Source organism: Prosthecobacter sp. (genome assembly GCF_044232965.1).
In the GTDB taxonomy this organism is placed as follows: domain Bacteria; phylum Verrucomicrobiota; class Verrucomicrobiia; order Verrucomicrobiales; family Verrucomicrobiaceae; genus Prosthecobacter.
The window spans coordinates 55,777-113,447 of sequence record NZ_JBIIKX010000010.1 but is presented as its reverse complement, the minus strand read 5'-3'; the positions used below and the strand labels follow the sequence as shown (position 1 = coordinate 113,447).

General features: G+C 60.0%; 47 protein-coding genes and 1 pseudogene (2 of these 48 only partly in view). 15 read left to right on the top strand and 33 right to left on the bottom strand.

What is annotated here, in order from left to right; genetic code table 11:
• The 6 genes from ACILSI_RS06710 to ACILSI_RS06685 form a co-directional block, all read right to left on the bottom strand.
• Positions 1-104: the 5' end (the start) of a hypothetical protein gene (locus ACILSI_RS06710; RefSeq protein ID WP_395721084.1), read on the bottom strand. It extends 1,771 nt beyond the left edge of the window; 104 of the gene's 1,875 nt are visible here — the first part of the coding sequence; it begins with the start codon at positions 102-104; its stop codon lies off the left edge, out of view.
• 68 nt (positions 105-172) lie between these two features.
• Positions 173-709: a type II secretion system protein gene (locus ACILSI_RS06705; RefSeq protein WP_395721083.1), complete on the bottom strand. Its 537-nt coding sequence runs from the start codon at positions 707-709 to the stop codon at positions 173-175.
• On the bottom strand, positions 706-1,218 hold the full coding sequence (locus ACILSI_RS06700; protein ID WP_395721082.1) for a hypothetical protein: 513 nt from the start codon (positions 1,216-1,218) through the stop codon (positions 706-708). Before ACILSI_RS06700 ends, ACILSI_RS06705 begins: the two co-directional genes overlap by 4 nt.
• Complete coding sequence (locus tag ACILSI_RS06695; protein WP_395721081.1) at positions 1,190-2,290, bottom strand: hypothetical protein; 1,101 nt, start codon at positions 2,288-2,290, stop codon at positions 1,190-1,192. The genes ACILSI_RS06700 and ACILSI_RS06695 overlap by 29 nt, the downstream gene beginning before the upstream one ends.
• An 18-nt stretch (positions 2,291-2,308) precedes the next feature.
• The gene (locus ACILSI_RS06690) at positions 2,309-2,974 is read right to left on the bottom strand and encodes a hypothetical protein (protein WP_395721080.1); all 666 of its coding nucleotides are present in this window, start codon (positions 2,972-2,974) and stop codon (positions 2,309-2,311) included.
• Between the two features lie 12 nt (positions 2,975-2,986).
• Positions 2,987-3,571, bottom strand: coding sequence for a hypothetical protein (locus tag ACILSI_RS06685; RefSeq protein ID WP_395721079.1), 585 nt, complete (start codon positions 3,569-3,571; stop codon positions 2,987-2,989).
• Between the two features lie 442 nt (positions 3,572-4,013).
• Between ACILSI_RS06685 and ACILSI_RS06680 the strand changes: the two genes are divergently transcribed.
• From ACILSI_RS06680 to ACILSI_RS06670, 3 genes are read left to right on the top strand one after another with little or no spacing between them, the layout of a single operon-like run.
• On the top strand, positions 4,014-4,715 hold the full coding sequence (locus ACILSI_RS06680; RefSeq protein WP_395721078.1) for a succinate dehydrogenase cytochrome b subunit: 702 nt from the start codon (positions 4,014-4,016) through the stop codon (positions 4,713-4,715).
• A gap of 18 nt (positions 4,716-4,733) precedes the next feature.
• Positions 4,734-6,650, top strand: a complete 1,917-nt coding sequence (locus ACILSI_RS06675) for a fumarate reductase/succinate dehydrogenase flavoprotein subunit (RefSeq protein WP_395721077.1) — start codon at positions 4,734-4,736, stop codon at positions 6,648-6,650.
• 18 nt (positions 6,651-6,668) lie between these two features.
• Positions 6,669-7,457, top strand: coding sequence for a succinate dehydrogenase/fumarate reductase iron-sulfur subunit (locus ACILSI_RS06670; protein WP_395721076.1), 789 nt, complete (start codon positions 6,669-6,671; stop codon positions 7,455-7,457).
• Between the two features lie 28 nt (positions 7,458-7,485).
• On the opposite strand, the gene ACILSI_RS06665 is transcribed toward ACILSI_RS06670, so the two are convergent.
• From ACILSI_RS06665 to ACILSI_RS06650, 4 genes and pseudogenes are all read right to left on the bottom strand, one after another.
• Positions 7,486-11,589 carry a hypothetical protein gene (locus tag ACILSI_RS06665; RefSeq protein WP_395721097.1) on the bottom strand — a complete coding sequence of 1,368 codons (4,104 nt, stop codon included), beginning with the start codon at positions 11,587-11,589 and terminating at the stop codon, positions 7,486-7,488.
• A gap of 96 nt (positions 11,590-11,685) precedes the next feature.
• Positions 11,686-11,949: pseudogene (locus tag ACILSI_RS06660) on the bottom strand (hypothetical protein); the annotation flags it as partial.
• Positions 11,950-13,087: 1,138 nt separating this feature from the next.
• Positions 13,088-13,915: a hypothetical protein gene (locus tag ACILSI_RS06655; protein WP_395721075.1), complete on the bottom strand. Its 828-nt coding sequence runs from the start codon at positions 13,913-13,915 to the stop codon at positions 13,088-13,090.
• A gap of 38 nt (positions 13,916-13,953) precedes the next feature.
• On the bottom strand, positions 13,954-14,970 hold the full coding sequence (locus ACILSI_RS06650; protein WP_395721074.1) for a hypothetical protein: 1,017 nt from the start codon (positions 14,968-14,970) through the stop codon (positions 13,954-13,956).
• Positions 14,971-15,058: 88 nt separating this feature from the next.
• Here ACILSI_RS06650 and ACILSI_RS06645 point away from each other — a divergent pair, with 88 nt between their 5' ends.
• The 5 genes from ACILSI_RS06645 to ACILSI_RS06625 all read left to right on the top strand — a co-directional run bounded on the left by ACILSI_RS06645 (position 15,059) and on the right by ACILSI_RS06625 (position 19,722).
• Positions 15,059-15,754, top strand: a complete 696-nt coding sequence (locus ACILSI_RS06645; protein WP_395721073.1) for a zinc metallopeptidase — start codon at positions 15,059-15,061, stop codon at positions 15,752-15,754.
• 29 nt (positions 15,755-15,783) lie between these two features.
• Positions 15,784-16,491, top strand: a complete 708-nt coding sequence (locus ACILSI_RS06640; protein ID WP_395721072.1) for a prolyl oligopeptidase family serine peptidase — start codon at positions 15,784-15,786, stop codon at positions 16,489-16,491.
• Entirely contained in the window at positions 16,488-18,662 is a 2,175-nt protein-coding gene (locus ACILSI_RS06635) for an alpha/beta hydrolase family protein (protein WP_395721071.1), read from the top strand. Before ACILSI_RS06640 ends, ACILSI_RS06635 begins: the two co-directional genes overlap by 4 nt.
• A 64-nt stretch (positions 18,663-18,726) precedes the next feature.
• The gene (locus ACILSI_RS06630; protein WP_395721070.1) at positions 18,727-19,083 is read left to right on the top strand and encodes a glutaredoxin family protein; all 357 of its coding nucleotides are present in this window, start codon (positions 18,727-18,729) and stop codon (positions 19,081-19,083) included.
• 6 nt (positions 19,084-19,089) lie between these two features.
• The gene (locus ACILSI_RS06625) at positions 19,090-19,722 is read left to right on the top strand and encodes a DUF2959 domain-containing protein (RefSeq protein ID WP_395721069.1); all 633 of its coding nucleotides are present in this window, start codon (positions 19,090-19,092) and stop codon (positions 19,720-19,722) included.
• Positions 19,723-19,778: 56 nt separating this feature from the next.
• On the opposite strand, the gene ACILSI_RS06620 is transcribed toward ACILSI_RS06625, so the two are convergent.
• Positions 19,779-20,702, bottom strand: coding sequence for a D-alanine--D-alanine ligase (locus tag ACILSI_RS06620; protein WP_395721068.1), 924 nt, complete (start codon positions 20,700-20,702; stop codon positions 19,779-19,781).
• Between the two features lie 61 nt (positions 20,703-20,763).
• Here ACILSI_RS06620 and ACILSI_RS06615 point away from each other — a divergent pair, with 61 nt between their 5' ends.
• Positions 20,764-22,326, top strand: coding sequence for an amidohydrolase family protein (locus ACILSI_RS06615; RefSeq protein ID WP_395721067.1), 1,563 nt, complete (start codon positions 20,764-20,766; stop codon positions 22,324-22,326).
• Here ACILSI_RS06615 and ACILSI_RS06610 read toward each other — a convergent pair.
• From ACILSI_RS06610 to rarD, 10 genes are all read right to left on the bottom strand, one after another.
• Positions 22,319-23,326, bottom strand: coding sequence for a glycosyltransferase family 9 protein (locus tag ACILSI_RS06610; protein ID WP_395721066.1), 1,008 nt, complete (start codon positions 23,324-23,326; stop codon positions 22,319-22,321). The genes ACILSI_RS06615 and ACILSI_RS06610 overlap by 8 nt on opposite strands.
• A gap of 116 nt (positions 23,327-23,442) precedes the next feature.
• Complete coding sequence (locus ACILSI_RS06605; protein ID WP_395721065.1) at positions 23,443-24,165, bottom strand: metallophosphoesterase family protein; 723 nt, start codon at positions 24,163-24,165, stop codon at positions 23,443-23,445.
• A 303-nt stretch (positions 24,166-24,468) separates the two neighbouring features.
• A complete protein-coding gene (locus ACILSI_RS06600; RefSeq protein WP_395721064.1) occupies positions 24,469-24,945 on the bottom strand; it encodes a dihydrofolate reductase in 477 nt (158 codons plus the stop codon).
• Position 24,946: 1 nt separating this feature from the next.
• Positions 24,947-26,305 carry an MBL fold metallo-hydrolase gene (locus ACILSI_RS06595; RefSeq protein ID WP_395721063.1) on the bottom strand — a complete coding sequence of 453 codons (1,359 nt, stop codon included), beginning with the start codon at positions 26,303-26,305 and terminating at the stop codon, positions 24,947-24,949.
• 55 nt (positions 26,306-26,360) lie between these two features.
• Entirely contained in the window at positions 26,361-27,572 is a 1,212-nt protein-coding gene (locus ACILSI_RS06590; RefSeq protein WP_395721062.1) for a hypothetical protein, read from the bottom strand.
• A gap of 87 nt (positions 27,573-27,659) precedes the next feature.
• Positions 27,660-30,185 carry an ATP-dependent Clp protease ATP-binding subunit gene (locus ACILSI_RS06585; RefSeq protein ID WP_395721096.1) on the bottom strand — a complete coding sequence of 842 codons (2,526 nt, stop codon included), beginning with the start codon at positions 30,183-30,185 and terminating at the stop codon, positions 27,660-27,662.
• Positions 30,178-31,302, bottom strand: a complete 1,125-nt coding sequence (locus ACILSI_RS06580) for a protein arginine kinase (protein WP_395721061.1) — start codon at positions 31,300-31,302, stop codon at positions 30,178-30,180. The genes ACILSI_RS06585 and ACILSI_RS06580 overlap by 8 nt, the downstream gene beginning before the upstream one ends.
• Positions 31,299-31,871, bottom strand: coding sequence for a UvrB/UvrC motif-containing protein (locus ACILSI_RS06575; protein WP_395721060.1), 573 nt, complete (start codon positions 31,869-31,871; stop codon positions 31,299-31,301). The genes ACILSI_RS06580 and ACILSI_RS06575 overlap by 4 nt, the downstream gene beginning before the upstream one ends.
• 82 nt (positions 31,872-31,953) lie before the next feature.
• Complete coding sequence (locus ACILSI_RS06570; protein ID WP_395721059.1) at positions 31,954-32,568, bottom strand: HAD-IA family hydrolase; 615 nt, start codon at positions 32,566-32,568, stop codon at positions 31,954-31,956.
• 36 nt (positions 32,569-32,604) lie between these two features.
• On the bottom strand, positions 32,605-33,480 hold the full coding sequence (rarD, locus tag ACILSI_RS06565; RefSeq protein ID WP_395721058.1) for an EamA family transporter RarD: 876 nt from the start codon (positions 33,478-33,480) through the stop codon (positions 32,605-32,607).
• A gap of 78 nt (positions 33,481-33,558) precedes the next feature.
• Here rarD and ACILSI_RS06560 point away from each other — a divergent pair, with 78 nt between their 5' ends.
• Positions 33,559-33,756 carry a hypothetical protein gene (locus ACILSI_RS06560; protein ID WP_395721057.1) on the top strand — a complete coding sequence of 66 codons (198 nt, stop codon included), beginning with the start codon at positions 33,559-33,561 and terminating at the stop codon, positions 33,754-33,756.
• Here the strand turns inward: ACILSI_RS06560 and ACILSI_RS06555 are convergent.
• Together ACILSI_RS06555 and gap are read right to left on the bottom strand one after the other, a co-directional pair.
• Complete coding sequence (locus ACILSI_RS06555) at positions 33,749-34,909, bottom strand: MFS transporter (protein WP_395721056.1); 1,161 nt, start codon at positions 34,907-34,909, stop codon at positions 33,749-33,751. The two genes, ACILSI_RS06560 and ACILSI_RS06555, sit on opposite strands and share 8 nt — an antisense overlap.
• Before the next feature lie 118 nt (positions 34,910-35,027).
• Positions 35,028-36,077, bottom strand: coding sequence for a type I glyceraldehyde-3-phosphate dehydrogenase (gene gap / locus ACILSI_RS06550; protein ID WP_322282832.1), 1,050 nt, complete (start codon positions 36,075-36,077; stop codon positions 35,028-35,030).
• Positions 36,078-36,215: 138 nt separating this feature from the next.
• Here gap and ACILSI_RS06545 point away from each other — a divergent pair, with 138 nt between their 5' ends.
• Entirely contained in the window at positions 36,216-36,524 is a 309-nt protein-coding gene (locus tag ACILSI_RS06545) for a hypothetical protein (RefSeq protein ID WP_395721055.1), read from the top strand.
• A gap of 4 nt (positions 36,525-36,528) precedes the next feature.
• Here ACILSI_RS06545 and ACILSI_RS06540 read toward each other — a convergent pair whose 3' ends face one another.
• Positions 36,529-37,950 (bottom strand): FAD-dependent oxidoreductase, encoded by a 1,422-nt coding sequence (locus tag ACILSI_RS06540; protein ID WP_395721054.1) that lies wholly within the window; start codon positions 37,948-37,950, stop codon positions 36,529-36,531.
• A gap of 50 nt (positions 37,951-38,000) precedes the next feature.
• On the opposite strand from ACILSI_RS06540, the gene ACILSI_RS06535 reads away from it, so the two are divergent.
• Both ACILSI_RS06535 and ACILSI_RS06530 read left to right on the top strand, forming a co-directional pair.
• A complete protein-coding gene (locus ACILSI_RS06535; RefSeq protein ID WP_395721053.1) occupies positions 38,001-39,824 on the top strand; it encodes a DUF1549 and DUF1553 domain-containing protein in 1,824 nt (607 codons plus the stop codon).
• On the top strand, positions 39,821-40,426 hold the full coding sequence (locus tag ACILSI_RS06530) for a carbohydrate-binding family 9-like protein (protein ID WP_395721052.1): 606 nt from the start codon (positions 39,821-39,823) through the stop codon (positions 40,424-40,426). Before ACILSI_RS06535 ends, ACILSI_RS06530 begins: the two co-directional genes overlap by 4 nt.
• A gap of 2 nt (positions 40,427-40,428) precedes the next feature.
• Here the strand turns inward: ACILSI_RS06530 and ACILSI_RS06525 are convergent, their stop codons facing one another.
• From ACILSI_RS06525 to ACILSI_RS06510, 4 genes are read right to left on the bottom strand one after another with little or no spacing between them, the layout of a single operon-like run.
• A complete protein-coding gene (locus ACILSI_RS06525) occupies positions 40,429-41,718 on the bottom strand; it encodes a DUF1501 domain-containing protein (RefSeq protein ID WP_395721051.1) in 1,290 nt (429 codons plus the stop codon).
• Between the two features lie 24 nt (positions 41,719-41,742).
• Positions 41,743-45,396: a DUF1553 domain-containing protein gene (locus tag ACILSI_RS06520; protein ID WP_395721050.1), complete on the bottom strand. Its 3,654-nt coding sequence runs from the start codon at positions 45,394-45,396 to the stop codon at positions 41,743-41,745.
• Positions 45,393-46,331 carry a GNAT family N-acetyltransferase gene (locus tag ACILSI_RS06515; RefSeq protein WP_395721049.1) on the bottom strand — a complete coding sequence of 313 codons (939 nt, stop codon included), beginning with the start codon at positions 46,329-46,331 and terminating at the stop codon, positions 45,393-45,395. The genes ACILSI_RS06520 and ACILSI_RS06515 overlap by 4 nt, the downstream gene beginning before the upstream one ends.
• 8 nt (positions 46,332-46,339) lie before the next feature.
• A complete protein-coding gene (locus ACILSI_RS06510) occupies positions 46,340-47,740 on the bottom strand; it encodes a Gfo/Idh/MocA family protein (RefSeq protein ID WP_395721048.1) in 1,401 nt (466 codons plus the stop codon).
• A 236-nt stretch (positions 47,741-47,976) separates the two neighbouring features.
• On the opposite strand from ACILSI_RS06510, the gene ACILSI_RS06505 reads away from it, so the two are divergent.
• Positions 47,977-49,305, top strand: coding sequence for a hypothetical protein (locus tag ACILSI_RS06505; RefSeq protein ID WP_395721047.1), 1,329 nt, complete (start codon positions 47,977-47,979; stop codon positions 49,303-49,305).
• 39 nt (positions 49,306-49,344) lie between these two features.
• Here the strand turns inward: ACILSI_RS06505 and ACILSI_RS06500 are convergent, their stop codons facing one another.
• The 5 genes from ACILSI_RS06500 to ACILSI_RS06480 form a co-directional block, all read right to left on the bottom strand.
• Positions 49,345-51,300 (bottom strand): alpha/beta hydrolase domain-containing protein, encoded by a 1,956-nt coding sequence (locus ACILSI_RS06500; protein ID WP_395721046.1) that lies wholly within the window; start codon positions 51,298-51,300, stop codon positions 49,345-49,347.
• A gap of 86 nt (positions 51,301-51,386) precedes the next feature.
• Positions 51,387-52,244 carry a hypothetical protein gene (locus ACILSI_RS06495; protein WP_395721045.1) on the bottom strand — a complete coding sequence of 286 codons (858 nt, stop codon included), beginning with the start codon at positions 52,242-52,244 and terminating at the stop codon, positions 51,387-51,389.
• 62 nt (positions 52,245-52,306) lie between these two features.
• Positions 52,307-53,644: a DUF1501 domain-containing protein gene (locus tag ACILSI_RS06490; protein ID WP_395721044.1), complete on the bottom strand. Its 1,338-nt coding sequence runs from the start codon at positions 53,642-53,644 to the stop codon at positions 52,307-52,309.
• 137 nt (positions 53,645-53,781) lie between these two features.
• The gene (locus ACILSI_RS06485) at positions 53,782-54,378 is read right to left on the bottom strand and encodes an RNA polymerase sigma factor (RefSeq protein ID WP_395721043.1); all 597 of its coding nucleotides are present in this window, start codon (positions 54,376-54,378) and stop codon (positions 53,782-53,784) included.
• Positions 54,379-54,628: 250 nt separating this feature from the next.
• Entirely contained in the window at positions 54,629-56,110 is a 1,482-nt protein-coding gene (locus tag ACILSI_RS06480) for a sulfatase (RefSeq protein ID WP_395721042.1), read from the bottom strand.
• 114 nt (positions 56,111-56,224) lie between these two features.
• On the opposite strand from ACILSI_RS06480, the gene aspS reads away from it, so the two are divergent.
• Positions 56,225-57,671, top strand: the 5' portion of a protein-coding gene (gene aspS / locus ACILSI_RS06475; RefSeq protein ID WP_395721041.1) for an aspartate--tRNA ligase. The gene runs 386 nt beyond the window's last position; 1,447 of the gene's 1,833 nt are visible here — the first part of the coding sequence; the start codon lies at positions 56,225-56,227; the stop codon falls past the right edge of the window.

Genomic DNA, 57,671 nt, shown 5'->3' with positions numbered 1-57,671 from the left:
CGCATCAGCGAATCCTCGCGCTGCTGATAGTCCAGATTCAATTGTGCGAAGGACGCCTCGTCTTGGTTGATCAACATATGCCGAAAGAGCAGCGTCAGGCTCAAGATGATCAGAAGCGCCAGCAGCGTCACTGAGGGCAGTGCCGCAAAACCGGCACGGGATCGCGGGCTCCTCATCTTGCCCCCCCGCTGTAAGTGATCTCCTCACCGTTCGGCCCTTGCAGGGTGGCTGCAAGGATGCCTTCACTCGCGCTGAAAGTCGCGTCAGTGATTTTGTCACTGACAACCCAGGAGGTTTCAGACCCGTCCAGATGCAGTGTGTAGAATTTTAGCCGCGTGGTGCCACCGCTGCTGTCCACCGCGATAAGCCGTTCCTTGGTGGTCTGGTCTGTTGCATAAAAAAACAACCTCACAGCTTTCCCACCGCTCAGCATTGGAGCATCACCGGCGATGGCTGAGTCATGACTGGCATAAACAAAATAGTGGTCCGCCTGATTGAATATACGTCCAAGCAGCGAACCGATCTGCGGCGCGTCATTGGTCAGAAATTTCTGACGTTGAGCCATCTCCATAAACGTCAGATGCTGCTGCATGATCACCACAAGCGCGGTTGCCAGCACAAGCATCAATGAAATAGCGGTCGAAAGCTCCAGCAGAGTGAAGCCTGTGGCTCTGCGGTCAGGAAATGCCTGTTGGGGAGGGCTTTTCATTGCATGCGCAAGGTTGACCGGCTTTTCACATACTCCTTCTCTCCGATTTGATATTTCAAAACAGAATACAGCCGAAACACATTCAAATTGGCCTCGGAATCAGGGTCGCCGGGTATGTTGACCCGGAAGCGCGTCAGTGACGCCTGAACCACCCTGCCCCCCGGCATTTTCCCCAGGGTGACGTTTTGCTCTGAACGCGACGACCAGTCGGGCCAGGGAGAACTGTCGGCAATCACGTCCGCCAACGGAGTTCTATTTGAAAGGGCTGTCTCCCTGGTCATATAAGCATCGGTAAGTGTTTGCATCATCGTCCACTGGTTGCCTGAAATGGCCAGCAGGATGCCCTCATGATGAGCAGCGCCACGATCACCGCGAGTCCCAAGGCCAGGGACACCTCCATCAAAAGACTGCCCTGATGATCTTTTCTCCCCCAACGGGTCCATGGCTGGCAGTTTGCTCTCATGAAACCTGTTTTCGAGATTATGGGCTTGGTGAGGACGGCTTTTCATCCGAACTGATCTGCCCACGCGCGGAAATGATGCGATCCACCTGAAATGTCACATGAAACAGCCTTTCGGTAGTACGTCCGAAAAACGGGGTCTCGGTGATAATCTCAAGGGTGTAGGTGCCGTCACGGTAAGCATAATTGGAAAGATCGGTGATAGATATTTTTTGGGTCTGCGGGACATTCGTGGGTTCTTCGGCCAGATCAGGGTTGTAATGCCGTCCGTACCGCAGCTCGGTTCCACCGATAACGCTTCCCGCAGTGCCCAAAACAGCAGCCCCTTTATAAATCTGGGCGTATGTCCGTGAATCAGGGTATAGATGATTGAGGTTTAAAATAAGCGTCGGCAGTCGGTCGATGTAAAGCTTGCCGGCCTCGATGTTCTCGACCGTGGCAGTTGCCACAGGCCAGATTTCCACCTTGGGCTCGGCCAAGATGGTGGCGGGCACGCCATCGGAAGCATAACGAATGATTTTGTAGCTTTGCTCGCCGCATCCAAGCGAAGGGGAGGCTGAAGTAAGCTCGTGATACACCGGCCCGATGTTGTGAGTTCCGTTTTCCAAGTTGCTTTCCTGGATGAGATAAGAGCTCTGATTCAGGCCAGAATAACTGGTGGCATCATAATTGGTGCCATTGCAGGCGAAGTACACATATCTTTCGGCGTCATCATCGCCACCAGGCACCAGGCCGCTGACTGTGATGTTGACATTGAACGGACGGTCTGCCCGCGTGCGGCGAATCTGATTCGGACCGGATGCGTCGCCACGCACATACGGGTCTTCAGTTTCCACCTCGACGGTGGCAGCAGGGGCGTAGGTGCGCAGAAGTTTGGAGTCCAACAAATAAATCGTGGAGTCCCAGGCCGTGCCAGTCGCAAAGAGTTGGAAAAGGGAGCCCTGTTCACCAATCTCAAGCCCCGCCGAAAAGGAGTTGGTCGCTTTCGTGGCATCCAGCGGAATGTCATAGATCAGACCGCTGTCCAGCACCGTCTGCCTGACCCACGATTGAGGGGGGGCGCCCATCAGCAAATGGCCGCCACAAAGCAACGTGGGTAGCAGGAGGCGTTTTCTGATCATGGCCAAAATTACGCGTTTTCAACGATTACCCGGTTTGACCTGCTCCTCTTCCAAAATGCTGATCGGGTTGCCTCGATAAACCGATACCAAAAGTTTGGGGCTCTCCGTCAGATTCCTTATGATGGCTGAGGCCGCCTCCTTGTCTCCTTTGGCCATTTCAAGCGGCACTTCCCGCGATGCGAGCCATAGTTCATTACGTTTCAAAAAACTCGGCCACAGGAGAAAGCCTCCCGCTGGCGCGGCCACCACACGTTCGCGCAGTTTTTCCGGCAGGTTCAGGATGGCCCCATAAGGAACCACGGTGTGATTGTCGCCATCAAATAGGATGATGGAGTTGCTGTATGCCGACACATCAGGATTCGGACGCGAGTCCCCAACCGGCTTCAACTTCGCAGGCATGAAATCCTTCATTCGAGGCGCTTCCGCCATGAGTTCGCTCAGCTTTGCGTCAGAAATGACATCCCGCGCCTTGGACTCGGGCGAAACGTCACGCTGGGGCCGCTTGGTCTCTCCTGCGACACGAGCCCGCCCCCTTGGGGAGGCGGTCATGGGTTTGACAGGGGAAATCTTTGACGCGGCGACAGCATCTGGGCTATGGAGCTTCACGGAACGGCAAGACGGCAGCGTTGCCAGGGCAAAGGCCGCAAGAAGACAAACGCAACGAAACTGGGTATTTGAGTTCATGGCTTGGAAAGTTTACTCCCGGGTGATGGTGGCAACTCCCTCAGGTTTGACCCCGGGCTCGAGAAGCAGGAAATCCCCTGTGAGGAACCTGAGGGTGCCCACAGGCTTGGGCGGATCCTTTTGGTATTCCCCAAGAATGTTAAAGATACCATTCGCTTTCTTGGCACTGCCCTCCCCCGACCATTCGATGAAAATGGTGATCGGGGAATTGCTGGCCTTAAACACGACCGAGGGAGAGATGACCAAGGTCTGCAAGGGGGAGGCGTTAAAATCGGCAATATCCCTGAAATAGAGGCTGTCGGTGCGTTCTTTTTTGCTCGTGTTGTCATCGTAAACCGTGGCCTGTAAATGAAACTGTTTGTTATCGCCCGTGCCGCTGTTTCCCAAAGTGTCCCCCTTGGCTTCCAATCCCGTCATCACGAACTTGTAGGAATTGGTGAGTTGGAAATCAAACTTGAACGGAACTTTGGTCGAAATGACGGTGCCGGCAGGCACGCCTGGTCCACCCAGAAGAATGTCGGCAAATGCAGGGCTGGCTGCGGCAGTCAGAACAAGCAGCATGACAATAGAGAAATGCCTGTTGTTTTGGGGTTTCATCACAGTGGATGGTTTGGTTGGACTAACACGCGGGCTTTGCTGGGCGCCCGACTCGGAATTCCGCTGTGCATTAAATACGGCTTGGGCACTCCGTTGACAACTCATTTGTCCTCGAAGGATGACCTCAACAGATAGGCAAATCTCACTCATAAATAACTCTTTATCAAAACTTAAGAAGCAGCTCACTAAGAAGCAAGCACCGCCCCCCTCAAGCAGAGTGGCTGTAGTTTAAGACCCCAACCACCCGCCCTTCGTTGGATTTGCCGCCGAAATGAACCAACATTGCACAAGAATGGCCCAGTTCATCCATGCCATGCCTGCATCACCGCAAGAGAGGCCTCAAAAGACAGTTTGAGCGCAACATTTCCGCCTCTGCGGAGCATGAAAACCTGAATCCCGGTTGCAACGCCGTGACGTATGCCCATGATGAATTCCTCCCCACATGAGCGCTGTTTTTGACTCCCTTTCGCGATTTTACGCCTCCTCCATCGGCAAGAAGATTTTAGTGGCCCTGACCGGCCTCGTACTGATCGGATTCGTGTTCGGCCACATGATCGGTAATCTGCTGATCTTTGCCGGAAAAGACGCCATCAATGAATACGGGCATCTGCTCCAAACCGCGCTGCACGGCGGCGGTGTCTGGATTGCACGCATCGGCCTGCTCGCCGCAGTGGTGGTTCACATTGTGGCGACGATTCAGCTCACCAAGGCAAATCGGGCAGCTCGCAAGGATGCGTATGGCAAGCACAAGGCGCAGGTGAGTGGGAAGGCCTCTCACACGATGATCTGGAGCGGTCTGACCATTCTGGCTTTCATCGTCTATCACTTGCTGCACTTCACGGTGCGGGTGGGCAATGATTACGACACCTACAAGACCGTCCTGCACGGCGAAACGGTGCATGACGTGTACCGCATGGTGATCGCTGGCTTCTCCTGGGCACCGGCGTCGATTTTCTACATCATCGCCATGCTGCTGCTCTCCAGCCATCTGAGCCACGGTTTCAGCAGCCTCTTCCAGACGCTCGGCATCAGCACAGACAAGACCGAACCTCTCTTTAAGAAAGCCGGGTATGCCTTCGCCGGTCTGATCCTCGTCGGCAACTGTTCCATCGTCCTTGCCGTCTGGCTCGGCTACGTCCGCTAATCTTTTCCGCGATTCGCCATGTCACTCGATTCACACATTCCCTCCGGCCCGATGGCCATGAAGTGGTCCAAGCACAAGCAGGACTCGAAGCTCATCAATCCGAAGAACAAGCGTAAGTTTACCGTACTCGTCGTGGGCAGCGGCTTGGCCGGTTCCTCGGCAGCAGCGACGCTTTCGGAGCTGGGCTACAAGGTGAAATGCTTCTGCTTCCAGGACAGCGCCCGTCGTGCGCACTCCATCGCAGCGCAGGGCGGCATCAACGCTGCGAAAAACTACCAGAACGATGGCGACAGCGTGCATCGCCTCTTCTACGACACCGTCAAAGGCGGCGACTTCCGCGCTCGTGAGGCCAACGTCCATCGTCTGGCCGAGGTCAGCGTGAACATCATCGACCAATGCGTCGCTCAGGGCGTTCCCTTCGCCCGTGAATACGGCGGCATGCTGGCGAATCGGTCATTCGGCGGCGCGCAGGTAAGCCGTACGTTTTATGCTCGCGGTCAGACCGGCCAGCAGCTTCTGCTCGGTGCTTATTCCGCTTTGAATAAGGAAATTGCAGCCGGTGGCGTGCAGATGTTTCCGCGCACAGAGATGCTTGATGTCGTGACCGTGGACGGCCACGCGAAGGGCATTGTGACTCGCAATCTCGTCACGGGCAAAATTGAATCGCACGCGGGTGACGCGGTGCTGCTTTGCACGGGCGGTTACGGCAACGTTTTCTATCTCTCCACGAACGCGATGGGCTGCAACGTCACCGCGACGTGGCGTGCGCACAAGAAGGGCGCGTTCTTCGCGAATCCCTGCTACACGCAGATCCACCCGACCTGCATTCCGGTGAGCGGCGATTATCAAAGCAAGCTAACGCTCATGTCTGAGTCGCTGCGCAACGACGGACGCATCTGGGTGCCGAAAAACGCAGCCGATGTCGGCAAGCCCGCGGCACAAATCCCTGAAGCTGACCGCGACTACATCTTGGAGCGCAAATATCCGAGCTTTGGCAATCTCGCCCCGCGTGACATTTCCTCCCGCGCCGCCAAAGAAGCCTGCGATGACGGACGCGGCGTCGGCCCTGGCGGTCGCGGTGTCTATCTTGACTTTGCCGAGGCGATCCAGCAGTTCGGCCAGAAGACCATCGCCGAGCGCTATGGCAATCTTTTCGCCATGTATGAAAAGATCACTGGCGAAGACGGCTACAAGCAACCCATGCGCATTTACCCTGCCGTGCATTACACGATGGGCGGTCTCTGGGTGGACTACAATCTCATGAGCAACCTCCCTGGCCTCCACGTGCTCGGCGAGGCGAACTTCTCCGACCACGGCGCGAACCGTCTCGGTGCCTCCGCGCTCATGCAGGGTCTTGCCGATGGCTATTTCGTCATCCCGACGACCATCGCGAACTACCTCGTGCATCAAAAGCCCGGCAGCGTCACCAGCGAGCACCCTGAGTTCAAGAAAGCCGTCGCCGACTGCACCGCCCAAACGAAGCGTTTCCTCGACATTAAAGGCAAACGCAGTGTGGACAGCTTCCACCGCGAACTCGGCCTCCTTGTCTGGGACAAATGCGGCATGGCACGCGACCGCGCCGGCCTCACCGAGGCTCTCAAACGCATCCCCGAGTTGCGTGAGGAATTCCACAACAACGTCGTCGTCCCCGGCAGCGGCAACGCCTGCAATCCCGAGCTCGAAAAAGCCGGACGCGTGGCCGATTTCATGGAGTTCGCCGAACTGCTCTGCCTCGACGCCTTGAACCGCGAAGAGAGCTGCGGCGGTCACTTCCGCACCGAGCACCAATACCCCGATGGCGAGGCGAAACGCGACGACGAAAACTTCAGCTACGCCGCCGCCTGGGGATACACCGGCGACTTCGCAAAACCCGAACTCAACAAAGAGCCGCTGGCCTTCGAAGAAGTCCACCTCGCCGTCCGCAGTTACAAATAACGCCCTTTTCAACGTCCCATGTCCCAACTCAATCTTCACCTCAAAGTCTGGCGTCAGAACGCAGGCCAGCCCGGTCACTTCCAGGACATCGAAGCTCCGGACATCCCGGATCATGCCTCGTTCCTCGAAATGATGGACATCGTGAACGAGCGCCTCATTTCCAAAGGCCAAGATCCCGTCGCCTTCGACCACGACTGCCGCGAAGGCATCTGCGGCATGTGCTCCATGCAGATTAACGGCGTTCCGCACGGCCCCGAGAGGGCCACGACGACCTGCCAGCTCCACATGCGCAAGTTCCGCACCGGCGACACGATCTGGGTCGAGCCCTTCCGCGCGAAGGCCTTCCCGGTGCTCAAGGATCTCATGATCGACCGTGGTGCGTTTGATCGCATCCAGCAGGCCGGCGGTTTCGTCACCGTGCGCACGGGCGCGCCCCAAGATGCGAACGCCCTGCCCATTGGCAAAGAAGTCGCCGATGCGGCGATGGATGCGGCCGAGTGCATCGGCTGCGGTGCCTGTGTGGCCGCGTGCAAAAATGCCAGCGCCATGCTCTTCGTCTCCGCCAAGGCCGGTCAGCTCAATTCACTGCCCCAAGGCCAGCCAGAAAAAGACCGCCGCACACTCGGCATGGTCCGTCAGATGGACAAAGAAGGCTTCGGCAACTGCACCAACCAATACGAGTGCGAGGCTGCCTGCCCGAAGGAAATCAGCGTGCGCTGGATCACCAAACTCAACCGCGACTACGCGATTGCTGCTGTCAAAGACGCCTTTGGCAACTCGCCGAAGGTCGCTGGTGGCGGAGATTGATCGTTCCTCGCAGGATATCGATGCGCTCTCAAGGAGCGACCTCCGGGGGACGCACCGACATTTGTATCTTGAAGAATTTTTTGGAGGGTGCCGACGGAAGGGTGATGCCGCCTCCAAGGCCAATGCCACCTCCAAGGCCGATGATGATAATGCCACCGGTGCTGTCAGGCATGCTCCAGGTCACACGCTCTGTGAGGCCGTCTGGATTGGGCACCACGGTCTCAGACAGGTTTGTGACGGTCGACCAGCTTGAAAGGTCGGTGCTTGATTGCGGCTCAAATTTTAAGTCGGTGTCGATACCACGACGCCGGTCAAAGGACAGCACAGTGCTGCTCCAAAATGTCCCGGGTTGACGTGCTATTACGTCCATGACGGTGCTCGTGCTGAGCGGATGCGAGCCGCGAGCCATTTCCATGAAGTTGTTCATGCCGTCATGGTCTGGATCGCCAAGAGGGCCGATGTCCTCGGTTGATAAGCCGGAGACGAGCAACCCGGAACTCTGCTGCCACTCATCAGAAAGCGAATCCGAGTTTGCATCGGTAAGACGGACAAGGGTGATGATTAGCTGAGAGGTTTGGCCCACGGCATCGGAGGCTGTAACCGTTGCCTGGGCGCTGCCGCTTGCGGGCATGTTGATTTGGGAAGTCCAAGTGCCAGTCCAACCTTCCCCCGTCTGTTGGGTGATGGTGGAATTGAGAATTCCAGGCACAGTGGCCGAACAGCTCAATGCACCTGGTGAAGTTGCGTCGACATAACTTGCTCTGATCGAGATGACAGGGCGGCTGGACTGGATTTCACCCTGAACCGTGAGATTGGAGATGGTCAGAGCGGGCACATTGTCATCCTGTGTGGATGAGGTAAACGAACTCCACTCGCTTTCCACGGCGTGATCGTCCGCCCGACGGTTTTTCACGCGGTAGTAGAACGCCGTATCATCGGCCAGACCGGCAAAGAGATGGCTCGTGCCGGTGATCCAGCCGCTTTCCGCAAGGATTGAACTGAAACTCGAATCCGACGCCTGTTGAACCAGATAGGCTCCCGCACCCTCCACGCCTTGCCAGGCGACGGTGTTGGAGAGTCCTGCGGTGTAAGATGGCTCGGCGATAAAAACAGGCACGGCGAGAGGAAGCCTGCCAAGCTCAAAGCTGGCGCTGCGTCCTGTGGCAGAACCCGCCGCAGCCTGAAGCATCACGCCCGCCGAACTGGTTCCATCCAGCGTGAGATCCCCGGACCAAACGCCATTCACGAAGGAAGATGTCGTCAGAGGTGACACGCTGACCAAACGACCAAATTCGAGGCGAATATCCGGCCGCAAGGCGTAAGAGGGAGTCGGCGATGAATTCGCCCACGTCGTTGGCGGGCCGTAAGAACTGCTCGTCGTACCAAACTGCATGGCACGGGAGCCGGAAGCATACGTCTCCATGCAGAGCAGGGATTGTGAGGGTGCGTCATTGGCGAAACTGACGTCCACAAGCAACGAGGAGACGCCGTCATAATCAAACGGAACCAACAGTGGTATGAGCACCCAACCCATTGAGAGTGGCATCCAGGGGCCGCTGCGCACCGTCGTCCACCCGGAGGATTCCCATGTGGCCGCGGGATAAAGCGTGAGGCTTGTGTGCTTCAGGCGGATCGTGAGGTCATCAAAAGCACGCGGCGGCAGACTGGCGAGATTCAGGGAGATCGCAGTGAGCTTTCCGGCGGCCCCCACCTCAAAACTTCTCAGGAGAATCTGAGAACGAGCGTGTGTGAAGGCGGTGTTCAAAACAGGATTGGAACCGCCGAAACTGGAACCACCGCCGATCTGGGCTTCGCGCTGCGAAGCATGAGCACTGAGACCAGTTGTGCCATTGAAACTGGTGATGGCGTTGCCAAAGAGATCGAAAGCACGGATTTGGGCCGTGAACGGGGCGTTTTGAAGCACCGTCGAAGGAACTCCAGACCATTGAAATCCCCCAACTTCACCCGCCACAACCTCGACAGGCAGCGCGGTGGCCGTGATGCTGCCCAGGGTGGCCGTGAGCGTCGTCGTGCCCGCCTGAAACAGCCGCATCGCCACAGCGCCCGTCCCCGTTTGGCTGAGCGGAGAAAGAGGACGACCTCCAGCGCTGAAAGTGATCTGCCCGTTATAGGCCAGCGGATCTCCATCGATGGTCTGCGCCGTTATCTCTGTGTTCAAAACAGCTCCAGCCGTCACCGGCCCGCCAACGTTTCCCCATACCAGAGCACCCACTTCATTGTCACGAATGATTGCTGCCTTGGTGGCCGTGGTGAAACCTGGCGCGGAGGCTGTGAGGGTCAAGTTTTGCGCCCCATCGACGAGGTCGTCATCAATGATTTTCAAATACACCGTGACAGATTCGCTGCCGGCCGGGACGGTGACTTGGGACTGCTCAAACTCCATTTCTGTAATGTCAGAACTGGACAGGCTAACGGTGAGCGGGGCAACCAGTGTGCCACCAAACGTGAGATACAGTCCCAAGCCCGCACCGGCACTTTCACGCACTTCCACAGGGTAGCTCATGAAATCCAGCGCCGGAACTTCATTGTCTTGGACAACAAGCGCGGCAGTGGCTGCCGACCACCCAGGCACGGTGGCGGTGAGCGTTACCGCCTTGTCACCATCCAAAAGGGAGTTGTCATTCACACCGAGACCAAAGGTTACCGAGGTCTGGCCAGCCGGGATTGTGACGAGGGCGCTGGTTGTCGTCGAGTAAACCACGCCGAGCACTGTGGGATGATTCGAACTTACGAGCACCTCTAGCGGCGTTGGCAGAGCCTGACCGATGCTCAGCAAACCCGCTGTGGACAGATAGCCCGCGTTTTCAGCCAGCGTTGCGGGTACGGAGAGCGTAATGACGGTGCTCTGGACATCTGTCACCCAAGTGGTCGCCGTCGTGGAGCTGAACAAATTCGCCGAACCGGTAATGGTGACCTTTTTAGGCCCTGTGAGGGACGGGTCAGAGATCGGGGTGATGTCAAAACTGGCCGTCAACGCCCCGGCTGGAATGATCACCGTGGCAGGAATCTGCAAAGCAGTTGGATGTGAGGACACCAGATTCACCGTTAATGGAGAGGACTCCGGTCGCGGGATGCTCACACTGCCACCGGCGATCATTGTGTTTCCATTTTCAGCCAGGCTCTCAGGCAGGGTGACCGTGACCGGCGGCGGCGGAATGAAGCCGGCATGTTCACTGAAGACCAATTGGGTGGACGAGGCAGTGACAAGTCCATAATCACCCCAGCGGAAGATGCCGCCATAAGCATCTCCGCGTTGAGAGCCATAAAACCAATTCTTCTGGGAGATGCCCGAAGGAGCAGAGATGATGTCCGTGTTGAGCTTTCCTGCATATGCGTCGAGCCAGTAAAGCCGGTTCAACGATGGATCAGGCACAGCGCCCTCCACCTGCGCACCGCCGAACGGAGGTGGCGTCCCATAGAGTGCCGTCGCCGTGTCTGAGAGCAGCGAAATGCGGTACTTGTGGTAGAAACATGTGTCGGTCGAATAATGCAGCACACCATGGAGTTCACCTGCAAGCGCCACCTCCCGCTGAAGGAACAGCCCGGAGGTTCCCAGCGTGTAGCGCATGAGCTTCGAACTCTGGTAGTTCACAAAACGCACGCCCAGCACACGCCCGGCACCACCCGTGACGGCTTGATTGCATGCTGCCGCGGTATCCGGCAATATCGCACCGCCCTGGATGGCACATAACGGAGCCAAGTCCCCTGAATACCCCGCTTCCTGACGGGCCACGAGAAGCGTCTCCACCGCGGCTTCCTCCGCCACGGCGAGGTCGATGGGCTTCATGGGCCGTCCGTCGGCACTCGTACCCACCGAACGTTCCGGTTCCCAAGCTTGAGCATTCAGCGCGCGACTCACGATCGTTCCCCGGTTGCCCAAGCCAACATGAATGCGTCCATCTTTGACGGCAAAACAGCTTCCCATCGCAGGAACCGCATGGAAAGAAGTGATGCGCTGCTGTTCCGGCTGCATTTCCACCACCTGACCGGCCCAGTAGCTCACCCGACCGTCCCAGAAGTAGCTTTCGGCCGTCGAACCGAGCAGCGAGAACAACCTCCGGCTCGCCTTGTCGTAACGTGTTTGAAGATTTTGGGGCAGTTGTTGCGCCATCCATGTGTTCCCGCCATGTCCGAGGCTGCCAAGCTGGATGGCATGCGTGTTGTTGGTCGTGCTCGACTCGGTCGTCGAGCAACTTGCCGTCGCGGTGACTGCGGTGACGCCCGCAGGCCATGACGAGAGCTGGATGGTCACCGTGGCCTGTTCATCTGGTGCCAGATCACCGAGGGCCACGCTCACATCCCCTCCACTGAGCTGCACGCTCCCCAGCGTGCTCGTGACCTGGCCTGCGGTTGCCACCGGCATGCCGCTCCAGTTCAACTGCGTGGAAGCCGCCGTGGCACGCCCGGCATTCCGTACCAGCACTGAGAAGGAAACAGGCTGTCCTTGCACCAGATAAGAAGGTCCGGGCATCTGGCGCACCACGAGATCCGCCTCCTCCGGCTTGGGAACCATCCGCCAGTCGCGAAAACGGAGGCCTTCCGGTTTGCAGAGAGCAATCCGGTCTCCGCAGAGCACGAGGGTAGACGTGCCGCTCTCCGGCGGGTCACGCTCCTCCACGGCAGCCATCGTGCGGGCATCGAGCACCACGACACGCTCATCACTGGAGCTGTTTCCAATGGTCATCACCATGCGGTCAGAAGCCGCATCATAGTCCCCGGCGCTGCCATAATTGAAAAGCGACCCGTTTTGCAGGCGGGTAAAAGCATCGAACCAATAGATGTCGATGAGCAACAACCGGCCCTTCCTCCGAAAGGTGTGGCTGCCGTTAGGCGTCGGAAATGTGCCCATGCTTTGCGGAGCGCTGATAGTCGAACCGGAGACCTGAAAGCGCTGCATCGTGCAGGGACTGCTCAGTTGATCGGACAGCGCGAACCATTCGCCATCCGTATTCCCCGGCACAATCAGGGCGGTGCCGGCCTCCTGGGCTGTTGAGGCGATGAGCACGCCGTTTTCAAAAACCTGGTAGCTTTTTACGCCGCCGATGGAAGACAGGGTCACTGTTGCCACTCGTCCCGGTGCTCCGGGCAGGGCGGCCACCGAATAAAACACCTTCTCTCCGTTCGCATCCGTGCCGGCCGACCAATCTGCCACCACCGAACCGGAAGCCAAATTCACCTGGGCCAGTCTTTTGCCGCCATCGTGACAAACATACAACTGACTCCCAGCCGATGCGCAGTCCATGCGGTCTCCCATCAGGCTCGTGGTGGTTGTGACGACGATCGGCGCTTCGAGTGCACCCGTGGCCGGGTTTACCGGTGTGATACTTCCACCCGTAATGCAAAAAAGCCGGTCGCTGGCCAAATCATAAACTCGTGCCGTGTGAGCGAGTGTCACGTCCACATCAGCCCGGGCCGACGTCATGCCAAGAGCATGGGCAGAAAGCCAGATTAGAACGGTTCGACGCATGAAAATTGCCTATCATGAACGGCATTCGGCATCCATACAAATCCACACTTCTGTCACTGACCTATGGGGCATCCGCCACGTTGGAGCAGACGCCATTTCTACCCCGAAGTCACGAGCGGCATCAAATGAATTATTTATGGACTCACTGCGGCTTGGTGGGCGGGACGTCTTCCTTCTTTTCCGGCTCAGATTTCCCGTCTTCTGGGGGACGACGGAAGCCATCCCTGCCATCCCTGCCATCCTTGGACTCCGACTTCTCACGGAATTTCATGAACTCCTGGCCCGCGACTTCGCGGTAGGTGTCGCGCAGCTTTTTGAAGGCTTCCATCCGTTGGTCCGGCGGCAGTTGTTCCAGTCTGGCCAGCGCCTCTTTCACACGCGGCAACTGCATGATGCGATCATGAAAGCGGCGAGTTTCCTCACGGCGTTCCGGTTTGGACACGGACATCATCTCAGCTCCGAGACGGATCGCAGCCATGCGCCCGAATTCTGGCGAATCAGGCTTTGGCATTTCCGGCAGACCGCGCTGATCCATGGGGAAGGGCGGTTTGATCTTCTCCAGAATGCCCACGACCTCGGGATCAATCTCCTTGAGCGCCTTGTGCAACGTGTTGCGCATCTCCTCGTTCGCCTTCATCGCCTCGTCGCGTGATGCGATGACCTCAGGCCGCTGCCAGGCTTTTTCAAAGGCCGCGCGCACCTTGCTGCGTTCTTCCTCGGACAGCTTTTCAAATCCCTCAAAGCCGCGCGACGGCTTCCCGCCCATGCCGGGCATCATGCCAGGAGGCCCACGGCGCTCACCATCGCGGAAAGACGGCCCCTCGCCCGGTTTCGGTGAAGATGGCTTGGTGTCTTCCGACTGAGCAACAGCAGTCGTGATGAGGGCTAAAAACAAGGCCAAGGGGCGCATGGCGGGCATGTTCCGCCGCTGCGTTGGTTTGGCAACTTCATAGCTGGGCTCGGTTTTCATCTCCTCATTAAAACTGTCCTCGGACCCAAAAGTTGCGCTCACTTGAGCCGCTCCAGCTTCAGCAAGGGAGCCGCAGGCGAAGCAAACTGGGCCACATACAGGTTCCCATCCGCATCCACCGCCACGCCATGCGGATGAATGAAGGTCTTCCCATCACTTTTCATCGGCTGCAATGCACCATTTTCATACACGGCAGGCGGCCCGCCAATGTTCGAGACGACCTTCCACTGCGAATCGACGATGGAGATGAATCCCGCCGCGTTTTTATCCTTCGGCCAGTTGTCACCGAGATGCGGAATGATCGTGTGCTGGCCGAAAAGCACGATGTCACGCGGATTCCCGCCGGGAAACGGCCTCTGGTCAATGAATCGGCCCTCCGGCGTGAAGCGGCGGATTTCCTGCTGGTCGCTCATGCCAATGACCACACGCGGCGTGCCATCGCGATCATCAAACGCGCCACCGTGCGGACCCCAGTGCTTCAGTTGGTCCTTCGGATCGCCAAGATTGCCACCCCAGGCACGCAGCAGCGATCCATCCGGCTTGTAGTGGAAGATGTAATCCTTCCCATAGCCATCAAAGACCGCGAACTCGCCATTGGGGAAGTGAATCGTCTTCGAGGGCCGGTATTCCTTCGCATCGGCATGCAGCTTCGCTGTTTTCGGCCATGGGAAGACCGCCAACTCCTCGCCATCGAGCGTCACCTTGCGCACTTCATGCAATTGTGTGTCGGTGATGAACAGCACCTCGCGCTCACCCTCCTTCACCAGGCTCATCCCGTGCGCTCCTGGCATGCGGGCCGTCCAGTGCTTGATCAACGCGCCGGTCTTCGAGTCGAGAATGATCACATTGTTCCGCGCATCATCCGTGAGGAAGAACAACCGCCCTTGCGAGTCGATGACCACCGCGTGGCCGTTTTTCACATTCACCTGCGCCAAAGCCTCACGTCCCCAGTTGGGAACCACTCGATAGCGAAATTCGCCCTGACCAAGGATGTCCTCGGCCAGAACGGCGGTGTTCAGGAGACAAACGGCAAGCAGGACGGCGAAACGGATCATGCGCCCATCCAATCATGTCGCCGCGCCTCCCGCAAGAACGCTGCACACACGATTTGCCTACCGCTTGATTGGCTGTCAGTGTCCGCGCATGCCGTTTCTGCTCATTGGTCTCGCTCTCTTCGCCGGTCTCGCCCTCGTCCGCTGGGCGCAGGCGCGGCATGCGGGCATGATGCTCAAAGGTTCGCGCGTGAACGCCCCCACGGCGCACACCGGTGGAGAGATCGCCCTCGTCTTCCTCAAATCCGAGGGCATCGACGATGTGCAGATCGTCGAGCATGACGCACTGGTCACCAATTACTTCGATCCCGCCCGCCGCCGCCTGTTTCTGCGCAGCGAAGTGGCCCGTGGCACCACCCTCACCGCGTGGTCCATCGCCCTGCACGAGGCCGCGCACGCCTTGCAAACCGGCGACAGCCTCGGCGAACTTAAATGGCGGCAAAGCTGCATCCGCATGAGCCGCTACCTGCCCACCCTGGCCGTGCTGGTCATCACCGGGATGACGCTTTTCAAAGTGCTCATGCCACGCTACGCCATCTTCATCGCCGCCGGTGTGCTGCTGCTCCTTTTACTGCTGAACCTCGGTAGCGTGCCCACCGAGCTCAACGCCAACAAGCGCCTCCGCCGCTTCCTGGAGGAACACCTCAAAAATCACGGCCAGGCGCACGAGCGCCTCAACGAACTGCTCTTCTGCATGGCTATCCGCGAAACCGGCGACCTGCTCAGCTCTCCGCGCTACTTCTTCCTCAGCGCCCTGCCCGGCACGGGAAAATCGCGGCCTTCGTAAGGCGACGTGCGGCACGTCGTTTGACTCGTATGGTCAAAACGATCGCCTTTCTCCTCGCCGCCGCCTCTTTCGCACTCGCTGACACCCAGACGCCCGCCTCCTACAGCGGCGATTTCGTGATCAAGGTCAACTACCGCTACCTGCTGAGCAAACCCGAAGGCTATGAGACCAATGCGAAGAAGAAATGGCCGCTCGTCATCTTTCTCCATGGGAGCGGCGAGCGCGGCAACGACCTCGAACAGATCAAAAAACACGGCCCGCCGAAACTCATCGCCGCCGGGCAGAAATTCCCCGCCGTCATCGCCAGTCTGCAATGCCCGCCGAATGAACTGTGGAATCCGCATGGCGTGAAGGCCGTCACCGATCATCTGATCAAAACCGAGCGCATCGACACGAGCCGCGTTTACCTAACCGGCCTCAGCATGGGTGGCTTCGGCACGTGGGAGACCGCGTTTGAGTATCCTGACACTTACGCGGCCATCGCGCCGGTCTGCGGTGGCGCTGGTGTGCGCTGGGTCACGGCGGAGCGCATCAAGCATCTGCCCGCCTGGATCTTCCACGGTGACAAGGACGGCGCTGTCCCGGTCGAAAACAGCCACAAGATCCACGACGCGCTCAAAAAGATCGGCGCACCGGTCAAACTCACGATCTATCCCGGCGTCGGTCACGACTCGTGGACCGCGACTTATGACAACCCCGAGTTCTGGAAATGGCTCTTTGAACAAAAACGCTCATGAAAATCCTCATCGCCCTTCTCGCAGCCACATCGCTGCATGCCCAAATCCTTCCCGGCACGAAGCCACTGGAGCCGAATCCTGATTTTTCCGCCACGATGGTCGCGGGCATCGACAAGATGGCGCTGCGGCTCATCGAGCAGTCGAAAGCAGGCCGCAAGCCGACGCGCGAGAAGCTCAAAGCCGCCATCGGCATCGTCGATGAGCGTGTGCCGTTCACCGCGCTCGAACTCGTCGGCGACACGGCCTCCCCTGCCCTGCTGCACGAGACGGAGCAGTGCCGCGTCTTCCGCGTGCGCTGGCCGGTGTTCGACGGTGTGTATGGCGAGGGCCTTTATGTGCAACCAAAGGCCAAACCGCATGCGCGGGTGATTTACCTGCCGGATGCCGACGGCACGCCAGAGAAGCTGGTGGACGAATGGCTGCTCACCACCGGCTGCGAAGTCGTCATTCCGGCGCTGGTGAGCCGCGGTTCCGAGTTCAGCACGAACGACAAGTATGGCGTGAAGACGAACTGCTCGCACCGCGAGTGGATTTATCGCCAAAGCTACGAGCTGGGGCGTCACCTCATCGGCTACGAGGTGCAGAAGGCGCTTTCCATCGTGGATTGGTTCAAGGCGCAGCCGGCGCAGGTGCCACTGCTCATCGCCGGCATCGGTGAAGGCGGCATGCAGGTCCTGCACGCCGCCGCCATCGACGAACGCATCGACAGCGTGTACTCGATGGGCTACTTCGCGCCGCGTGAAAGCGTGTGGCAGGAACCGATCGAGCGCAACGTCTTCGGCCTGCTGCGTGATCTGGGCGATGCGGAGATCGCCAGCCTCATCGCGCCGCGTCCGCTGGTGTTGCAGCACTTGTTTTATCCGAACCGTGTCGTCTCGATGGAGGCGGCAAAAGGCGCGCGCTCCATCGCCGCTCCGGGAAGACTCTCCGCGCCGGATTTGGCCGCGTTTGAGGCCGAGGTCGCCCGTGCGAAGCAGATCGCACCCACCAGCCGCATCCTCGCGGCCACGCAGGAGACGAACAACGATCAGATCATCCGACACTTGCTGCCCCAGGCCTCTGCCGATGCCGCGCTCAAGTCCCTGAAAATCACCGGAGCCACCATCACGATCAAACCGGACGCCACACGCCAGAAGCGGCTCGTACGCGAGCTTGAAGCCTTCACGCAACGGCTGCTGGTGACCACCGAGATGGAACGCAAGGCGCAGTTCTGGGACAAGCTGCCGCTCAAGTCGCTGCCGGAGTATAAAACCCACACCGCGAAGGAGCGCGACCGCTTCTGGAACGAGGTTATCGGCCGCCTGCCGGACCCGAATCTGCCGATGAACGCGAAGAGCCGCTTCGTGCGCGAGACGGACAAGGTCGCCATCTATGAAGTCACACTCGATGTGTGGGACGATGTCTTCGCCTGGGGCTGGCTGTGTTTGCCGAAGGATCTCAAGGAAGGCGAGAAACGCCCCGTCGTCGTCTGCCAGCATGGATTGGAAGGCATCCCGGAGGACACCATCACCATCGACGAGACGAACCGCGCCTTTGGAGCCTACAAGGCCTTCACGCTGCGCCTTGCAGAGCAGGGATTCGTCACCTTCGCGCCGCACAACCCGTATCGGGGCATGCACGCCTTCCGCACGCTGCAGCGGAAGCTCAATCCGCTCGGCCTCACGCTCTACAGCGTCATCAACGGCCAGCATCAGCGCATTCTGGAATGGCTGAAGGCGCAGCCCTTCGCGATTCCGGAGAAGATCGCCTTCTACGGCCTCAGCTACGGCGGCAAATCCGCCATGCGCACGCCTGCGGTGCTCACGGACTACTGCCTGAGCATTTGCAGCGGCGATTTCAACGAATGGGTGCGCAAGTGCGTGAGCACGGACATGCCGATGAACTACACGCACACCCACGAGTATGAGATCTGGGAGTGGAACATGGGCCGCACCTTCAACTATGCCGAGATGGCCGCCCTCATCGCGCCGAGGCCCTTCATGGTCGAGCGCGGCCACAATGACGGCGTCGGCATCGACGAATGGGTGAACTACGAGTTCGCCAAGGTCCGCCGCCTCTACAACAAGCTCCTCATCGGCGACCGCACGACCATCGAGCACTTCGACGGCCCGCACACGATCCACGGCGTGGGGACGTACCAGTTCCTGAAGGAGAAGCTGGGTTGGAAGTGATCGGCCGGAGGGTTGCAATCCCCGCATCGTCCGCTAGGCTCGTGGCGTAACCCCAACGCGCATTATGCAAACACCCAAAATCACCGCTTACCTGAAAACTTACTGTGGCTGGAGCGAAGGCGTCCGCGCCATCTTCCGCAAATACGGACTCGACTACGAAGAGAAGGACATCATCAAAAACCCCGCCTTCCGCTGGGAGATGGAACAAAAGAGCGGCCAGCCGTTGTCCCCCTGCGTGGAAGTGAACGGCACGATGCTCGCCGACATCAGCGGCGAGGAAGTGGAGCGCTGGATGACCGAAAACGGCCTCCTCAACCTGAGTGATGCTCCGGCTGACGCTCCGACCAATTCCGCCTGCACGGACGCCCAACACGCCGCCATGGCGGCAGGACAGATCGGCACGCTCAAGTTTGTCGGTTGAATACCCATGAGTCCTCGTCTTCTCCTCGCCGCGCTGGTCTTCACGCTGGCTGCCTGCAACACCGTTTATTACGCCGCCTGGGAAAAGCTGGGCTACGAGAAGCGGGATTTGCTCAAGAGCGCGGTCAAAGCCGCGCGTGGCGAGCAGAAGGAGGCGGGCGAGGAGTTCCAAGATGCGCTGACGCAGCTACAAAAGCTGACCGGCTACAGCGGCGGCAATCTTGAAAGCGCCTACAACCGCTTCAAAGGCGAATACGAGGACTGCGAGGCCCAGGCCACGGCCGTGCGGGACGAGATTCGCGAAGTGGACACGGTGGCACGGGATTTGTTCCGCGAATGGGAGCGTGAAATCCGTCAGTATGAGAGCGCCTCACTCGCCACCGACAGCCGTCGCAAGCTGGCGGACACACGAAGTCGTTTTGAGCAGCTTTCCAATTCGCTGCACGCGGCTGAATCGACCATGGAACCTGTCTTGCGCCAGTTTCGCGACCAAGTGCTTTATTTGAAGCACAACCTGAACGCCGCCGCCGTCGGTTCCCTGCGAGGCAAGGCAGACAACATCCAGGGCGACATCCAGCGCCTGCTGGCGCAGATGAATCGCTCCATCGCCGAGGCAGATCGGTTCATTCAGACGCTCTGATCAAGGAGTGGGGCCATCCTGGTCCCACCACCGGGGACAAGATGTCCCCGCTCCTTTCAAGGCCGTGCCGCAATCGACAGCTCGATGATGCGCGCGCACAGATCAGGAAACTCGATGCCCACAGCCTTCGCGGCTTTCGGCAGCAGACTGCTGCTCGTCATGCCGGGAATGGTGTTGATCTCTAGAACGAAGGGGGCTTGATCGCTGTCACGCAGCATGACATCGACGCGGCCATAGACTTCGGTGCCGCAGGAGCGGAAGGCTTTCAGCGCGGCATCTTGCACGGCCTTCGTCACCTCGGGGCTGAGATCGGCGGGGCAGTTATAATTCGTTTTGCCGGTGCCGCCCATCCATGGGTACTTGTTGTTGATGTCGTAGAAGCCTTCGAACGGCTCGATGTGGATGATGGGCAGCACCTGATCGCCGAGAATGCCGACGGTCAGCTCTTTGCCGGCCACATAGTCCTCGACCAGCGTGTCTGTGCCGAACTTTTTCGCGTCTTCAATCGCGGCGTCGAACTCATGCTGATGATGGCAGATGTGAACGCCTACGCTGGAGCCTTCACGCGGCGGTTTGACCACGAGCGGGAAGCCAATCGCGAGCCGCTGGCTGCCATCAAGCAGATAAGTCTGCGAGCGCGGCGTCGGCACACCGGCGGCGATGAAGCGTTCCTTACTGAGCAATTTGTCGAAAGCCACACGGCTGGTTTCGACACCCGCACCAGTGTAGCGGATACCTCGCTGATCCAAAATGGCCTGAATCTGGCCGTCTTCGCCAAAGGTACCGTGAATCAGGTTCATGGCGATGAAGGTGTCCGCCGGAACCTCAAAGTCCGGCCCGGTCACGTCGATCTCGTTGACGATGGCTCCTTTGCTGCGCAGCGCCTCGGCGACGCTCTCGGCGGTTTTAAGCGAGACTTTCCGTTCGGAGCCTGGGCCACCCATGAGGAGGGCGATCTTCTTGTTCGTGAGGTCGAGCATGGTCCGCAGATATGGAATGTGGCGGCTGGATTGGCAAAGGAATCCTGCCAGAGTTCGCGCCATGAAATCGCGCCAGCTCCTGATTGCCGCTTTGCTGCTTGCCCAAACCGCCAGCGCGGCGGATTTCGATCTCCTCATCACAAATGCGCTGATCGCCGACGGCAGCGGAGCGCCGCTGGTCACGGGCAGCATCGCCGTGAAGGGCGGAAAAATCGTCGCGGTGGGTCAAATCGAAGGCACGACGGATCAAATCATCGACGCGCGTGGAAAAGTGGCCGCGCCGGGTTTTATCGACGTTCACACGCACTCCGAGGACATCTGCCTCATTCCGGCGGCGGAGAATTTTCTGCGCATGGGCGTCACGACGATCATCACCGGCAACTGCGGCCATTCGCGGACCGATGTGGCGAAGTTTTTCGCGGAAATCGAGGAATCGAAGGTCACCCTCAATGTCGCCACGCTCATCGGCCACGGCTCCGTGCGTGAGCAGGGCATGAGCGGCAGCTTCATCCGTGCGCCGAACGCGGAACAGCTCGCGGTGATGAAAGGACTCGTCGATCAGGCGATGAAGGATGGCGCGGTAGGACTGAGCACCGGCTTGATCTATGTGCCCGGTTCTTTTGCCAAGACTGAGGAACTCATCGAACTGGCGAAATCCGCCGCCGCGCACGACGGCATTTATGTCAGCCACATGCGCTACGAAACCGTGCGCATCTTCGACGCGCTGGATGAGATCATCCGCATCGCGAAAGAGGCCAAAATCCGCGCCGAAGTTTCTCACATCAAGCTCTCCGGCCCCACGGCCTGGGGCAAGGCTGCCACAGTGCTCGCGGTGCTCGACAAGGCACGCGCCGAGGGTTTGCAGATCACGCACGATCAATATGCCTACACCGCCTCCAGCACCGGCCTGCGCCAGACCTTGCCTGACAGCGCTTTGGAAGGCGAACGCGAGGATTACCTCGCCCGCATCGCTGATCCGAAGCAGAAGGCCGAAATCATCGCCAAGATGGCCGAGATGCGCACACGGCAAGGCCGCAAGGATTACAGCTACGCCGTCATCGCCCGCTGCAAGGCCGATCCCACGCTCAACGGCAAGACGATTCCTGAAGCCGCGAAGATGAAACGCGGTTCAGACACTCTCGACGATCAAATTGAGTTCATCCTCGATCTTGAGGCCCAGGGCGGTGCCAGCGCCATTTTCCACGGCATGAACGAGGATGATTTGCAGACCTTCCTGGAGCATCCGCTCACCATGATCGCCAGCGACGGCGGTCCGCGTCGCCTTGGCGAGGATATGCCGCATCCGCGCAGCTACGGCAACAACGCGCGTGTGTTGGGCCGCTACGTTCGCGAGTTAAAACTGCTCAGTATTGAGGAAGCTGTGCGCCGCATGACTTCCCTGCCCGCGCAGACGTTTCGACTCAAAGATCGCGGCCAGCTCAAAGCGGGAGCCTTTGCCGACATCGTGATCTTCGATCCCGCCAAAGTGACCGATCCCTCCACCTTCAACGACCCGCACCACCACGCTGAAGGCTTCAGTGAAGTAATCGTGAACGGCGGCGTGGTGATACGTGATGGCAAACTGACCGAAGTGCGCAGCGGCGGCCCCTTGCGGCTCAAATAGCCGCGAGCACCCACTCACCGATTTTTTTCGCGGCTTGATCGTTCACTGCGGCTTCGGTCTGGCATTCCTCGGGTGAATAATCACCCCGGCGGGCGATGCGTCCGGCCTTCCAGACGTGGACCTCACGCGGATACGGCCCGACCTTGCGTGGATCGCTCCAAGTATGGATGCCGAGGGTCTGCGGATTGACGGCGGCGGCGATGTGCATGGGACCGCTATCGACGCTGATGCAGAATTTTGCCTGCCGCATGATCCAGATCAGCTCCGGCAATGAGGTGCGGTGGCTCCAGTCGTGAAGGTGTGCACCGGTGGGGCGGGTTTTGTCGTCCGTCATGCCGGCGAGGACAACGGGATGCGGCGCCAGGGCATCGCAAAGCGCCTGCAAAGCGGAGTTGGAGAGCGATTTGCCCACCCCACGCGACCAAGGGTGCAGCGCGATGAAGCCAGACAGTGATTCCGGCCAGCCTGCGGGCGGTGTGCCGGGCGTGAGTTCAAAGGTGATGTCTTCCGGCTCGATCTGGATGCCCAGGGCACGCGGCAGCTCCAGGTAGCGGTCCACCGCATGCGCTCCGGCATCGACGGGCACGGTGTGGTTGTAAAACCAGTGGGTACCTTCACGCGCATCCGAAAGACCGACGACATACTGCGACCCACGCCAACTGCTCGCGAGGCCGCTGCGAAGCAGGCCTTGGAAATCGAGCACGATCTCCGGCTCCTCACGCGGCAGGCACATCCAGGTGCGCCGCCAGTTCCAGAAACGCAGCAGACCGACAGGGCCACGAAACGTTTTGCGAGGGAACGGGATGACCTCGTCGATCAGCGGGCTGCCTTGCAGGATCGGCATCCATTCGGTGTTGGCGAGCCAGCGGATCTTCAGATGCGGATGCGCGTCACGCAGCGCCTTCACAGCGGGCAAAGTGTGGACGATGTCGCCGAGGGAGCTTGGCTTGATGATGATGGCGCTGCGAAAATCTCGGAGGCTTGGCAGTGCGGCGTGCATGCGGGGAAAAGGTCAAGGGATGATCAAGGAGTCAAGCTGCGGTCAAGATATGCGCGGTTTGCCATAGCAACCTCTTGACCCCTTGACCGGCGCAGCCTTGACCAGCTCCCGACACCTCATTTCCCCAAGGCAAGTCGATCAGCAAGCAGCGAGGGCAGACCCGCGGCGCGGATTTTTGCCTGCGCGGTTTCGATGTCGTATTCGAGGCGGCGGATGGTGATCGTCTGCGCCTGCACATCGTAGATGGCATAGGCGGCGCGCCAGTCACCGTCGCGCGGCTGGCCGACGCTGCCGACATTGACAAAATACTTCACGCCGCGCTGGATGATGACATCGGTGCCACGGGCGGCTCGGACGGCGTCGTCCTTTTCAAAGATGCGCGGCACATGGGTGTGACCGTAGAAACAGACCTGGGTGAACTGATAGCTGAAGCTGGCCATCGCGTCGAAGCGATTGGTCACATAGCCCCAGTTGCCGGGGGAATCGAGCGTGGCGTGGACGATGGTGAAATCACGCACCTGGCGTACGAGTTTCAGGTCGCGCAGCCACTGACGCTGCTCCTCGCTGAGCTGCTGGCGGGTCCAGAGTAGGGCGTTCTGGGCCAGGGGGTTCAGTTCTTCGAGCGTGCTCTCGCAGGCGGCACCCTCGTCGTGGTTCCCTCGCACCACCGGACAGCCCAGATCCTGCACCGTTTGCAGGCACTCCACCGGATTGGCCGCGTAGCCCACGATGTCGCCCAGGCAGACGTAATTGGAACACCCCTGCTCCTGGGCGTCCCACAGGACGGTCTGCAGGGCTTCCAGGTTGGCGTGAATGTCTCCGAAAATGGCAAATTTCATCGTCTAGGTTGGTCGGCGATAGCCCATCTTCGGGACATGCGCAGGGAAATCAAGCATTTCGGCATCCGAAGCCGCCGCACAGGGTCAACGCAGACTCCGCAGGCTTGTTTCCACCAAAGAACAGGGCGGATCACCCGATCCGCCCCTTTGCATTTGAGAAGGTACCAACAGCCAGAAGGAACACCTCTTTGAAATTTGCGACTGAACCGTCTCCAGTTCGTTGTCTGGTGGGATGATGCCACAGTTCAAAAACAATGCGTCAGGGGCTCGTAAATGAGTTGTAAGCTGGTTGTAAACCAAGCTTTAGACCCCTGTCTTCAGCCGCTCGTAATACCGAAACTCCAGACCTTCGGACTGACCGGTGATTTCCTTGAGGCGGAAGAGATGCTCGAAGGGCGGGAGCAGGACATCGCCTTCGTAATCTTTGGTGATGAAGGTCAGGTGGAGGCCGTCGCACTGGGGCAGCAGCTCTTCAAACACGCGGGCGCCGCCGATGACGAAGACGGTCTCGGCAGCGCCGCAGACCTGGGGCAGCTCGGAGACATCGCGGATGACGGTGACGCCTTCGCGAGGTGCCATCGTGCGGCTGAGGACGATGTTTTGACGACCGGGGAGCGGTTTGCCGATGGAGTCGAAGGTGGCGCGCCCCATGAGGATGGGATGACCGAGGGTGGTGCGCTTGAAGAATTTCAAGTCCTCGGAGTAATGCCACGGCAGTTTGCCCTCGCGACCGATGACGCGATTGGCGGACATGGCGACGATGGCGATGAGCCGGGGCATTTTACCAGAGGTCGATGGGCTGGTGCGGCTCGGGGCGGATGATTTCGGTGCCGGGGATGGTTTCGGTGAAGCGGCGGGTGAACCACATCTGGGCGGGCTCCTCGCCGTGGACGAGGAGGAGCTTCTTGGGCTTCACTTTTTCGATGTACTCGGCGATCTGCTCGCGCGAGGCGTGGGCGCTGAGGTCGAAACTCTCGACGCGGGCATTGAGCGCCACGGCGGGGAGATCTTTGGAGAGCTTGATCATGGTGCCGGGCGCGGCATTGCGGATCTTGTAGCCAGGGGACTCGGGGTCGGTGTAGCCGACGAAGCAGAGGGTGTTGCGCGGGTTATCGAGGAACTTCTGCGCGAAGATGTTGGAGACGGTGTGCTCGGTCATCATGCCGCTGGAGAGGGCATAGAGCGTGCGCGGGCTGGAGATCATCTCCTGGCGCTTTTTGCTCTTGCGCGGCACGAGCATCTTCATGTCCTCCAGCAGGCGGAAGCCTGGGTAGCTGCGGCGGCTGCGCGAGGCGTAGTGATCGTAAAGGACGGTGATCTTGGTGCTCAGACCGCCGATGTAGAGCGGCATCTCGGGGATGAGACCTTCCTGATGCAGCTCGTGCAGCATGAGCATGACCTCCTGCGTCTTGCCAAGGGCGAAGACGGGAATCATCACCGCGCCACCGGCCTCGTGCGTGTCGCGGATAACACCGGCAAGGCGTTCCTTTTCGGCCTTGCGGGAGAATCCTTCGGGACGGGCGTAATCACCGCGCGTGGTCTCGGCGATCATGACGTCGATGCCGCTGGTGGGGAAATCGGCGGCGCGGCAGATGGTCTGCGCCTCGAAGTTCACATCACCGGTGTAGAAGAGAGTGTTGCTGCCTTCGCGGACCAACACGCCGGTGGAGCCGAGGATGTGGCCGGCATCGAACAACGTGGCTTCCAGATTGGTGTCGGGAATCTCGAAGGAGCGGTCAAGATCGCGATACATCCACTGGGCGCGGATGTCATCGAGCTCACGGTGCGTGAAGAGCGGGTACTCGGCGATGCTTTCCTCCTCGCGCTGCTTCGTCATGACGTTGACGGAGTTGTGCAGCATGGCGGAGGACAGCTCGCCGGTGATCTCGGTCATGAGGACCGGCGTGTTCGGCTGCTTGCGCTGCAAAACGGGCATGGAGCCGATGTGATCGTGATGCGCGTGGGTGATGATGACCGCATTGGCCGACTTGTGCGGCAGCGGGCCGAAATCTGGCAAGGCGTCGAACCCGGCGCGTTTAGGGTGCATGCCGGAATCCAGCACGACACGATGATCCCCGGCTTCGAGGAGGTAGGAATTGGCGCCGATCTCGCGTCGGCGCGTCAGGTTACGAAAACGCATTCAGGTGGGGTAAAAGGGAGGCCGACACTAGGGGCTTGAGGGCGGCATACAAGGGCTATTTACCCTTCACACGGCCAGCGACTCTAGCAAAGAGCGCCGAGGCCGCCAGCAGGGCCGCAGGCAGGGTCGGCGGGCACCAAATGAGGGCGGACTGGAAGGCGAGGAAGCAGATGACGAGCCCGGCAAAGATAAACGCGGCTCCCCGCAGCAGCGCTTTCCTTTGGGGAACGCGCAGGACAAGCCAGAAGCCAGCCAGGGCCGCCACAATCCAAATCACCCACTGCAACAGCCCAGAGAGCAAATGAATGCGCGGCATGGCGAGCACTTGAGCGAGCGCCTGGGCATGCACGCGGGCCAGACCACCCGATGTGTCGTCATCGGTGCCAATGACAAAAACTTTGCCGGGGCCACGTAGATTCATCTTGTCCTGCACAGTCAGCGCATCGGCCATTTCCACCGTCATCAGGTTGAGCGCATCGACCTCGGGAATGGTTTGTTTGGCATTCAAGACAAACTCACCTGCGGGCGAGAGCGGCACAAAGCCCCCGTTCGCCAGATACGCGCCCGCTCCGGGCCCCAGCAGCAAACGATGGGTGGCGTAAGGCGTGCTGGAAACACGCGCCATGGCCTGCGCGAGCACGGTGGGACGCAGGCGACCGCCTTCCTGTAACGCGTAGGGCAGGAGCGTGCGGTCCTCATCCTTGCGCGTGAAGGTGATGCCGATCTCGGCCTGCCTGCGCAACAGCTCGTCCGGCGCGGTGATCAAAGCTCCCAAAGCAGGCACTGCATCAAACTCAGCGCTGAATTTTTCGAAGCGCGGCAGCGCATCATCGAGTCCGCCGAGAAAAGCAGGTGAATTGGCACCCGTCGCAAGCTGCGCCTCGACACCCAGCACCGTGCTGGGAAAGGGCATCAAGGCCTCTGCGGCCTCACGAACAAACTCGGGCGACGGGCTGCCCCACATCAGTGTTTCGGGGATCACGAGCACCGCCGGGTCGAACGGCTGCAAGCCTTTGAGCACCATCTGCCAGTCCAGCGGACGTGGCGGCCAGCCAGCGTACTCCTCCTTGTCCGCCACGCGCATTTTCACCAGCACGACGGGCTTTTCGACAGATGGAGACGCCTTTTCAAAACGATCCCGGGCGTTGGCAACGAGGAAGTCGAGAAACAGCTCGTCCACACGCTGAAACCGACCGGCCTGATGCTCGCGATCCAGCCACCAGCCGAGGCTGGTGAGAATGACGAGCAGGATGAAGGCGCGGATCATGAGTTTCGCGAAAGCTGCTTGGAAAAACGTCTCCTCATCCCCTCCCCCTCCTCAATGAGGAGAGGGAAACTGCCTCAGACCGCCCGACTAGGCGGCATTGGTGCTGGGAACCTCGGCGGGGGCATCGTCACGCTTGTCAGCGGCAAACTTGAGACGCTTCGACTCCTCATCGAAGGAAACCTTCACGATGTCGCCATCGCGCACGTCGCCACGGAGGAGATGCTCGGCCAGCGGGTCCTCGATGTTCTTTTCCACGGCACGGCGCATCGGACGCGCGCCATACTGCGGATCGAAGCCCTCTTTCATGAGGAACTCACGAGCGCTGTCGTCCAGCGTGATGTGGATGTTCTTCTTCTTGAGGCGGGCGACGACCTTGGCGACCTCGAGATCGACGATGACGTTGAGCTGGGTCTTTTCCAGCATCTGGAACACCACGATGTCATCCAGGCGGTTGAGGAACTCGGGTTTGAAGAACTTCTTCGCGGCCTCGTTGATCTTGCCCTTGATGCCGGCGTTGTCGGCGCTGTCCTGCTGCATGGCCATGAAGCCAAGGCTGGTCTGGCGCTTGATCTGCTCAGCACCCACGTTCGAGGTGAGGATGACGATGGTGTTACGGAAGTCGATCTTGCGGCCGAAGTTGTCAGTAACCTGGCCTTCTTCGAGAATCTGGAGCAGCAGATGCATCACATCCGGGTGCGCTTTTTCCACTTCGTCGAAGAGAATGACCGAGTAAGGACGACGACGCACGGCTTCAGAAAGCTGGCCGCCCTCTTCATAACCGACGTAGCCGGGAGGAGCGCCGATCAGACGGCTGGCGGTGTGCTTCTCCATGTACTCGGACATGTCGATCTGGATCAGCGCCTCGGCGGTGCCAAACATGAACTCGGCGAGGTTCTTCGCGAGGAAGGTCTTGCCGACGCCGGTGGGGCCAAGGAACAGGAAGGAACCGATCGGACGACGCGGATCCTTCAAATCGGCACGGGAACGACGCAGGGCCTTGGAGATGGCGATGACCGCTTCGTCCTGACCGATGACCTTGCTCTTGAGCTCGGATTCCATCTTGAGAAGCTTCTCGGCCTCCGCGGTCTCCATGCGCTGAAGCGGGACGCCAGTCCATTTCGAGACGACGGACATGATGTCCTCCTCGGTGACATCGACGATGCGCTCGTGGCTGTTGGCGCGCCAGTGTTCCAGCACGTCGTCGTAGCGCTTCTTCGCGTTTTTCTCGCGGTCACGCAGGTGCGCGGCTTTTTCGAAGTCCTGCTCCTTGATGGAGCCTTCTTTCTCAAGGCGGATTTCTTCAATCTCGGCCTCGATGCCCTTCAATTCGACCGGGCGGGTCATGGCTGCGATGCGGGCCTTCGAACCAGCCTCGTCCATGATGTCGATGGCCTTGTCCGGCAGGAAGCGGGCGGGCAGGTAGCGTGAGCTGAGGTTCACAGCGGACTTGAGCGCTTCCTCACTGTACTTGGCCTTGTGGTGCAGCTCGTATTTGCCGCGCAGGCCGAAGAGAATCTTGATGGCATCCTCGACGGAAGGCTCCTCGATCTTCACGCTCTGGAAGCGGCGTTCGAGCGCGGAGTCCTTCTCGATGTATTTGCGATATTCGTTCAGCGTGGTGGCACCGACGCACTGCAGCTCGCCACGGCTGAGCGCTGGCTTGATGATGTTGCTGGCATCCATCGCGCCTTCCGCGCCACCAGCACCGACGATGGTGTGCAGCTCGTCGATGAACAGGATCACATTCTTGTTGCGGCGGATTTCATCCATGACCGCCTTGATGCGCTCCTCGAACTGGCCGCGATACTTCGTGCCAGCAACCATCAAAGCGAGGTCGAGGGTGATGACGCGCTTGTCGCGCAGGATTTCAGGCACGTTGCCCGCTGAAATTTCCTGGGCGAGACCTTCAACGATGGCGGTCTTGCCAACGCCGGCCTCGCCGATGAGCACGGGGTTGTTCTTGGTGCGGCGGCAGAGAATCTGGATAACGCGGGCGATTTCATCCGCGCGGCCGATGACCGGGTCCATCTCGCCCTTCTGCGCGAGTTCGGTCAGATCACGACCGAAGGCTTTGAGGGCCGGGGTTTTCTCGTTCTTCTTCTTGTCGCTCGCAGGCGTGTTGCCGCTGGGGGAGACGGGTTCGCTGTCCTCGTCTTCTTCCTCGCTTTGGGAGGTGAAGTTGGGATCAAGCTCCTTCAAAATTTCGCTACGGGCCTTGTCGAGGTTCACTTCAAGATTGCGCAACACCTGAGCGGCGACGCCTTCGCCCTCGCGCAGCAATCCAAGCAGGATGTGTTCGGTGCCGACGTAGCTGTGGTTGAGCGCCTTGGCTTCTTTCGAGGCGAGGGCGAGTACCTTCTTCACACGCGGCGTGTAAGGAATGTTGCCGACCATCTTGGTCTCCGGGCCGGAGCCGACCTGCTGCTCGACCTGCATGCGCACGGTTTCGAGATCGAGACCGAGCTTGGTCAGCACATTGACGGCGACGCCCTGGCCGAGCTTGATGAGGCCGAGGAGCAGATGCTCGGTGCCGACGTAGTTGTGATTGAAGCGGTCGGCCTCCTTGCGGGCGAGGGCCAGAACCTGTTGGGCGCGTGGGGTGAAATTATTCATCATTGGGGGCGGAGGGCGGACCTCCTGGGGTTGATTGAGATGGGGGAAAGCTACCCGGGCCGTCGATGGATTGCAACCGTGCGCGGGTGATTTCGGCACGCATGCTGTCACGCTCTTCCGGAGACAATTCACGCGCAGCATTGAGCTGCAAATGCGCAGGCTGGATTTCCAGCAGCATCATGTCGATGAGGCTGCGGTCGCAGTTGCCCACGAGATCGAGATCAGCGCCGAGGCGAAGCATGGAAAGCAGGTTCAGCGCCTCTTTGGAGGACAAGACGTGCGCGTAACGCAGGATGGCGAAAGCGCGACCCACCTGGTCCTGCAACATGGTCTGGTGGTCTTCCTTGAGCTTGGCGCGGGCGTTCTGCTCGGAGCGCACGACGCCTTCGATGACTTTTTCGATCTGCGCGATGATCTCAGGCTCCGCCTCGCCCAGCGTGTGCTGGTTGGAAATCTGGAAGAGATTGCCCAGCGCCTCGGTGCCCTCGCCGTAGAGGCCGCGCACGGCCAGACCTATCTTGCCAACGGCCTTGATGACGGGATTGATCTGCTCGGTCAAAACGAGCGCCGGCAGGTGCAGCATCACGGAGGCGCGCATGCCGGTGCCGAGATTGGTCGGACAGGCGGTCAGGTAGCCTAGTTTCGAGTCAAAGGCGAAGGGCAGCGCGCCTTCCAGCTCGGTGTCCACACGGTCCACCAACTCGTAGGCGCTGTGGAGGTTCAAACCGGGCCGAATCCCCTGAATGCGGAAATGATCCTCCTCATTGATCATGATGGAGATGCTCTGCTTGCGATCCACCACGACCGCGCAGCCGCTGGAGCGTGCCGCATGCTCACGGCTGACGAGATGGCGCTCCACGAGCACCTGTTTGCGGATCTTGCTCAGTTCGGTGTAATCCTCGCTGTAGCCGTCGCGCATCTCGGGCAGTTGCTCGACCACGGGACGGACCTGCTCAAGCAAATCCACGCGCTGGCGCTCCTGGCTGAAGCCGGGGAACGGAAATCCGCGCAGATTGCGCGCCAGACGCACGCGCGAGGTCATGACGATGTCGGAATGCGGTCCCGCACCCTTCATCCAGTCGGCGGGGTTTTTGATCAATGTGGCGAAGCGCATCATTTGGTGGGAGCCTTGGTCTGCAGCCGCTCGATCTCGGCCTTGAGTTTCGCGGCATCTTCGTAACGCTCCTCTTTGACAGCCAGATCAAGATCAGCGCGCAATTGGGAGACCTCCGCAGGCTGCGCCGGCGCGGGAACAGGCATAGGAGCCGCCGGAGGCGGTGCGGGCGGTTCCTCGCGCACCACATTAGCGCGCTGACGCGGCAGAAGTTGTGGCGCGCTGCCGCCAACGCTCGACGGCCGCTTGCCGACATGGCGCGTGCCTTTGTGCATGTTCCGCAGCAGGCCGTCCAGGCCTTCGCGGAAGGAGTGGTAACATTCCGGGCAGCCCATGCGGCCGATCTTTTTGAGCTGCGAGGCGGTGAAGCCGCAGGCGTTGCAGACGACCTCCATCGAGTCCTCGGAGCGCTGGGAGGGCGACAGAAACGCCTCCGCCAGACCGAAGCCGGTCTCCTCGGTCACTCCCTTGGCCTTCGAGCAACTTTCACACAGATTCACCGTGGTCATCTGACCGTTGATGATCTGGGTGAGGAAGACCGAGGCCTCATTCTCGCATACGTCGCATTTCATGGGTTCAAACTGGGCTGCTTTCGTGCCATATGACATGATACGAACGGCAGTCGGTACTGGTTATGACAGGTATTTCTCCGCGTCAACCAATGCCCTGCCCCGCCAGCCATTCGTCCAGCTCCGCCTGCATCTGCGCATGCTTCGCAAAGCTGTAGTGAAATGTCCGAAAACCCAGTCGATTGGCGGTCTCAATGTTCGCCTCCAGGTCGTCGATATAGAACGTGCGGGCCGGGTCGAGATCGAGCTGGGTGATGGTTTGGTGGAAAATCTCCTCCCCCGGTTTCGAGCAGCCGGCTGAATACGAATACACGCCGCCCTGAAATGGCCGAAAGATGTCAAAAGTGCGCAGAAAATAATCTTTATGCAGGCCACTGGTGTTTGAGAGCAGATACATCGGCAGTTTGCCCGCCAGCGCTGTCAGCGTGGCATGCATCGGCTCGTTTTGTGTAAAAATCTCGCACCAGATCGTCTCGAACTCCTGACGGGAGCCACGAAAACTCGTGACCGCCATCCCCTCGCGCACAAACGTCTCATCATTCATGCGACCGTCCTCGTACGGCCCCTTGATGTCCTCAAACAAGTTCAGCACCGTCTCCGCCGGATGATCGCACCGCTCCGCCAGCCGACGGGCGGCGATGCTGAAGTCGAAGTCGATGAGAACTTTGCCGACATCGGAGAGAAGAACAGGCTGGGGCATGGTTTGAGATAAAGCATCATCGCGAGGCTTTCCAAGTCACTGTTTCGACCACAAATCTCCGCAGAACAGCACCACTCCGGCCCAGATCAGTCCGAACGACACCATCGCGGCGGCGCTGACTGGCTCGTGATAAACCAGGGCACCCACAAGAAACTGCCCGGTAGGTGCCAGGAACTGCAACACGCCAAGCAACGCGAAGGGAAGCTGCCGCGCCGCATGCGCAAAGCCGAGCAGTGGAATCGTCGTGATGATGCCGAGGCCGATGATGAGCAGCAGATCATGTGTCGAGGCCGTGCCCCAGATGGAAACCCCGTTTTGCTGGCTCCATGCGAGATACGCGACGGCAATCGGAATGCCGACGAGTGTTTCGACGCCCAGTCCTGGCAGCGATCCCAGCGGTGAGCGACGCCGTGCAAGACCGTAGAGCGCAAAACTGACCGCCAGCAGCAGCCCGATCCATGGAAAGCGCCCCACGAGCACGAGCTGCGTCACCACACCACACGCTGCGGAGGCGATGCTGAGCTTTTGCAGACGAGAAAGACGCTCGCCCAGCAGGCGGCTGCCGATGAGCACGTTCAGCAGCGGATTGATGAAGTAACCGAGGCTGCAATCAATGATACGCCCGTGCTGGGCCGACCAGACAAAGACGCCCCAGTTGATGGCGAGCAGGAACGCGGACCAGGCATGCGCCCGCAGCAGCTTCGGCTTCCTCAGCGACTTCATGAAGGCCGCCCACTCGCCCCGCAGGATGAGCAGCGGCAGCACCGTGGCCATCGTCCACATCACGCGCTGCGCCAGTGCCACATCACTGCCAAGATGGCCGATCTGCTTCCAATACACCGGCAGCACACCCCACAGCCCAAACGCGATGACAGCGCTCAGGACGGCGGCGGCATGATTCTCTCGGGACATGGGTGACATTTTTGCCATGTGGCGGCATTGGCACGCTCGACGCGTTGACCCGGCGGCACAAATTTCAATCATACGGCCATGCAAGTTTACCGCCGCCTGCCGTTTCCCGACCTGCCTCCACGCAAGCGCTCACGCGTTCACTGGCCCAAGATCCTTTCGATCGTCGTGCTCGGCTTCACCCTCATGCTGGTGTTCCGGGCCGTTCGACAGCCCGGCATCACCGCCATGCCCCAAAACACAGCCCCATCACTGCCCGAGAAGAAGCAGCTCAAGTAGTCCTGCGGCTGTACAAAATCAGCACCGCTGCCACAACGCCAAGGGCGGCATTCAGCGCCCACAAAATCAGTGGGTGATGATCATACAGCGGCATGCCCAGCGCGGAGCTGGCCGTGTTCCCCGCGCACCACGCGAAGCTGAGAAAGCCGACGTACCGCCCGCGCATGTCGTCCGGCGCTAGACTGGCCGAGTAGGCCTGCTGACGCGAAAACGCAGACATCTCACCGATCGTGAACACGACCATCATCAAGACAAATGCCGTGAGCGATCCGCTGACGAGAAATGTGAGGAAGCTGGCTCCCATGAGGATGTAACCGAGTGCCAGCACCTGCTTCACCGGCCACAGGCGCAACCCGGCGGCCAGCGGCACCTCAAACAGGCAGATCATCACGCCATTCATCGCCAGCACGAGACCGCAGAGATGCAGCGAGAGGCCGTTGCGCTCGAAGTGCAGCGGAAAGGTCGTGTTTGTCTGCCGGAAGATCCACGCGATGCAGACGCAGGCCGCGAACAACGCGAGAAACGGCTTGTTGGCCCGGATGGACTGCCACGCATGCCCCCAGCCCGCGTGTTCACGCGCCGTCTTCCGCCCACGCGGTAAAAACAGCCACGCAATGACGCCAAACACGGCCGACGTGGTCGCATCGACCACAAACAGCCAGAAGAACGAGTGCTCGGCCAGGAAACCGGCCGTCGCTGGCCCGAGTGACCACGCCAGATTCACCGCGAACCTTTGCACCGCGAAAGCGATGACGCGATGCTCCGGCGGCACGATGTCCTGCACCAGCGCCGCGCTGGCCGGACTTCCGGCCTCGGTGATGATGCCCGTGATGAAAGCCAGCAGCGCCAGCATGCGCCAGTCAACCGCCTGCGACATGGCGAGCATGCACAACGCGCCCGCAAGCGACGAAGCCGCCATCGTGATGTTCCGCCCCAGGCGGTCCGCCATCCAACCGCCGATCCAGGCGGCGGCAAAACCGCCCAGCGAGTAAGCCGCCACCGCCAGCCCGGCCTGGGCGGCGGAGTTGCCGTTCCGCGTGATGAACAGCGCCAGGAACGGCACGACGAACACGCCGAACCGGTTGACGAACGTGGCTCCTACGAGAACCCAAAAGGGCCTTGGCAGGAGATAAAGCTGGGAGAACAAAGACATGGTTGGAAACTAAAAAAGTGGTTCATGGAAAGTGGGAAGATGAGCAGGAACGCAAAACGGGCCGGCTCGTGTGAGCCGGCCCGTCGAAGGCTTGGAAGGTTGCTGTGTTCGTTTCGGATTACAGGCCTTTGCTCACAATGTATTTCACGAGATCGACGACTCGGTTGGAGTAACCCCACTCATTGTCGTACCAGCTCACGAGCTTGAAGAACTTGCTGTTCAGCTCGATGCCGGAACCGGCGTCGAAGATGGAGCTGCTCTGGTCATGAATGAAGTCGGTGCTCACCACTTCATCGCTGGTCCAGGAGAGGATGCCCTTGAGGTAGGTCTCGCTGGCCTTCTTCATGGCGGCGCTGATTTCCTTGTAGCTGGTTTCCTTCTCCGTCTTCACGGTGAGATCGACGACGGAGACCGTCGGCGTCGGCACGCGGAAGGACATGCCGGTGAGCTTGCCCTTCACTTCCGGAATGGCAAGGCCCACGGCCTTGGCAGCACCGGTGCTGCTCGGGATGATGTTGATGGCGGCGCTACGGCCACCTTTCCAATCCTTGGCGCTCGGGCCGTCCACGGTTTTCTGCGTGGCGGTGTAGCTGTGGATGGTGGTCATGAGGCCTTCAGCGACGCCGAAACCTTCCTTGAGCAGCACATGCACCACAGGAGCGAGGCAGTTCGTCGTGCAGGAGGCGTTGGAGATGACGTGATGCTTGCTGGCATCATACTTCTCATGGTTCACTCCCATGACGACGGTGATGTCCTCTTCCTTGCCAGGAGCGGAAATGATGACCTTCTTCGCGCCAGCATCAATGTGGCCCTGGGCCTTGCTGCGCTCGGTGAAGAGACCGGTGGACTCGATCACGATGTCCACGCCGAGTTCCTTCCAAGGAAGCGCGGACGGACCCGCACGGACGGCGAGGCATTTGATCTCGTTGCCATCGACCACGAGGATGTCGTCTTCGGCGAGGTCAGGGCTGCTCTTCTTGGAGAAAACGTTCTCACGAGCCTTGCCCTGGGTGGAGTCGTACTTCACGAGGTAGGCCAGGTTGTCCGCAGGGACGAGGTCATTCACGGCAACGACCTGGATCTCCTTGCCCAGGAGGCCCTGATCACAGATTGCGCGAAAGACGAGGCGGCCGATGCGCCCGAAACCATTGATGCCGATTTTGACCATGTTATTTGAGGTAGTTTGGATTTTTGAGGGCGGCAGGATTACCGCCGGGGGGTGGGGGTGTCAACCCCGTTGGCAGCAGGATTCAGGCCGCCGAGATGACTGGTTGCGGGGATCTCGACACTTCTTAATGATAATCAAATGGCATCTCCAAAAGCCCCCGACCTCACCCTGCGCCTCCGTGAAAACGCCTGGATCGGAGATGCCGTGCTCGAACTCTACGTCCGCAGCCACATCCTGCGTCAGCAAGGCAAAGTCGATGCCGAGATGAAAACACGCTTCACTTGCAATCAATTCCTATCCTGCCACGGCAATCCCACCGCCGTCGAAGCCGACATTGGCGTCATCTACCAACGCGAAGGCCTCGAAGCCGCCTTCACCTGGATTCGAGACACTTTGGAGCCGCTGTTCGTGAAACAAGAAGCCAAACGCAAACGTCTGGGCAAATAGGCGCTCACACCCGCTGCCCCAACGCCTTCAGCTTTGCTTCGCCCTCGCTCCACGGCACGTCATGCGGCAGTCGCTTCGTCGTTGCCGCAAGTGCCGCCGTCACTCCCGCCGCCTCGCCCATCGCCACGGAGTTGCCGGTGACGCGGTAGCTCGCATGCGCGATAAAATCGCCGCTGATGTTGCGTCCGGCCATCATGAGGCCGTCAACATCCTTCGCGATCAGCGCACGCAGCGGGATGTCATATGGCTTCACTTTCACACCCGCATTGTGGTATGCGGCCGTTTTGTTCGCCTCCTTGCTCAGCGCGTGGATGTCCACCGGGAAAGTCGGCCGCACGACCGCATCGTCATAACGAGCGCCAGCGATGAGATCGTCTTTGTTCACCGTGTAACGTCCCGCAATGCGACGGCCGTCGCGCACGCCGATCTGTTCTGCGGTGGCGGCGATTTGCAGGCCTTCCCACGGACCGCCGAGCTTGCGCAGGCCGTTCACGATCTTGTGCATCTCCGCGCGCGCCATCACGGTGGCCTCAGTGATCTTCGCAGCATCGAAGCACGGAACTCCGTATTGATGGTTCATCATCACCAGCAGCAAATTGTCACGCACCTGAAACAGCGTCGGTTTCGCATAAGACGGAAAATGCCCCGTGCGCTCGATCTCAGCCTTGAGCGTGTCTTTGGCGACATTGTCGGCCGTGCTCGGGTCCGACTTGTGAATGAACGCCTCCAGTGCCGCCGCATCTTTGCAAACCAGCAGCGCATTGAGCGACATCGGCTGGCAGGGACATGAATCGGACTCGCCAAACTCAAACTCACAGCCCGCCAGTGCTCCGAGATCGCCATCGCCGGTCGTATCGATGAAAACCGGTGCCCGCCACGCCTGACGACCGCTTTTGGACTCGGTCACGATGGTCGTCAGCCTGCGCCCTTCGCGATACGCCGCCGCCGCTCGCGTGTGCAGTTGGAACTTCACGCCGGCTTCCACAAACATCTCCTCCAGCAGCAGCTTCATGCCCTCCGGCTCGTAGCAGATGCTCTTCATGCTGGTGCCACGGCGCATGTCGCGCTCATCGAGACGCTTCAGGAGTTCCTGATTGAAGCCTGGCTTGTCGAAATCAAGCAAGTAGCCGAGCAGCCCGGCCGTCCACACGCCACCGAGACAACCACGCCATTCAAACACGCGCACCTTGGCTCCTGCCCGCGCCGCCGTGATCGCCGCAGCGATGCCTGCAGGACCTGCGCCGCACACGATGACGTCCACGTCCTCCACGAGCGGCAAATCCTTCGCCGGTTCATGGAACTGACCCGCAATCGCCTTCTCCACCTCGGCTGCCGACATCACACCCGGCGTGACGAGCGCCCCGGAAAATGCGGCACGGAGGAAGGAACGGCGTTTCAGGTCGTTGGAAGTGGTCGGAGTGTCCATGGTGAAAAGAGTCTGTCTCAAATCGCCTTTGGACACCATTCTTTTCGCCCATGCGGTTCCTCCTGTTCATCACCCTCAGCACCACGCTTCTCGCCAAACCGCCCACCATTGAGGCGGGTCGGCAGCATTGGGCCTTTCAGCCGCTGAGCATCGCAAAGCCGCCCGCCGTGAAAAACATCGCGTGGCCGAAAAATGATGTGGATCGCTTCATCCTGGCCGAGTTGGAGAAAAACGGCCAATCCCCCGCTCCCGAGGCTGATCCCGCCACCTTGATCCGCCGCGTGACGCTCGACCTCACCGGTCTGTTGCCCACGCCTGAGGAAGTCACCGCTTTTATGTCAGACATGTCCGACTCGTCCGACAAGTCTGACGTCTATTCAGCCCTCATCGACCGCCTTCTCCAAAGTCCGCACTACGGCGAGCGCTGGGGCCGCCACTGGCTCGATCTCGCACGCTACGCAGACACCAGCGGCACGCACAACGACCTCGACCGCCCCCACGCCTGGAAATACCGCGACTACGTCATCCGTAGCTTCAACGACGACAAACCCTACGCCCGCTTCGTCGCCGAACAGATCGCGGGCGATGAAATCGACGGCGCGAACGAAGACAGCCTCATCGCCACCGGCTTCTGCCGCAATGGCACGAGCAACGACGACAACATGGGCAAGACCGACGACGCGCTCGCCCAATACCGCGCCGACCAGTTCGACGATGTCATTTCGACCACGAGCAGCGTCTTCCTCGGCCTCACCGTCGGCTGCGCCCGCTGCCACGATCACAAAACCGACCCGCTCCTCCAGCGCGACTACTACAGCCTGCTCGCCATCTTCAATGGCACCGAAAAATACGGCCTCGTCCCCGGCACGCAGGACAAGAACGATAAACGAATCAAGATCGACGAGACCGCGAAAGTCCACGCCCTCATCGAAACTAGCCCGCAGGTTCCCGTCACGCGCATCATGCTTCGCGGCAGCGCCTTGAATCTTGGAGGCGAAGTCGGGCCCGCCATTCCCACACTCTTCAAACCCATCCCCTTCCCCGCACCTGCCGCCAAGACTTCGCTGCGCCGCAAAACCCTCGCCGAATGGATCACGTCACCCGACAACGCCCTAGTCTGGCGTGTCATCGCCAATCGAATCTGGCAGCACCATTTCGGAAAAGGCATCGTCGCCTCCCCGAGCAATTTCGGCTTCACCGGTGCCAAGCCGACGCATCCCGAACTCCTTGATTACCTCGCCCATCAGCTCATTCAAAACGGTGGGCGCTTTAAAGCGCTGCACAAGATGATCCTAATTTCTGCTACCTATCGCCAAAGTCGTTCAACGCTTCAGCGCATGGAAGCCGAAGTCCTCCGCGACTCCATCCTCACCGCCAGCGGCAAGCTCAACCCAAAACTAGGCGGCCCCGGCATCAAACCACGCCTGCGGCCAGATCTCCTGCCCACCAGTCAGCGCAACAAATGGCCGCTGCTTCAAAAAGAAGGCCCTGAACAATGGCGGCGCAGCATTTACATCTACATCAAGCGCCAGCTTCTCATGCCCAGCATGGAGCTGTTCGACGCGCCCACCACCACCGACAGTTGCGCCCTGCGGCTCGACAGCACCGTGCCCACCCAGGCCCTCGTACTCATGAATGACGAGTTCGTTGAAGAACAAGCCGCCTTCCTCGCCCAACGCGCCGCCTCCGACACTCTCGAAAAAACTATTCAACACATGTTCATGCTCACGCTGAGCCATGAACCTTCCAAAGAGCGTTTGCAGCAGTCACTCGACTTCATCCAAGCCCGCGAGGCTACCAGCACACGCGATCAAGCCCTCGCCGATCTCGCGCATGTGATCCTCAACAGCAGCGAGTTTGTTTATATCCAATGAAACGCTATCAAGTTCGCTCAAGCGCCAGCTCCATCCTCGAATGGTCCCACGCCGAAACCCTGGCCGACTTCATCTTTCCCTGGGAAAGCCGCGAAGCACCGAAAACCGAGTTCCGGGCGCTTTGGGATGAAACCCACCTCCATTTCCGCTTTGACTGCCAGGATGACGACTTGGTGCTTCCCGATGGTCCCACAGCGAAGGATCGCGTGATCGAATCGGATCGCGTGGAGATCTTCTTCGCGCCTGATCTGAGCCTGAATCCATATTTTTGCCTCGAAATGTCTCCGCGTGGCGATGTGCTGGCTTACGAGGCCAGGTTCTATCGCGAGATGAACTGGGACTGGCGCTGCGAAGGCCTGCAAATCGACGCGCACATTGAAAACGACCATTACACCGTCAGCGGCAGCATCCCGCTCGACACACTGCGCCAGCTCAAGGTGCTGCGTTCACGCGAGATGCATGCCGGGATCTACCGCGCTGAGTTTCATCACATGGCTGATGGCACCGTTCATAGTGGCTGGATGCCGTGGGTAAATCCGAACACGGAACGACCCGACTTCCACGTGCCGACCTCGTTCGGTGTGCTGGAACTGGTGGACTGAGATCAGGCAAACAACGCTTTCACCAGCTGGCCGCGATCCGTAACCGGCACGGGGCGGTCGCCATCGAAGAGTTCTTTGGCGGGATTGATGCCGAGGTCAGCGAGGATGGTGGCGAAGAGGTCGGGAACACCGCAGGGGTTCTCGGCGGGCTTTTTGCACTCGTCGTCGGTGACGCCCCAGGCACCGCAGTGTTTCAATCCGCCACCGGCGAGCACGACACTGAAGGTGCTGCCTTGATGCCCGCGTCCGCCGCCGCCGTCGAAGGCTGAGGGACGGCCGAACTCAGTGTTCACGACGATCAGCGTTTTGTCGAGCAGGCCGTGCGCCTTGAGATCGGTGATGAGCGTGCTGAGCGCCTGGTCGAGATCTTGAATGAGGACGTGCTGCTTGAGCTGGCCCTGGTTGTGCGTGTCCCAGCCGGTGCCGTTGACGAAGTTGAGATTGTGCGAGACCTCGATGAAGCGTACACCGCGCTGGATGAGACGACGCGCCAGCAGGCAACGCTGGCCGAACTCGCTGCCGTAGGCGCTGCGTAGTTCGCCTTTTTCGGACTTCAGATTGAAGACCTCCATGAACTCGGGACCGGCGAGCGCCAGGCTCTCCTGCATCGCGGTGTCGTATTCGTTGAGGATGGGGCTGGTGCGCAGTTCCTTCGCGCTTTGACGCATGGTGCCGAGCAATTGCTCGCGGCGGCTTTGGCGCGGATCGAGGATGTGCTCCGGCCGCTTCAAACCGGCAGGACCGGCGTCAGTATCGAGCAGGTAGAGGAACCCTGCCTTCGCGCCGAGGAAACCGGGGCCTCGTGAGAAGTTCGGATAACCGATGAGCACATACGCGGGCACGCCCTCTGCCGCAGCGCCGCGTTCGCTGGCGATCATGGAACCGAGCGAGGGATACACGGTTGTGCCGCTGACGTTGCGGCCCGTGTGCATGCGATTCGAGGCGGCGGCATGTTCGTCGATGACATCATGGTTCACCGTCCGCATCGCGGTGATGTGCTCCATGAGCTTCGCGCAGCGCGAGAGATGCTCGGTGACTTTAACACCCGGCACGGAAGTCTCGATGCTCGGGTAGTAGCTGCCTGCCTTCTTCGCCTTCGGATCGCCTAGCGTTTTTGGATCCCAGGTATCCACCTGCGCGGCTCCACCGCCGAGCCAGATGTGGATGACATGCTCCGCCTTGCCCATGGGGAAGTTCGCCACATGCGCGGCCTCTTTGGCGAGCAGGGCGATGTCTGCATGGGATGCGAAGCCAGCAGCTCCGGCGAGTTTGAGAAGGGAACGTCTTTTCATGATGAAATCAGCTACTGGAAAGATTCAAGGTAGATGCACGAACTCCGGTGAGTTCAGCACGGCCCAGGTCATGTCTTCGAGACGCTCGCGCCAGTCGGGGCGGAGAGCGGTGGTGGGTGGGTCGCCTTCGCGGGCGCGTTTTTCCATCTCGATCTTGATGCTGTTGGCTCCGGCGGAGAGATGGTTCGACCACGCGACATACTTCAAAGGCGGGCGCACGATGGGCGGTGGTCGTTGGCCCTCAGGGATGATGCGCTCGGTGAATCCAGGGCTCAGCATCTTCGCAAATGTTGCGCGCTCTTCACTGGTCGGGCGACGCGTGAGCAGGCGGAGGAAGAGTTGCTCGATGAGTTGATCGGCGGTGATGTCTTTCTGCAAGGCGAGCGCGGTGAGGCTGCCTTTTTCACTCAGCGTGGTGACCCAGCGGCCGAGCATGCCGTTGGCGAGGATGGCGGGCTGGCGGACATTCGCGGCGGTCTCGCGCACGCTCTTCGGGTCCTGACGCGAGGAGCGCCAACCGAAGTTCTCCAGCACATCGACGATGGCCTGCGCCTTTGGAATGGCGAGGCTGGGGCGGTCGCGCTCGTTCGAGAGCGAGGTGAACTCCCATGCGCGACGCGGGTGGCCGAGGCTGATCATCGCGCTCTGCGATTGCGTGCCGTCATTGTCCATCGTCAGCTCCTCGGAGTCGAGATCCTTGCCCACGGCGGCAAAGAGCGAGTCCACAATTTGTTCGGCGGTCATGCGGCGTGGCAGCGGCGCAGCGAAATCCGGCGTGGTGCCGGGCTGAAGCGGGCGCGTTTCGCGCTGGTAGGCCTCGGAGGTGAGGATGAGGCGCTGCAGGTGCTTCATGTCATAGCCGTGCGCCACGAACTCACGCGCCAGCCACTCCAGCAGCTCGGGGTGCGTGGGCTTCGAGGCCTCCCAGTCATCCACCGGCTCCACAAAGCCGCGCCCCATGAGCTGCTTCCAGATGCGGTTCACGATCACCTGCGCGAAACGCTCATTCTGCGGCGAGGTGATGAGCGCGGCGAGTTGCTCGCGGCTGTCGTCTTTCTTCGGTGAGGTGGCGCTTTGGTCAGCAGGCAGCAGTTTCTTTTCAAACAATGACGGCCATGCAGGCGCGATGACTTCACCGGGCTTCAGCGTGATCGGGATGAGCGGTTTGCGGCCGGCGAAGGTCGTCATCGGCACCGATGAGGTCGCGGGCAGCGTGATCGCCTTGCGGTTCAGCATGGCGGCCATTTCGAAGAGATCGCGCTGCTTCGACTGATGATAGGGCGAGTCGTGGCAGCGTGCGCAGGTCATCTCCTGGCCGAGGAAGGCCGTGCTGAGGATGTGCGCCTTCGCGGCCATCGGCACATCGTTTTCCGCCGCCATCGAGAAGCCCGCCGGCCCACCCGCAAGCACGCCGCCCTCCATGCGCACGAGTTCGGTGACGAAGCGGTCCATCGGCAGGTTGTCGCTTAGCGCCTCGTGAATCCAGAAGCGGAAGGGGCCGGAGTTGTTCAGGCTCGGCTTGAGGATGTTCGGATTCTCCGCCAGCACGTCCTGCCAATACGCCGTCCAGTGATCCGCCCAGCGCGTGTCTTTGAGCAGGCGGTCCACGGCACGCTCACGACGTTGCGGCGAGTCTTCGGCGAGGAATGATTCGATCTCCTCCGAGCTCGGCACCACGCCCACGGTATCGAGTGTGACGCGGCGCAGGAACTCAAGGTCTTCGGTCAGCGCCGTCGGCTCGATCTTCTGGTTCGCGCTGACAAAGTTCGCGCCTTGCATGATCCAGTCAGCGAGCAGCTTGCGCTGTGCATCGCTAAGCGGATCTCCCTTCGGCGGCATGATTTCTTCACCCGCGTCAGGATGGATCATGCTGATGAGCTGACTCTCGGCAGGTTTGCCGGGAACGATGGCTGGTTTGCCCGATTCGCCGCCTTCCAGCGCGGCTTCGAGCGTGTTCAGGCGCAGGCCGCCCTTCGCCTTCTCTTCATGACAGCGGAAGCAGTTCTCCGCGAGGATCGGCTTGATCTGCTTCGCGAAATCAATGCCACCAGCGGCATGTTTCCCTGCCGTGTTAGCCTTGGCCCATGAGGATGCGAGTAGCGTGTCGATGCCCGCCTGCTTCAGCGACTTTTTCTTGGCGATGACCTCACGCGCCTGCTCGTGACGCTGTGCCCAATACACGTCTTGTTTCGCCCGCAGGCTCTGGCGCTGCTTCTGATCATGCACGGCATAGAATGCGAGGCGCTCTTTGCGGAAGTCAGCCCAACCTTCATCGGTGAGCGGCACGACTTTCTCCGCAGGCGTGAGCAGCGTGTGCAGGCCATCGGCTTGACGCAAGCTGAGGCTCGTCTCGCCCAGCGTGGTGCGCACGCGACCGTTCCCGGCGATCATTTCAAAGACGTAGTCATGCGGCTTGCCATCGCTGTCGATGCTGATGCGTGTTTCGCGATCTCCAGGGCCGAGCAATCGCAACGCAGGGCCGCTTTTCTCCGCTTCTGCATGCTCCACTTCGTTATGCGCACCGCCGCCGGTCTGACCGAAAAGGATCTCGGCGATCACCTTGCCATCCATCCACAAGCGCCCCTGACCACGCACGCGCATGAGCAGCTCTTGCTTGCCCGCAGGCATCTCAATGCTCCCCATCGCGCGCAGCAGATACGGATTGCTGCGCTCGGCACGCACGCCGGTGTCCGTGTATTTCTGCGCGATCTGGAAGAAGCCGAACACGTCCTCCTCATACACATCCACTGGCTGCGGATACTGGCGAGGCCACTTCGCGGCTTTGCCGATGTTCTCGACGATCTCCACACGCACCTTGCCCTTCGGCAAACCACCCTCAGGCAGCACTGGCGTGTAAGGCTCCACCGGATAACGCGCGGCAATGGTCTTCTCCGGCAAGATGCCGCGATACAGCCGCACCTCGTCCATGAGCCCGTCAAAGCTCACGCTCTCCTTTTTGCCCATCGACGTGCCGAGCCAGACCTCGTCATCGTCCACCACCGGAGCCTGCTTCGTCGCTCCGCCCATGTCCCAAGCACCCGGCGCAAGCTCACCATCAATGTAGCCGCGAATCGTCTCCGGTTTGCCAAACTCATAGGTGATGGCGACATGATGCCAACCGCTGCCAGTCGCGAGGCCACCCGTCGTCGTCCAGCGATGCCAGTCGCCCGCGTGATCGCCATCCTTGCGGCTGCGGAAGAGAAAGCTTGGCCGCAGGAAGCCGCCGCTGTCCCACAAGCGCAGCCCATAGTTTTGATTGTCCGAAGCCTGGCCCGGATTCGATGTGCGGCCTTTGCCGATGATGTAAACATTCCCGCCCTTCGGTGCCGAGGCCGGATTCACCCACGCCTCAATGGTGATCGCGTCGCCATTGTCGAAGTCGAAGATGCTTTTCTCACCCGTGTCCTTCACACGGATGAAGCTGCCCTTCGCTCCCTCGAAGCGCGCCGCTTTGTTCGAGGCCTGGATATGCTTGAACTGCTTCGGCGACGGCCCGTCCTGCTGAAACACCACACCGCCTTCGGCTTTCCCGATGTCCGCCTTGTCACCATCAAATGCCCACTGCGCGACAGGCATGGGATCAGCGGCGAACGAGACACTTGCCAAGGCGAGGAGAGATAACACAGACTTTTTCATGAGAAACAGGGGCGGAAATACGGTGGCATAAAGACGCTTCATGCCGTCTCGGGCATGAAGGTCGGAAACACAACGCCTTTGGCACCAGCGACTGGCGCGGTGGATTGCGCGACGTGAAGTTCGACATTGCGTGCGCCCCACGAATAAGCCGTGCGCACGAGATTTGCGGCAGCACAAGGCACGAGGAAGACCAAGGTCTTGCCACGCAGGCCGTCGAGCGCGCGCCAGAGCAGCGCGGCGGCCGTTTCTTCATCGGCAGCGACACCGGGACCGATCATGCTGAAGGACGGATGCGTGCTCATGGCGAGGAAACCGTTCAACGAGCCGTCCTCGCTCTCCGAAACGAGCACGCGCCACGATCCGACTTTGTTTTGCAGGAAGAAGGCGAAGTCCTTCTCGCGGCGGATGCCTTGCTGCGAGTGTTCGAAGTCGGCGATGCGCGCGGCTTCGTCGGATCGAGCTTCACGCACGCGAGCAGACCCCGTTGGTGGGGGAGAAGTCATGCCGCCCTCCGGCACGGTGATGAGCATGTCTTGAAAAATCGCGCCGGGGACGAATCCAAGCCGCGTATAGAGCGAGAACGAATCGAGATTCAGCAGGCTGGACACCAGACGCGCGGGTTTGCCGAGATTGCGGGCTTTTTCGAGCACTGCGACCATCATCTGCTTCGCAATGCCGCGTCCGGCCGCTTCTGGTGCCGTCGCCACGATGCCGATGGCGACATGCGTCTCGCGTTCGTGCGAGAAACACACGCCCAGCACTTCGCCGGTCTGCGTGTCACGCGCGGTGACGGCTTCACCGGGATCGAGAGCTTCATACACCTCGGGGAAGAGCAGAAACGGCTCGTGGCTGTCGCCAAACTTGGCTCCTTGGCGGAGGCGGCTTTCATACCACTGCACCAACGAGCGATGCAGTAGTTTGGCGACGGCTTCGTGATCCGCAGCACTGAGCGGACCGCATGAAATGGAAAAGGACATAGCGGTGATCAGACGACTTCCCAGCCTTTGCGATACGTCTCCTTGATGAAGGGCTCAGCCGCTGGCAGACCGGTGGCTTTCATGCCTGGAGCATCCCACTCGATGGGCTTCTGCGTGCGCAGCGACAGCAGGCCCAGCAGGGCGATCTCCGTGAGGTGCGCTGCATAGGCAAACGGACTCGTCGCAGGTTCGCCGCCTTTGCAGGCATCAATCCAATCGCGGTGATGGCCATTGGAGCGCTTCAGCTTCGGCGCGGGCTTCTGGTATTCGGCGCGGCGTGCGTCGGGGAAGAGTCGTGGTGCTCCGCCGCCACCATCGCATTGGATGACTCCCTTTTCGCCGATGAAAAGGCAACCGCGCTTCGGCAGCGGGAAGCGGCCGAGCGCCTCGGGAGTGCGTGGCATCATGCCGCCGTCATACCACGTCATGCGAATCTCAGGCCGAGATCCGGCAGCGGGGAAGGTGTAATAAATGAGCGCACCATGCGGCGCGATCTCGCTGTCCATCAGGCCTGCTGCATGAGCCTCAATGCGCGAAGGAATCGGCAGGTCAAAGGCACGCACGGCGGTGTTCATGTCGTGGCAGGCGAAGTCGCCGATACCCGTGCAGCCAAAGTCCCAGAAATCACGCCAGGCCACCGGGAAGTAGGCAGGATTAAAAGCACGTTCCTGACGTGGCCCGAGCCATAGATCCCAGTTCAGGCCCGCAGGCACCGGCGGCGTGTCGGTCGGCTTGCCGGTGAGCGCTGGATTCCATCGCTTCGCACCCACCCACACATGGATTTCCTTCACCGCGCCGATCGCGCCGTCCTGGATGTATTCGATGGTCTCACGCGTGCCGAGCGAGGAATGCCCCTGGCTGCCGAGTTGAGTCGCCACACCGGTTTCGGCGGCCACTTTGGCGACGTGACGCGCCTCCCAGATGTTATGTGTCAGCGGCTTCTCACAATACACATGCTTGCCCGCCCGCATCGCGATCACCGAGGCATAGGCGTGCAGATGATCCGGCGTGGCGATGAGCACCGCGTCGATGGATTTCTCCTTCTCCAGCATCTCGCGGAAATCGACATAGTCGGCACAGCGATGGTTCGGCGTCTTCGTCGCGTAGTGCCTCTCAATCTCCGCCTTCACCGGCAGGCGGCCGCCCATGCCTTTGAAGTAGAAGTTCTCCAAGCTGAACGACTCCGCCGGGTCCGCCACCGCGATGATCTGCGCATCATCGAGTTGAATCAGCGCCCGCACGTTCGTCCGCCCCTGCCCGCCGGTGCCGATGATCGCCACGTTCACCTTCTCACTCGGCGGCACATATCGCGGCCCGCCGAGCACATGCCGCGGAACAATGTTAAACGTCGCCACCGTGGCGGCGGCGGTTTTGAGGAAATGACGGCGTGAGGAGGGAGAGGAAGTCATGCGTGAGACGATACGCGGGAAGTCCGCCAATCTTCGTGCGCTGACCGGCTCTTCCTGATTGAAAGGACCGCCGCAGCGGATCTGACTGTCTTGAATGAATCGCCTCAAACGTGATGATGCAATGCTGCAAACACCAAAAACGCTTGGACAATTGGGGAACCTGAGCGGTTAAGTCGCCACAGATCAAATGGTGAGCTTTGATTCTGTGGTTCCCAAAAGCTCCACGACAAATCTTCATGAAGCGTATCTTTGAAACTTACTTCACCTCCTGGTGGCTTCCGTCCTTGGTTTACTTGGGGCTTTTGGCTGGGTTTTCCGGGGCGGTACTTTCAACCTGGAGACCGCTGGTTGTCGCGGCCGATTGTCTCACCTGGATGATGGGCATCGCTCTTTTGGGGCTTCTTGCCGTGTCCATCAGGCATTTCATCAAGAAACAATGGGGCAAAGGCTTCGTAAGCCTGCTTCTGATCGTGGGGTGTGGGGTTGCGACAGTGCTGGCTGTTGGCTTTTTGGCCTTTGCCACCATGTTCGGCCCCAGCGAAGACGGTTTTGCTGATAATCTCAAAATTCCCGAAGGCATCGAGATTGCTGAGCCGGAGCGGGATGCGAGCGAAGAAAGCGAAGCTGCATCTTTCGGTGGCACTGACGAACTCCAAGACGCCGTCCGCAAAGCGCTGACCATCCCCGGTAATGACAAGGTTGAGTTAACACCCGACATGCCATCTATTCGGAAGGCGGCAACGGATCACGCAGTCACCTTCATGGAGTATGTCGAAGCCTCGCCAGACTGGCATGTATTTCTTGAACGCGGGAACCGCTTTGCCTCAAGAAGTTGGAGTTATGGTGGAGAGCCTCGTGATGAGCTACATGGTTACATCTCAGATTTCATCGATGCGGCCCGCTTCCAAACTAGGTGCCTTCTATGCCTGGATCGGAAACAGTGGAGCAGCTATTCAGTCCAGCATGAGGAAGAGGGAAAGAACCCGATATTGCCCGAGATGACCAAAGGCAATGAATTGCATGAAAGCCGGGTGATGATCGAATGTGGCGGAGTCTGGATCGAACTCTTTGAGCAGTCGGACAACCTTGAACGGCGAGTCACCAAGGCCACGATGGCAGCTTTGGAGAAGGAGTTTTCGGAGTTTCTGGCGAACCCGAAGGCTGCCGCAGCAAAAGCCCGGGGCCGATCCAGTGAACTGGCAAAGCGCTTGGCCGGCCCTGGCACCCATGGCTTTAGGTTACTCACGGGCATGCAACCTGGAATCTACACCGTGGCTTACTCGCTCAATCCTGGTGAAGCTGGCTCTGTGTATCTGAAAGCTTTCGAAGTCACACAAGGCACGCCGTTGTCCGCGACCAGGTTGGAGGAGAAATCAAAGACCCGGATGACTTGGTCCAATAGTCCCGAAGAGCGCTTCGGTGCCAAAGCTGGTTTCACCGTTTACGAAGGCGATTGGGGCAAGCCATACGCCGCAAGGTTCGAAGTTTGGTTCGAGCCGGACTCAGGCAAAGGCCAGCGCAAGCTCTCTGAGCGAGTTTTCAAGATCGAAGGATGGCAGAGGTGAGATTCAGTGTGGAGTTGGGCTGCCTCCTGACCATCCCAGTCAGTCCCGAGCCACTTTTTCTGCCCGCTCAATGATCCTCGTGACATCCTCATCGAGCAGAAAACCCTCCGCCTGGAGCTTATTCGCGGCTGTGGTGAGACGCGTCAGATACTCTGACTGCGTTGGATAGCGTTCTTCGAGAGCGAAACGCGGGTCGCCGGTCTTCTCGCGCTCAGCTTTTGTTTTGGCGAAGGGGATGAACATGCCGTCGAGGGGTGAGAGCATCGTTTCCGCGCCGACTTGAGGCGAGCGGAGGTTCCAGCCGGTGTAGGTACCGAGAGGCACGGCGACCTCGGGGAGCACGATGCCGCTGGTTTCATTGCCGTCGCCATTCACGGCGGGCAGGAGCGCCTGGAAGGGCTTTCCGGCCTTTGGCGGGATGATGTCAGCGATGCCTTCGCCCTGGAAGCGCGGGCCGAAATCGAGTCGCGGAGGCTGGTAGGCATGGGTGGGCAGGTTGAGGCCTGGAATCTTCGGAAACTGCGATTTCCATGTGTCGAAGGTCACGAGGCTTTGATCGGCGAGACGTGGATGACGGCTCGGCGGCGGTGTTTGACCATTTTTCACCCACTCGACGAGATGCATGAGCATCGCACGCAGCACGGGGCCGCGATCATCGAACGTGTTGCGCGGCTGCTGGCAGATGCCGGGAGTTCCATCGCTCTTGCCGAGGTGCTGCGCACCGGCCACGAGATACACACGGACGTCGTCCGGCAAGGTGATGTCCGTTTTTCCCTCCACATCGGTGTGCAGCAGCGAGGCGGCGCGGCTCCAGTATTCGGTGGAGGTTTGCGTGAAGAGAATGCGAGGCGTGTGGCCGGACTTCCGCGAACGGGCGATCGAATCACCTGACTCGCCCGTGACGGGATCGTTCTGCGGCAGCGGTGCAAGCGGGAAGAACTCGCTGCCGGAAAGATGGCCCTCGTGCTGCGTGCCATACTCCGTGCTCATGCGGAAGCGGTGATTGAACATGCCCTTGCCCGAGCCGGCGACGTGGATCAACGCACCATCAAACACCGCACGGCCACGCTCGTCGGTGTTCAATCCTTCAAAGAGGAAATGGTGAATCACACGCCCCGACTGCGAGATGCCGAACACGCTGGCTTTTTGCACCGCGCCAGCGAGTGGATTTGTCTCGCCCGGCGCATGGCGGAAGAACGAAACGCAATCCCGCATCGCCGTGAGACCGAGACCAGTCACGCGCGGCTCCTTTGCCGTGTAAACGAGGTCGTAAAGCCAGCCGGGTCGCAGACCGGCCTTCACATAGACATGCGTGGCATCGGGAATGAGCCTCTCATCCTCCCAACGTCCAAACACCCACTCCGCACGCGGCACCTCGATGCCATCTGCGCCGCGATGCGGTCGCATCGTGAGCGTGGCGTCGGCGTTGTCGAGACTCACTGACGGAAAGGCCGCTCCGATGCCCCACGGGCTCCACGAGAAGGCGCGGCTGAAGACTTTTTCCGTGCTTGTGATCTCCAGATGCGCTTTGCCGGTGATCGTCTTGCCGTTCTCCGTCGCGATGGGCAGACCGCACAGCAAACGCTGTGTGTCATCCGCCTGCACCTCGCCATTCCAGCCGCACCACAGCACGGAGAAGCCATGCTTCATGAGAAAACCGTGGCCCGCATGCGCCTCCGTCTTCGGATCATTCGTGCGCTCGCCATCATTGAAGGTCCACAGCGCCAGCATGTTGCCGCGATTGTTCACGTCGTAGAGCAGTTGCCCGTTGCCCTTCTTTGCATCGACCGGCTTCAGCAAAAAGAAGTCCGTCCAGCTCTCGACCTTGCCGCGTGCGTTGAGCGGTGCCCGTTTCAAGTCGCTAATGCGGGCATTGGCCTCGTTCGTGGGATCGGTCTCGATGAACATGCGTCCCTTAAGACGCTCGTAAGCTCCGGCGGGGCCGAAGACCTTGCCAACCGCAAACATAGAGCGCTCGGCGAGCTCGACGCGCACGACTTCGGCGCACAAAGGGTTGAAGCAAAGGCAGGCAACCAGGATAGCAATAATCGAACGTGGTTTCATCGAACAGGTGAATCAGATCATTGGACTGACGCGCTGGTTTCCTTGGCAAGCGCACGCGTTTTTTTCTTCCACATAGCCGTGTCGGTCTCGATGCAGCGTAGGACGACCTCAGCCTCGAACTTCGTGCCCGCGGCGACGGTCGCGTTGGAGTAGAGGTGGTTGTAGAGCTTGTGATAGACGGTCTTGTCCCAGTAGAAGGTCTTCATGCCCTGCCCGACGAGCGTCTTCGGATACCAGACCAGTGTCGCACGCTGGGATTTCGGATCGTGAATCGCGGTCCATTTCACATCCTCGCGCAGTTGATGACCACCCATGCTGTCGAAGATGCCTTCCACGGAAGTGCCATCCGCTTTCTCCGCCATCCACTCCGTCGTTGTCGGCAGAAAGGGATGCATGAAGCCATACAGCACGCCGATCTTCACCTCCTCGGTGGTCTCGTAGCGATGCTGTTCGATCACGCGATCCTCCATGACGGTATAAATCGCCTCCAGCTTGATCGTGCCCATCATGGATTGTTTCCGCAGCTCCGCGTGCTGGCCGCGATAGACGGCCTTGTCCTTCAGTTCGCAGGCTTTGCCATCCACGGTCAGCACAGCACTTGTCACCTTTTCCACACCGCCCTCGTTGTGGCCCGTGCCTATCCATTTGCCTCCGACGGGTAAAAAGACGGTGCCGTAGAATCCGGTGCGATCGGTGATGATGGCTCCCTTGTGCAGGATGCGACTGATCGTCCAGGCGCGATCTCCGGCAAACTCGATGGTCATGTCACGCGTCTCGACCGTGACGTAGGCCACCGGTCCCGGCTTCTCTCCTGCGGCGTATGAATGACCGGTGAGGAAACCCAAAACGAGGAGAATAAACAGAGAGCGATGCATTGGAAACAAACGCTCTGTCAAAAGCCGATATTCGTCGCGAATCGGAGCACGGCTTGTGCAGACTAGGCTAGGATCTCCTTCACCACACTGCCGCCTTGCAGCCCCGTGAGCCGGATGCGGCGACCTCCACTCACAACGGCGAGGTTTTCGTGATCGAGACCGAGCAGATGCAGGATCGTGGCGTGCAGATCACGGAAGTGGACTTTGCCATCGACCACCTCGCTGCCGTTTTCGTTCGTGCTGCCATGCACATGGCCAGCTTTCACGCCGCCGCCAGCCAGCCAGAAGGTGAAAGCGCGATGCTGATGCCCGGTTTGATCTTTGTCCTGTCCGGGCGTGAGACCTGGACGGCCGAACTCACCGCCCCAAACCACAAGCGTATCCTCCAGCAAGCCGCGCTCATCGAGATCGTCGAGCAGCGCGGCAATGGGTGCATCGGTGGTGGCGCAGTTTGCCGTGAGATCGCGGCGATGATCCGTGTGCTGATCCCAACTACCGTGCGTGATCTCGATGAAGCGCACGCCAGCCTCGCAGAATCGCCGTGCCAGCAGGCACTGGCGGCCAAAGTCGCTCGCCTTGCAGGTGCCTGCGGCGAAGTTTTTGCCTACGCGATAGCGCTCCAGTGTCGTCGTTGACTCCTGGCTGAGATCGAGCAAATCAGGGGCCGCCGCTTGCATGCGGAAGCCAAGCTCCATCGTTTGAATCACGCCTTCGAGCTGCGCATCATCGGCACGCAGGCCGAGATGATCGCGATTCATCGCCTGGACGAGATCGAGCTGGCGGCGCTTCACGCTCATGGGCAGGTGATCGCTGAAGATATTGCTGATCGTGGCCTTGCTCATGTCCTCGCCATTCACACCGATGGGCGTGCCGCCAAACACGGACGGAAGCTGCGCGGCGCTGTATTCAGCAGGCTTCGCGGTGTTGAAACTGATGAAGCCGGGCAGGTTCATGTTTTCCGTGCCCAGGCCATACGCCACCCATGCACCCATGCTCGGGCAGGGTCGCAGGCGGTCGCCTGTGTGCAGTTGCAGCATCGACTGCGCGTGGATGCTCGTGTCCGCCGTCATGCCGTTGAGCACACAGAGCTTGTCCGCATGACGCGCGATGTTTGGCAACAGCTCACTCACCCACAGACCACTTTGCCCGCGCCGTTTGAATTCCGCGATGGACCCCGCGTGCGGCTTCTTCCCGACCTGCGGCTTGTAATCAAAGGTGTCCATCTGCGCCGGACCACCGCCCATGTTCAGGAAGATCACACGCTGTGCCCGTGCTTTAACCCGTGGTGGTCTCGCGATTAAGTCCGCAGCCCCCGCCATGCCTGACATCGCCAGATAACCGAACCCGCATGAGGCGGTGTGCAGCATCTGGCGGCGGGAAAGATGAAAATCAGCGGGCATGGCAACCCCTAACTACGAGGCCATCATCAGCACCCTTTCCTGTCGAGAGTTCCGTTCATACCACACCTGTCTCTGAGACCAAACAAACGAGGGGCGGACCGGAGTCCGCCCCTCGTCATCAGTTCTGGGGGGTGAAATTAGGCCAGACGCGGTTTCACAAGCGTTTCAAGGCGGTTCACACCGCGACGAATGCGCGCTTTGATCGTGCCGAGGGGTTCGTGCAGTCGCTCGGCCACCTCGGCCTGGGTCAGGCCACTGAAGTAAGTGAGCTCGATGGCCTCGCGCTGATCGGGCGTGAGACGGGAGACAGCCTGGTGCAGAATGCCGTCGCGCTCCTTGAATTCGAGGTTTTCATGGCCGGAAGGCTCGAACTCAAACTGGTCCTTCTTATTCTCGGTCTCAAAGTCATCGTTAAGCCTGGAGCGGCGCTGCTTGGAGCGGATGCGGTCGATGGCGCGGTTGCGGGCCAGCGTGGTCAGCCATGTGAGCGGCTTGCCTTTGCGCGGTTCATAGAGGTGGGCCTTGTTCCAGACCTGGACGAGCACCTCCTGCATCACATCCTCCGTGTCGTGGTGATCGTTCAGGACGTTCGAGATGGAGGCAAAAATGAGGCCGCTGTATTTTTTGTAGAAGGCCTGGAAGCTGACCGCGTCGCGCTCAGAAATGCGCTTCAGGAGGCGAATATCTTCTTCGATGTTCGGATCTACAACGGGGTTGGTTTCGATCGCAGTCATGAGTTGGGTTTGTGAAGGGTTTCGCGGTGATGCTGCGACAAAAGCAGGATTTGTCAAAGATTTGTTTTCGTTTTGTCTAATGTTATGGGGTGTTTTACCCATTTTTGTCGAAGTTTAGTCGCAATGTTTGGGACAGGCCTTCACCGCTCCTTTGAGAAGCTGATTTGGCAGCGAATATTCCCGGAATGGGTGAGCCGACTTCAAAATGTATCTGCTTCAGGCCAAGCAGCCGGCCGGTCCTGCGGTGAGGTCACGGCTTTTTCTTCTTCGCCGCCTTCGCAGGGGCGGCGGCACGGCCATCGGGTTTGGATGCGTCGTAGGCCGTGTTTTTCATCGGCATGAGCGCTCCGACCTCTGTTTGCCAAGCTTGCAACTCGGCCAGCAGCGTTTTCACGCGCCCGGGATGCTGCGTGGCAAGATTCTTTGTCTCACTCAAATCCTCTCGCAGGTTGTAAAGCTCCGGCGCATCGGGTTTTTCGAACCACTGGATGAGTTTCCAGTCGCCCCGGCGAATCGCAGCCCCCGGCGCACCGCCTTGGTTGCCGTAGTGCGGATAGTGCCAGCACAAGGCACGCTCGGGCAGATCACCCTTGCCTTCGAGCAGCGGGCGCAGGCTCACGCCGTCAATCTTCGGGGTCGTTTTGTCACCGGCCACATCCATGAGTGTGGCGAAGTAATCCGGGCTGCACACGGGCGTGTCGATGGTTTGTCCAGCTTTGAGCACCCTAGGCCAGCGGATAAGCAGCGGTTCGCGAATGCCACCTTCGTAGAGCCAGCCTTTGCCGCCACGCAACGGCAGATTCGACGTCGGCGAACCTTCGCTGGTGCTCAGGCCGCCGTTGTCAGAGGTGAAAATGATCAGCGTGTTCTTGGCGAGGTCGAGTTCGTCGAGCTTCGCCAAAATCTTGCCCACGGCGAGGTCCATGGCCTCGACCATCGCGGCATAAACCGCGTGTTCCTGGACGAGACGCACATCACGCGGTTCCTCGCGGCCAAATTTCGGCTCCAGACCGAGCTTTTGGCGTTTCGCCTCGTATTTGGCCGTCAGATCGGCACGGGCGTTCAGCGGCGTGTGAACGTCATAGAAGGCGTAGCAGGCGAAGAAGGGCTTGTTCTTGTTCGCTTCGATGAACTTGCAGGTCTCCGTCGCCAGACGGTCCGGCAGATGCTCGCCGGGCGGACCGTCGGGCAGACGCGGGTTGTTGTAGGGCGTGAAATACTTCCCCGGGCCATAGGGACCACCGCGATCCACGCCGCCCATGTTGATATCGTAGCCCTGGTTCTCCGGCCAGAAGCCTTCGGGGCCAAGGTGCCACTTCCCGGCGAAAAACGTCGCGTAACCCGCTGCCTTCATCATCTCTCCCATCGTCACTTCCTCATGTGCGAGACGATCCACATACGGCGCAGGCAGCAGCAGCGTGTTGCGCTTCCAAGCATCCGGCGTCTTGGCCGCGCCGATGTAATCCGTCACTCCCGTCCGCTGGGGCCAGCGGCCCGTTTGCACGGCAGCGCGAGTCGGCGAGCACACCGGGCAGGCAGCGTAACCGTTGGTGAAAAGCGCTCCTTCCTTGGCAATGCGATCCAGATTCGGCGTCTCATAAAACGTGCTGCCGTAGCAGCCCAGATCACGCTGACCGAGGTCATCAGCGAGGAGGAAGATGACGTTCGGCTGCGCCGCAAAGGCCGAATGCAGAAGGGCGAATGACGAAAGCAGCAGGATAAGACGGGACATGGCCGCAGGTAACGACGCATTCGCCAGCCACCTTGCCCCCATCTGCTTTTCGGCCCCCGCCTTCCCCCTTGCGCAGCGGACGAATCCGCCGACTCTACGCGCCCTTTTTCCGCCATGATCCCCAACGCCTTCCGCACCCTTCATTGCAACGCCGTCCGCACAGAGCACATCGGCCAGACCGTCACGCTCTGTGGCTGGGTGAATTCGGCACGCGACCACGGCGGCGTTATCTTCATCGACTTACGCGACCGCGAAGGCCTCACCCAGGTGGTCTTCCGCCCCGAAGAGAACGCCGAACTGGCCGCGCAGAGCCACACGTTGCGTGATGAGGACGTGCTGCAGATCACCGGCAAAGTTGCCGAGCGTCTGAAAGGCACCGAAAACGCCAAGCTGCCAACCGGCGATGTCGAAATCGTCGCCACCGAATGCAAAGTGCTCAACAAGGCCGACGTGCTGCCCTTCCACCTCGACCGGGAGCTGTCCAACGAGGATCTGCGGATGAAATACCGCTACCTCGACCTGCGCCGCGAGCGCATGAACAAGAACATCCGCACGCGCCACAAGATCACCAACTCCGCGCGCAACTACCTCGACGCCGCTGGCTTCGTGGAAGTGGAAACACCGATCCTGAGCAACCCGACGCCTGAAGGTGCCCGCGACTTCCTCGTGCCCGCCCGTTTGAACCCCGGCAAGTTCTACGCGCTGCCACAGGCCCCGCAGCAATACAAACAGCTCATGATGGTGGCTGGTTTGGAGCGTTACTTCCAGATCGCCCGCTGCTTCCGCGATGAAGACCTGCGCGCCGACCGCCAGCCGGAGTTCACACAGATCGACATCGAAGCCAGCTTCATTGAACGCGACGACATCGTGACGCTCGTCGAGGGCTTGCTCGCTAGCATGTTCAAAGCAGGCACTGGACGCGACATCCCCCTGCCCTTCCCGCGCCTGACGTATCAGGAGGCGATGGACCGCTACGGCTCCGACAAACCTGACACACGCTACGGCAATGAGATCGTCGATATGGCCGATGTGTTCGCCAGCAGCGGCTTCAAAATCTTCCGCAGCACCATCGAAAATGGCGGCGTCGTGCGTGCCATCAACGCGAAGGGTTTCGCGGGCATCACCACCGGCCAGATGATCCGTCTCAATGAGATCGCCATCCAGGCTGGCATGAAAGTGAAGCAGCTCGCCTTCATCAAGGTGGAGCGTGATGCCAACGGCGTGCTCGAATACAAATCGCCGCTGTGGAAGTTCTTCAGCGAAGACGAGCAGAAGGCTCTAATCGCCAAGCTCAAGGTCGAAGAAAACGACATCGTCTTCTTCTATGCCGGCACCTGGCAGGAGGCCTGCGACATCCTAGGTCGCGTGCGCGTCGAGATCGCCAACATGACCGAACTCACCAAGGACAGTACCGCTTTCAACTTCCTCTGGGTTGTCGATTTCCCGCTCCTGGCCTTTGACGCCGAGTCACAGAGCTGGGTGGCGGTGCATCATCCCTTCACCCGCCCAAAAACGGAAGACATCCCGCTCATGGAGGCCGGTGAATACGGCAAGGTGCGTG

What these genes read in the sequence shown, in the direction of transcription:
- ACILSI_RS06705 (WP_395721083.1), bottom strand. Translation starts at nt 709, where the DNA reads ATGAAAAGCCCTCCCCAACAGGCATTTCCTGACCGCAGAGCCACAGGC.
- ACILSI_RS06700 (WP_395721082.1), bottom strand. Translation starts at nt 1,218, where the DNA reads ATGAAAAGCCGTCCTCACCAAGCCCATAATCTCGAAAACAGGTTTCAT.
- ACILSI_RS06695 (WP_395721081.1), bottom strand. Translation starts at nt 2,290, where the DNA reads ATGATCAGAAAACGCCTCCTGCTACCCACGTTGCTTTGTGGCGGCCAT.
- ACILSI_RS06690 (WP_395721080.1), bottom strand. Translation starts at nt 2,974, where the DNA reads ATGAACTCAAATACCCAGTTTCGTTGCGTTTGTCTTCTTGCGGCCTTT.
- ACILSI_RS06685 (WP_395721079.1), bottom strand. Translation starts at nt 3,571, where the DNA reads ATGAAACCCCAAAACAACAGGCATTTCTCTATTGTCATGCTGCTTGTT.
- ACILSI_RS06680 (WP_395721078.1), top strand. Translation starts at nt 4,014, where the DNA reads ATGAGCGCTGTTTTTGACTCCCTTTCGCGATTTTACGCCTCCTCCATC.
- ACILSI_RS06675 (WP_395721077.1), top strand. Translation starts at nt 4,734, where the DNA reads ATGTCACTCGATTCACACATTCCCTCCGGCCCGATGGCCATGAAGTGG.
- ACILSI_RS06670 (WP_395721076.1), top strand. Translation starts at nt 6,669, where the DNA reads ATGTCCCAACTCAATCTTCACCTCAAAGTCTGGCGTCAGAACGCAGGC.
- ACILSI_RS06665 (WP_395721097.1), bottom strand. Translation starts at nt 11,589, where the DNA reads ATGGCGCAACAACTGCCCCAAAATCTTCAAACACGTTACGACAAGGCG.
- ACILSI_RS06655 (WP_395721075.1), bottom strand. Translation starts at nt 13,915, where the DNA reads ATGAAAACCGAGCCCAGCTATGAAGTTGCCAAACCAACGCAGCGGCGG.
- ACILSI_RS06650 (WP_395721074.1), bottom strand. Translation starts at nt 14,970, where the DNA reads ATGATCCGTTTCGCCGTCCTGCTTGCCGTTTGTCTCCTGAACACCGCC.
- ACILSI_RS06645 (WP_395721073.1), top strand. Translation starts at nt 15,059, where the DNA reads ATGCCGTTTCTGCTCATTGGTCTCGCTCTCTTCGCCGGTCTCGCCCTC.
- ACILSI_RS06640 (WP_395721072.1), top strand. Translation starts at nt 15,784, where the DNA reads ATGGTCAAAACGATCGCCTTTCTCCTCGCCGCCGCCTCTTTCGCACTC.
- ACILSI_RS06635 (WP_395721071.1), top strand. Translation starts at nt 16,488, where the DNA reads ATGAAAATCCTCATCGCCCTTCTCGCAGCCACATCGCTGCATGCCCAA.
- ACILSI_RS06630 (WP_395721070.1), top strand. Translation starts at nt 18,727, where the DNA reads ATGCAAACACCCAAAATCACCGCTTACCTGAAAACTTACTGTGGCTGG.
- ACILSI_RS06625 (WP_395721069.1), top strand. Translation starts at nt 19,090, where the DNA reads ATGAGTCCTCGTCTTCTCCTCGCCGCGCTGGTCTTCACGCTGGCTGCC.
- ACILSI_RS06620 (WP_395721068.1), bottom strand. Translation starts at nt 20,702, where the DNA reads ATGCTCGACCTCACGAACAAGAAGATCGCCCTCCTCATGGGTGGCCCA.
- ACILSI_RS06615 (WP_395721067.1), top strand. Translation starts at nt 20,764, where the DNA reads ATGAAATCGCGCCAGCTCCTGATTGCCGCTTTGCTGCTTGCCCAAACC.
- ACILSI_RS06610 (WP_395721066.1), bottom strand. Translation starts at nt 23,326, where the DNA reads ATGCACGCCGCACTGCCAAGCCTCCGAGATTTTCGCAGCGCCATCATC.
- ACILSI_RS06605 (WP_395721065.1), bottom strand. Translation starts at nt 24,165, where the DNA reads ATGAAATTTGCCATTTTCGGAGACATTCACGCCAACCTGGAAGCCCTG.
- ACILSI_RS06600 (WP_395721064.1), bottom strand. Translation starts at nt 24,945, where the DNA reads ATGCCCCGGCTCATCGCCATCGTCGCCATGTCCGCCAATCGCGTCATC.
- ACILSI_RS06595 (WP_395721063.1), bottom strand. Translation starts at nt 26,305, where the DNA reads ATGCGTTTTCGTAACCTGACGCGCCGACGCGAGATCGGCGCCAATTCC.
- ACILSI_RS06590 (WP_395721062.1), bottom strand. Translation starts at nt 27,572, where the DNA reads ATGATCCGCGCCTTCATCCTGCTCGTCATTCTCACCAGCCTCGGCTGG.
- ACILSI_RS06585 (WP_395721096.1), bottom strand. Translation starts at nt 30,185, where the DNA reads ATGAATAATTTCACCCCACGCGCCCAACAGGTTCTGGCCCTCGCCCGC.
- ACILSI_RS06580 (WP_395721061.1), bottom strand. Translation starts at nt 31,302, where the DNA reads ATGATGCGCTTCGCCACATTGATCAAAAACCCCGCCGACTGGATGAAG.
- ACILSI_RS06575 (WP_395721060.1), bottom strand. Translation starts at nt 31,871, where the DNA reads ATGAAATGCGACGTATGCGAGAATGAGGCCTCGGTCTTCCTCACCCAG.
- ACILSI_RS06570 (WP_395721059.1), bottom strand. Translation starts at nt 32,568, where the DNA reads ATGCCCCAGCCTGTTCTTCTCTCCGATGTCGGCAAAGTTCTCATCGAC.
- rarD (WP_395721058.1), bottom strand. Translation starts at nt 33,480, where the DNA reads ATGTCCCGAGAGAATCATGCCGCCGCCGTCCTGAGCGCTGTCATCGCG.
- ACILSI_RS06560 (WP_395721057.1), top strand. Translation starts at nt 33,559, where the DNA reads ATGCAAGTTTACCGCCGCCTGCCGTTTCCCGACCTGCCTCCACGCAAG.
- ACILSI_RS06555 (WP_395721056.1), bottom strand. Translation starts at nt 34,909, where the DNA reads ATGTCTTTGTTCTCCCAGCTTTATCTCCTGCCAAGGCCCTTTTGGGTT.
- gap (WP_322282832.1), bottom strand. Translation starts at nt 36,077, where the DNA reads ATGGTCAAAATCGGCATCAATGGTTTCGGGCGCATCGGCCGCCTCGTC.
- ACILSI_RS06545 (WP_395721055.1), top strand. Translation starts at nt 36,216, where the DNA reads ATGGCATCTCCAAAAGCCCCCGACCTCACCCTGCGCCTCCGTGAAAAC.
- ACILSI_RS06540 (WP_395721054.1), bottom strand. Translation starts at nt 37,950, where the DNA reads ATGGACACTCCGACCACTTCCAACGACCTGAAACGCCGTTCCTTCCTC.
- ACILSI_RS06535 (WP_395721053.1), top strand. Translation starts at nt 38,001, where the DNA reads ATGCGGTTCCTCCTGTTCATCACCCTCAGCACCACGCTTCTCGCCAAA.
- ACILSI_RS06530 (WP_395721052.1), top strand. Translation starts at nt 39,821, where the DNA reads ATGAAACGCTATCAAGTTCGCTCAAGCGCCAGCTCCATCCTCGAATGG.
- ACILSI_RS06525 (WP_395721051.1), bottom strand. Translation starts at nt 41,718, where the DNA reads ATGAAAAGACGTTCCCTTCTCAAACTCGCCGGAGCTGCTGGCTTCGCA.
- ACILSI_RS06520 (WP_395721050.1), bottom strand. Translation starts at nt 45,396, where the DNA reads ATGAAGCGTCTTTATGCCACCGTATTTCCGCCCCTGTTTCTCATGAAA.
- ACILSI_RS06515 (WP_395721049.1), bottom strand. Translation starts at nt 46,331, where the DNA reads ATGTCCTTTTCCATTTCATGCGGTCCGCTCAGTGCTGCGGATCACGAA.
- ACILSI_RS06510 (WP_395721048.1), bottom strand. Translation starts at nt 47,740, where the DNA reads ATGACTTCCTCTCCCTCCTCACGCCGTCATTTCCTCAAAACCGCCGCC.
- ACILSI_RS06505 (WP_395721047.1), top strand. Translation starts at nt 47,977, where the DNA reads ATGAAGCGTATCTTTGAAACTTACTTCACCTCCTGGTGGCTTCCGTCC.
- ACILSI_RS06495 (WP_395721045.1), bottom strand. Translation starts at nt 52,244, where the DNA reads ATGCATCGCTCTCTGTTTATTCTCCTCGTTTTGGGTTTCCTCACCGGT.
- ACILSI_RS06490 (WP_395721044.1), bottom strand. Translation starts at nt 53,644, where the DNA reads ATGCCCGCTGATTTTCATCTTTCCCGCCGCCAGATGCTGCACACCGCC.
- ACILSI_RS06485 (WP_395721043.1), bottom strand. Translation starts at nt 54,378, where the DNA reads ATGACTGCGATCGAAACCAACCCCGTTGTAGATCCGAACATCGAAGAA.
- ACILSI_RS06480 (WP_395721042.1), bottom strand. Translation starts at nt 56,110, where the DNA reads ATGTCCCGTCTTATCCTGCTGCTTTCGTCATTCGCCCTTCTGCATTCG.